This window comes from Nocardia mikamii NBRC 108933 (genome assembly GCF_001613505.1).
GTDB lineage: Bacteria > Actinomycetota > Actinomycetes > Mycobacteriales > Mycobacteriaceae > Nocardia > Nocardia mikamii.
The window spans coordinates 286721-344391 of record NZ_BDCM01000007.1; the positions used below are offsets into that span (position 1 = coordinate 286721).

The 57671-nt window shown below is 69.5% G+C and carries 26 protein-coding genes (2 of these 26 running past the window's edge); 8 read left to right on the top strand and 18 right to left on the bottom strand.

Annotation, left to right across the window (positions count from 1 at the left end):
• The 4 genes from NMI01S_RS10255 to mftF all read right to left on the bottom strand — a co-directional run.
• Nucleotides 1-13582, bottom strand: partial view of a non-ribosomal peptide synthetase gene (locus tag NMI01S_RS10255; RefSeq protein ID WP_062995943.1) — the 5' portion only. Its footprint begins 18149 nt before the window's first position; only the first 13582 of its 31731 coding nucleotides appear in the window; its start codon is at nt 13580-13582; the stop codon falls past the left edge of the window.
• Nucleotides 13582-31239, bottom strand: a complete 17658-nt coding sequence (locus NMI01S_RS10260; RefSeq protein ID WP_062995945.1) for a non-ribosomal peptide synthetase — start codon at nt 31237-31239, stop codon at nt 13582-13584. Before NMI01S_RS10260 ends, NMI01S_RS10255 begins: the two co-directional genes overlap by 1 nt.
• Nucleotides 31240-31687: 448 nt before the next feature.
• Nucleotides 31688-33061, bottom strand: coding sequence for a GAF domain-containing protein (locus NMI01S_RS10265; protein ID WP_062995947.1), 1374 nt, complete (start codon nt 33059-33061; stop codon nt 31688-31690).
• Between the two features lie 147 nt (nt 33062-33208).
• Nucleotides 33209-34606: a mycofactocin biosynthesis glycosyltransferase MftF gene (gene mftF / locus NMI01S_RS10270; RefSeq protein WP_062995948.1), complete on the bottom strand. Its 1398-nt coding sequence runs from the start codon at nt 34604-34606 to the stop codon at nt 33209-33211.
• Between the two features lie 373 nt (nt 34607-34979).
• Here mftF and mftR2 point away from each other — a divergent pair, with 373 nt between their 5' ends.
• Nucleotides 34980-35603, top strand: coding sequence for a mycofactocin system transcriptional regulator MftR2 (gene mftR2, locus NMI01S_RS10275; protein ID WP_051043258.1), 624 nt, complete (start codon nt 34980-34982; stop codon nt 35601-35603).
• Nucleotides 35604-35656: 53 nt separating this feature from the next.
• A complete protein-coding gene (locus NMI01S_RS10280; protein ID WP_062995950.1) occupies nt 35657-36718 on the top strand; it encodes a ferredoxin--NADP reductase in 1062 nt (353 codons plus the stop codon).
• A gap of 49 nt (nt 36719-36767) precedes the next feature.
• Here the strand turns inward: NMI01S_RS10280 and NMI01S_RS10285 are convergent, their stop codons facing one another.
• The 4 genes from NMI01S_RS10285 to NMI01S_RS10300 all read right to left on the bottom strand — a co-directional run bounded on the left by NMI01S_RS10285 (nt 36768) and on the right by NMI01S_RS10300 (nt 41339).
• Nucleotides 36768-37517: a DNA alkylation repair protein gene (locus NMI01S_RS10285; RefSeq protein ID WP_062995952.1), complete on the bottom strand. Its 750-nt coding sequence runs from the start codon at nt 37515-37517 to the stop codon at nt 36768-36770.
• Between the two features lie 138 nt (nt 37518-37655).
• The gene (locus NMI01S_RS10290; RefSeq protein WP_157126119.1) at nt 37656-38765 is read right to left on the bottom strand and encodes a hypothetical protein; all 1110 of its coding nucleotides are present in this window, start codon (nt 38763-38765) and stop codon (nt 37656-37658) included.
• A 460-nt stretch (nt 38766-39225) separates the two neighbouring features.
• A complete protein-coding gene (locus tag NMI01S_RS10295) occupies nt 39226-40005 on the bottom strand; it encodes a glutamate racemase (RefSeq protein WP_062995956.1) in 780 nt (259 codons plus the stop codon).
• A 146-nt stretch (nt 40006-40151) separates the two neighbouring features.
• On the bottom strand, nt 40152-41339 hold the full coding sequence (locus NMI01S_RS10300) for an NAD(P)/FAD-dependent oxidoreductase (protein WP_062995958.1): 1188 nt from the start codon (nt 41337-41339) through the stop codon (nt 40152-40154).
• A gap of 199 nt (nt 41340-41538) precedes the next feature.
• On the opposite strand from NMI01S_RS10300, the gene NMI01S_RS10305 reads away from it, so the two are divergent.
• Together NMI01S_RS10305 and NMI01S_RS10310 are read left to right on the top strand one after the other, a co-directional pair.
• Nucleotides 41539-41886, top strand: a complete 348-nt coding sequence (locus tag NMI01S_RS10305; protein ID WP_062995960.1) for an SPW repeat protein — start codon at nt 41539-41541, stop codon at nt 41884-41886.
• Between the two features lie 5 nt (nt 41887-41891).
• Nucleotides 41892-42515, top strand: coding sequence for a TetR/AcrR family transcriptional regulator (locus NMI01S_RS10310; protein WP_062996079.1), 624 nt, complete (start codon nt 41892-41894; stop codon nt 42513-42515).
• A 15-nt stretch (nt 42516-42530) separates the two neighbouring features.
• Here the strand turns inward: NMI01S_RS10310 and NMI01S_RS10315 are convergent, their stop codons facing one another.
• The gene (locus NMI01S_RS10315; protein WP_062995962.1) at nt 42531-43175 is read right to left on the bottom strand and encodes a TetR/AcrR family transcriptional regulator; all 645 of its coding nucleotides are present in this window, start codon (nt 43173-43175) and stop codon (nt 42531-42533) included.
• A gap of 58 nt (nt 43176-43233) precedes the next feature.
• Here NMI01S_RS10315 and NMI01S_RS10320 point away from each other — a divergent pair, with 58 nt between their 5' ends.
• From NMI01S_RS10320 to NMI01S_RS10330, 3 genes are all read left to right on the top strand, one after another.
• The gene (locus NMI01S_RS10320) at nt 43234-44667 is read left to right on the top strand and encodes an MFS transporter (RefSeq protein WP_062995964.1); all 1434 of its coding nucleotides are present in this window, start codon (nt 43234-43236) and stop codon (nt 44665-44667) included.
• An 11-nt stretch (nt 44668-44678) separates the two neighbouring features.
• The gene (locus NMI01S_RS10325; RefSeq protein WP_062995966.1) at nt 44679-45059 is read left to right on the top strand and encodes a cupin domain-containing protein; all 381 of its coding nucleotides are present in this window, start codon (nt 44679-44681) and stop codon (nt 45057-45059) included.
• A gap of 80 nt (nt 45060-45139) precedes the next feature.
• Nucleotides 45140-47386 (top strand): hypothetical protein, encoded by a 2247-nt coding sequence (locus tag NMI01S_RS10330; protein WP_062995968.1) that lies wholly within the window; start codon nt 45140-45142, stop codon nt 47384-47386.
• Nucleotides 47387-47547: 161 nt separating this feature from the next.
• Here the strand turns inward: NMI01S_RS10330 and tuf are convergent, their stop codons facing one another.
• From tuf to NMI01S_RS10370, 8 genes are all read right to left on the bottom strand, one after another.
• On the bottom strand, nt 47548-48738 hold the full coding sequence (gene tuf, locus NMI01S_RS10335; RefSeq protein ID WP_036505815.1) for an elongation factor Tu: 1191 nt from the start codon (nt 48736-48738) through the stop codon (nt 47548-47550).
• Between the two features lie 115 nt (nt 48739-48853).
• On the bottom strand, nt 48854-50956 hold the full coding sequence (gene fusA / locus NMI01S_RS10340; RefSeq protein WP_039781052.1) for an elongation factor G: 2103 nt from the start codon (nt 50954-50956) through the stop codon (nt 48854-48856).
• A gap of 207 nt (nt 50957-51163) precedes the next feature.
• Entirely contained in the window at nt 51164-51634 is a 471-nt protein-coding gene (gene rpsG, locus NMI01S_RS10345; protein WP_030517120.1) for a 30S ribosomal protein S7, read from the bottom strand.
• A gap of 1 nt (nt 51635) precedes the next feature.
• Complete coding sequence (rpsL, locus tag NMI01S_RS10350; RefSeq protein WP_014353064.1) at nt 51636-52010, bottom strand: 30S ribosomal protein S12; 375 nt, start codon at nt 52008-52010, stop codon at nt 51636-51638.
• A 387-nt stretch (nt 52011-52397) separates the two neighbouring features.
• The gene (locus NMI01S_RS10355; protein ID WP_245716808.1) at nt 52398-52970 is read right to left on the bottom strand and encodes a DUF3558 domain-containing protein; all 573 of its coding nucleotides are present in this window, start codon (nt 52968-52970) and stop codon (nt 52398-52400) included.
• 11 nt (nt 52971-52981) lie between these two features.
• Nucleotides 52982-53509, bottom strand: a complete 528-nt coding sequence (locus tag NMI01S_RS10360) for a DUF3558 domain-containing protein (RefSeq protein WP_062995970.1) — start codon at nt 53507-53509, stop codon at nt 52982-52984.
• Between the two features lie 557 nt (nt 53510-54066).
• Nucleotides 54067-54756: a response regulator transcription factor gene (locus NMI01S_RS10365; protein ID WP_084512842.1), complete on the bottom strand. Its 690-nt coding sequence runs from the start codon at nt 54754-54756 to the stop codon at nt 54067-54069.
• Nucleotides 54749-55909 carry a sensor histidine kinase gene (locus NMI01S_RS10370; RefSeq protein ID WP_062995972.1) on the bottom strand — a complete coding sequence of 387 codons (1161 nt, stop codon included), beginning with the start codon at nt 55907-55909 and terminating at the stop codon, nt 54749-54751. The genes NMI01S_RS10365 and NMI01S_RS10370 overlap by 8 nt, the downstream gene beginning before the upstream one ends.
• Before the next feature lie 205 nt (nt 55910-56114).
• On the opposite strand from NMI01S_RS10370, the gene NMI01S_RS10375 reads away from it, so the two are divergent.
• Nucleotides 56115-56792 (top strand): VC0807 family protein, encoded by a 678-nt coding sequence (locus NMI01S_RS10375; RefSeq protein ID WP_062995974.1) that lies wholly within the window; start codon nt 56115-56117, stop codon nt 56790-56792.
• Between the two features lie 10 nt (nt 56793-56802).
• Here the strand turns inward: NMI01S_RS10375 and hppD are convergent, their stop codons facing one another.
• Nucleotides 56803-57671 carry the 3' portion of a 4-hydroxyphenylpyruvate dioxygenase gene (hppD, locus tag NMI01S_RS10380; protein WP_062995976.1) on the bottom strand. Its footprint extends 325 nt past the window's final position, so the window shows 869 of its 1194 coding nt (coding positions 326-1194); its start codon lies beyond the right edge, outside the window; it ends in the stop codon at nt 56803-56805.

The window sequence follows — 57671 nt, forward strand, 5'->3', positions numbered from 1 at the left end:
CCGGCGCATCGGTGGTGGCCAGCACACAGGCCGGTCGCGCGGTGTCGAGGACGTAGCGGATGCGTTCGGCGGGATGGTCGGGATCCAGCGGCACGTATCCGGCGCCCGCGGCGACGGTCGCGTACATGCCGACCACGAGTTCCAGCGAACGGCGCATATGCAGCGCCACCAGTGATCCGGGGCCCACTCCCGCTGCGATCAGGTGACGGGCGAGCCGGTTCACACGGGCGCCGAATTCGGCGTAGGTCAGCGTCGTCTGCGCGTAGGTGATCGCGGGGGCCTTCGGCGTGCGCGCGGCCTGGACGTCGAACAGCACGGGAAGAGTCGCGGTGCGGTCGATTTCGGTTGTGGTCGCATTCCAGATGTCGAGGACCTGCGACCGTTCGGACAGTTCCAGCAGATCGATGTCCCGGATGCGGACGTCGGGGTCCGCGGTCACCGCGGTGAGCACGCGCAGCAGCCGGCGCCCGAGGGCGGACACCGTCGACGCGTCGAACAGATCGGTGGCGTATCGCAGCACCGCCCGCAGTTCGCGCCCCTGCGCACCGTCGATCTCGGCCAGCGACAGCGCGAGATCGAATTGCGCCACCGGGTTGGCGAGCGGGTAATCGGTCACCTCCAGGCCGGGCAGCCGCAGGTCGGTGCCGGAGCGCTGCTCGAACGACAGCAGCACCTGCACGATCGGCGCATACGCCTGGGAGCGTTCCGGATTCACCTCCTCGACCAGCCGGTCGAACGGCAGGTCGGCGTGCGCGAAGGCCCGCACGTCGGCGTCTCGGACCCGGGTGAGCAGCTCGGCGAACCGCTCGTGCGCGCCGATCCGGATGCGCAGGACCAGTGTGTTGACGAACATGCCGACCAGATCGTCGAGTGCCTGCGCCGACCGGCCCGCGACCGGGGTGCCGATCGCCAGGTCGTCGGTGCCGGACAGGGTGGCGAGCAGGGTGGCGTAGGCCGCGTGCAGCACCATGAAGGTCGACACGCCCGCGCGGCGGGCCATGGTCTCGACCGCTGCGGTCAGCTCGGCCGGAATGCGGAATTCGATCGCCGCACCCGCGCCCGACGCCACCGCCGGCCGCGGCCGGTCGCCGGGCAGGTCGATGACGGCGGGCAGGCCGGCCAGCTCGGCGCGCCAGAATTCGATCTGGCGGGCCAGGCGGGATTCGGGATCGTCGGCGCGTCCCAGGACCGCGTGCTGCCACAGCGCGAAATCGGCGTACTGCACCGGCAGCGGCTGCCAGTCGGGAACCGCCGCCGCACGGCGCGCGGCGTAGGCGGTCACCAGGTCACGGGCGAGCGGCGCGGTGGATATGCCGTCGGCCGCGATGTGGTGCACGACCACGAGCAGGATGTGTTCGTCGGGCGCGACCCGGAAAGCGCTGATACGCAACGGGAGTTCGTGCCGCAGGTCGAAGCCGCGCGCCGCCGCGCCGGCGAGTTCGGCATCCACCTCGCCGGCGTTCACGGTGTGCAGCGTGAGCGCGGTCGCGGCGCAGTCCTCGGCGGCGCGAATGTGCTGGCGCGGGCCCTCGGCGTCCTCGGGGAAGATCGTGCGCAGCGATTCGTGCCGCGTCAGCACATCGGCGACCGCCTCGGAGAGGGCGAACTCGTCCAGATCACCGCGCAGGCGCAGCGCGAACGGGATGTTGTACATCGCCGAATCCGGTTCGATGCGGTTCAACAGCCAGATGCGAGTTTGCGCGAGCGACAACGGAATTCGATCCGGGCGCGGGCCCGCCGTCAGGGCCGGCACGGCCGCCTGGGGTGCGTCCTCGGCCAGGCGGGCCAGCAGGGCGGCGGTGGGTGCGCCGAAGATTTCCGCGACGTCGAGATCGCATCCCAGGGCGGCATTGACCCGCGCGACCACCCGCATCGCCAGCAGGGAGTTACCACCGGCGGCGAAGAAGTCGTCGTCGGCGCCGAAGGCTCCGGCACCCGGCGAGTCGAGGCCCAGCAGTTCGGCCATCACGGCGGCGACCACGGCCTCGGCCCCTTCGGCCGGGGCGCGGTAGACGGACTTCTCCCCGTGATCGACGGCCGGCAAGGCGGCGCGGTCGAGCTTGCCGGAGGAATTGACCGGCAGTTGCGGCAGCACCGTGACTCCGGCCGGGATCATGTACGCGGGCAGGGCTGCGCCCGCGGCGGCCAGCACGGCGGCGGGATCGACGGCAGCGCCCGCGGCCGCCACCACATAGGCGTGCAGCCGCGCGCGCTCCCCCGCTCCCGCGACCACCACGGCCGCCTGCGCGATGCCGGCCTGCGCGGTCAGCGCGGCCTCGATCTCACCGAGTTCGATGCGCAGCCCGCGTAGTTTCACCTGGAAGTCGTTGCGGCCCAAGTATTCCAGTTCACCGGCGCGGTTCCAGCGCACCAGGTCGCCGGTGCGGTACATCCGGGCTCCGGCCGGGGCACGACCGGCGGGCCCGGAGGCGGTAGCGGAGCGTGACCCCGCAGGGCCCTCGGGAGTGCCCCTTGTGGACACAGCGAACGGGTCGGCGACGAAGCGGTCGGAGGTCAGCTCGGAACGGCCGACATAACCGCGCGCGAGCTGGTCGCCCGCCAGGTAGAGCTCGCCGGTGACGCCGACGGGGACCGGGCGCAGCATCGAATCGAGCACGTAGACACGGGTATTGGCCACCGGACGACCGATCGGCACCGTCACGGTGTCGGCATCGCTCACCTCGTGGAAGGTGACATCCACCGCGGCCTCGGTCGGACCGTACAAGTTGTGCAGCGCCGCACCACCGAGCTCGCGCCAGCGTACGGCCGTATCCACCGCCAACGCCTCACCCGAAGTGAACACGCGACGCAACGAGGCCGGCGCCGTCGCGACCGAGCCGACGAATACGGCCAGCATCGACGGGACGAAATGCGCCGTCGTCACGGCCTCCTCGTCCATCAATCGCGCGAGGTAGGCCGGGTCGCGATGCCCGTCCGGACGCGCCACCACCAACCGCGCACCCACCTGCAACGGCCAGAAGAACTCCCACACCGACACATCGAACGTCGCCGGAGTTTTCTGCAACACCACATCATCCACCCCGAGCCGATACTCGGACTGCATCCACACCAGACGATTCACAATCGCCCCGTGACTCACCGCCACACCCTTCGGGCGACCCGTCGACCCCGACGTGAAAATCACATACGCCACATGCTCCGGCCGCAGTGGCGACACCCGGTCGGCATCGGTCACCGCGTCGTCGGCACAGCCGGACAGGTCCAGCCGGTCCAGCCGCACCACATCCACTCCGGCCGGTAGGACGGAATCGTCGGTCGTGGTCAGTACACAGGCGGGACGCGCGGTGTCGAGGACGTAACGCACGCGGTCGACAGGATGGTCGGGGTCCAGCGGCACGTAGGCCGCCCCGGTCGCGACGATCGCGTGAATGGCGACGACCAACTCCAGCGATCGCGGAATACGCACAGCCACAGCAGTTTCCGGGCCGGCCCCGCGGGCGATGAGGTAGCGCGCCAGGCGGTGCACGCGCCGGTCGAATTCCCGATAGGACAGACTGGTGCCCTCGAAGGTCACCGCCTGCGCCGCCGGGCGCTGCGGCCGGGCGGCGAGAAGTTCGGGCAGGGTGCGCGGTTCGACCGGGTAACCGGTGGCGTTGTGCCCGCCGATCAGCCGGTCGCGTTCGGCCGGCGACATCAGCTCGACGTCGGCGACCCGGGTGGTGCCCTCGGCCGTCATCGCCGCCACGATGCGTTCGAATCCGTCGAGCAGCGCCGCGACGGTCTCCGGGTCGAAGAGGTCGGCGGCATAGTGCACGTGCAGGTCGATACCCGCGGCCGTACCGTCCGCGGCGTAGGTCTCGTTCGCGGTCCAGTGCTGGTCGACCTGGATCGGCGCCGCCGCCGGCTCGACCGCGGCGATCTCCAGCCCCTCGAGCCGCAGCTGCGCGCGGGTCTGGTTCTGCAGTGTCAATGACACCTGGTACAGCGGCGAATGTGCGCGGGAGCGAGTCGGGTTGAGGGCTTCGACGAGCTGTTCGAACGGCACCGCGGCATGGTCGAAGGCGGCGAGGTCGACGGCCCGCACATGATCCAGATGTTCGACGAGGCTGTCCCCGCCGTGCACCGGGGTGCGCAGTACCAGCGTGTTGACGAACATGCCGACCAGATCGTCGAGCGCCTGATCACCGCGGCCGGCGACCGGGGCGCCGATCACGATGTCGTCGCTGCCGCCGAAGCGGGCCAGCAGTACCGACAGGGCGGCGTGCAGCACCATGAACGGTGTCACCCGATGTGCGGCCGCCAGGTCGTGGATGCGCTGATGCAGTGCGGAATTCAGCCGTGCGGTGCGGGCGCCGCCACGCTGGGAGGCGATCGCCGGGCGCGGGCGATCGGTCGGCAGCGCGGACAGCTCCGGCGCGCCGGACAGTTGCGCACGCCAGAATTCCAGCTGCCGAGCGGATTCCGATCCGGAATCGGCGACCGAACCGAGGGTGCGCTGCTGCCACAGGGCGTAATCGGCGTACTGGATCGGCAGCGGCGACCACCGCGGCGCCGCACCCGCGGTGCGGGCCTGATAGGCGACGGCGAGGTCCCGGGTCAGCGGGGCGAAGGACCAGCCGTCGGCCGCGATGTGATGCACGACGAACAGCAGGACATGGGTCTGATCGGTGCGATCGGCGTCGGGCGCGCGGCGCACCCGCAACAGCCGGATGCGGACGGGAACCTCGTCCGCGACGTCGAAACGACTGTGCGCCAAGCTTTCCGCCATGGCGGCGACCTCGGCGGCATCGACATCGGTGACCGTGAGATCCGGTACGGCGGCGGGTACGACGCATTGGGTCGCCACCCCGTCCCGCTCGGGATAGCGGGTACGCAGGGTTTCGTGCCGCTCGATCACATCGGCGATCGCGGCGCGCAACGCGGCGATGTGCAGATTGCCGGTGAGCCGCAGCGCGAAGGCGATGTTGTAACTGCCGCCGCCGGTGTCCAGGCGGTTGAGCATCCACATGCGCTGCTGCGCGATCGACAGCGGGACGATATCCGGGCGCGGATCGACGGCGATCGGCCCGTTGTCCCCGGAACCCTTGTCCGACACAGTGATCCGGGTAGCCAGCGCGCGCACGGTCGGCGCGTCGAAGACCGCGCGGACCGGCACCGTGTCCGCGGTGGCCTTGTTCAGGCGGGCGGCGAGCTGGGTGGCGATGAGCGAGTTGCCGCCCAGGGCGAAGAAGTCGTCGTCCGCACCCACCTGTTCGACGCCGAGCAGGGCGGCGAAGGTGTCGGCGACCAGCACCTCGGCCGCACCGACCGGCGCCCGGTACCGCGTGGGCGCCGGCACCGGCGCGGGCAGCGCCTTGCGGTCCAGCTTGCCGACCGGGGTCAGCGGAATCTTGTCGAGGACGACCAGTGCGACGGGCACCATATGCGAGGGCAACCGGCGGGCCGCGAAATCGGTGAGCTCGACGGGATCGACCGCGCGTCCCGGTTTCGGCAGGACGTAGGACACCAGCATGGTGCCGCGGGTGTCGTGGTCGCGTCCCAGGGTGGTCGCGTAGTCGACGTCGGGGTGGGCGCCGAGCACCGCGTCGATCTCGCCGAGTTCGACGCGGAAGCCGCGGATCTTCACCTGGAAATCCGAGCGCCCGACGTACTCGAGTTCCCATTCCGGCTGCGCCTGGCGCACCGTCGGCGCGACCGCGCGCCAGCGCACGACATCGCCGGTGCGATACATCCGGCTGCCCGGCGTCCCCCACGGGTTCGGCAGGAAGCGTTCGGCGGTCGCGCCCGATCGGTTGCGGTATCCCCGGGCCAGGCCACCGCCCGCGAGATACAGCTCACCGGCCACACCGGGCGCCACCGGCCGCAGTCGCCGGTCGAGCACCAGCGCCGACATGCCGTGCACCGGCGTGCCGATGGTGACCGGCTGTCCGGCGGTCAGCCGTGCGTACGAGGAGATGATGGTGGTTTCGGTCGGACCGTAGCCGTTGAAATAGCGGCGGCCGGGCTCCCAGGCCGCCAGCAGTTCGTCGGTGGTCACATCGCCGCCGACCGAAAGTACCTGCAGCTGCGGCTGTTCCGCCGCGTCCAGGGTGCCCAGCACGGCGGGGGTGATGATCGCGTGGGTCACCGCTTCCGCGCGCATCAGCGCGCCCAGTTCGGGGCCGCCGATGATGCGCGCCGGCACGACCACCAGCGTCGCGCCGGTGGCGAAGGCGCACATCCATTCCAGGACCGAGGGGTCGAAGCTCGGCGAGCAGATGTGCAGCATGTGGTGTTCGGGCCGCAACCCGTACCGTTCGATCGCGTACTGGGCCAGCCCGCCCAGGCCCGCGTGCGTCACGGTGACACCCTTGGGCCTACCCGTCGAGCCCGACGTGTAGATCACGTACGCCGGATGTGACATCCGCAGCGTGGCGAGCCGCTCGGCGTCGACGATCGGCTCGGCGGGCAGTGCGGCGAGTTCGGTCTCGGTCGCGGGCGCGTCGAGGATCAGCCAGCGCACGTCGTCGGGGAGGGCGTCGGCGTAGGCGGCGACCGTGATGCCGACCCGGGCCGCCGAATCGGTGACCATGTACCGCACCCGTTCCGCGGGATAGGTGGGGTCGACCGGGACGTGGGCGCCGCCGGCCTTGGCCACCGCGACGGCCGCGGCGACCATCTCGAACGACCGTGGAAGTGCCACGGCCACCAGCTGTTCCGGGCCGACGCCGGCCGCGATCAGCCTGCGGGCCAGCCGGGAGGAGTAGTCGTCGAGGTCGCCGTAGGTGATCGAACGCCCCTCGTAGCGCACCGCGATCCGGTCGCGGCCGAGGCTCAGCCCGGCGGTGAGCAGTTCCGGCAGCAGCGCGGTCGCCATCGCCTCGTCGGGCCGTACCCGGGTCAGCCGGACGTATTCGTCGGCGCTGAGCAGCGACATGTCACCGACCGCGGCGTCGGGATCGGCGACCAGCTGCCGCAGCAGTCCGAGGAAACGGCTCGCGAAACCCTCGATCGTGGCGTGATCGAAAAGGTCGCGGGCATAGGCGAACTCCGCGGCCAGCCCGTCGGGTGTCTCCCGGATGTTCAGGGCCAGATCGAATTTCGCGGTATCGGCGGCCTGCTCGACCGTTCCGGCCCGCAACCCCGGTAGCTCCAGCTCGCCGGTGGGCAGGTTCTCGAAGGCCAGCGCCACCTGGAACAGCGGATGCCGCGCGGTCGACCGTTCCGGATCGAGCAGTTCCACCAGGCGCTCGAACGGCAGGTCGGCGTGCGCGAAGGCACGCAGGTCGGCGTCGCGGGTGCGGTCCAGGAGTTCGGTGAAGCTCGCGCCGCCGGGCACCGCGGTCCGCAGCACCACGGTGTTGACGAACATGCCGATCAGATCGTCGAGTTCGCGCTCACCGCGCCCGGCGATCGGCGAGCCGATCGCCACATCGTCGGTGCCGGCCATGCGGGCCAGGAAGATCGCCAGCGCGGTGTGCACGGCCATGAAGGTGGTGGCCTGTCGCCGCTGGGCGAGCTCGCGCAGCCCATCGCGGATATCGCCGCCGACAGCGAATCGCACTCGGCTCCCGGCGTAGGAGGGCCGCATCGGGCGCGGCCGGTCGGTGGGCAGGTTCAGCTCGTCGGCGAGTCCGGCGAGGGTCGCGCGCCAGTAGGCCGCCTGGGCGCTGAGGACACTGTCCGGATCGGACTCCGAGCCCAGCACCGCGTGCTGCCAGATGCTGAAGTCGGCGTACTGCACGGGCAGCGGTTCCCACTGCGGTGCGGTTCCGGCCGCGCGATGCGCGTAGGCGGTCATGAGGTCGCGGGTCAGCGGGGCGATCGACCAGCCGTCGGCCGCGATGTGGTGTGCCACGAAGACGAGGATGTGCTCGGGCTCGACACCCTCGGAGCCGGCCACGTTGCTGTCGCCGAAGTCCCCGCGCAGCAATGCGAGTCGCAGTGGCGGTGCGGCGGTCACGTCGAAGCCTCGCGCCGTGAGCTCGGCGATCCGGCTCGCGATCTCCGCCGCCGGGACGCCGACCGGCGTCAGGTCCACATGTACGTCGGCGGCGGGCAGCACCTCCTGGGCCGGACCGTCCTCGTATTCGGGATAGCGCGTGCGCAGGGTTTCGTGGCGTCGCACCACATCGGCGACGGCGGCGGCCAGCGCCGCGACGTCCAGTTCCCCGCTCAGCCGGACGGCGACCGGAATGTTGTGGACGCCCGAATCCGGATCGAACCGGTTGAGGAACCACATCCGCTGCTGCGCCGGTGACAGCGGAATGCGCTGTGGCCGTTGCTGTTTCACCAGCGCCGGACGGGGTCGCTCGGCCACCTCGCCGCCGGCGGCGGCCGCGAAGGCGGCGACGGTCGAGGCTTCGAACAGGGCGCGCACCGGCACCCGGGCATCCACGATCCGGCCGACACGGGCACTGACCTGGGTGGCGTCGAGGGAGCTGCCGCCGAGGGCGAAGAAGTCGTCGTCGCGGCCGACCCGCTCCAGCCCGAGGACATCGGCGAACACCTCGGCCACCCGCTCCTCCAGCGGAGTGCGCGGTGCGTGGAATCGCGCGGCCTCCAGCACGGGCAGCGGTAACGCCGCGCGATCCAATTTGCCGCTGCTGTTGAGCGGGAATTCGGCCAGTTCGACGACGGCGGTGGGAATCATGTACGCGGGCAGCACCGCGCCGAGTCCCTCCCGCACATCCCGCACATCGAGTTCGGCGCCCGGCGTACGGATCACGTATCCGGCCAGGTAGTCGCCGCTCTCGCCGGTGACCAGGCGCACCGCGGCCTGGCCCACACCCGGCGCGGCCAGCAGCGCGGTCTCGATCTCCGGCAGTTCGATGCGCTGGCCGCGGAATTTCACCTGGAAGTCGATGCGGCCCAGGTAGTCGAGCTCGCCCTCGGGAGTCCAGCGCACCAGATCGCCGGTGCGATACATCCGTTCGCCGCCGAAGCCGAAGGGGTTGGCGACGAACCGGTCCGCGGTCAGATCGGAGCGCCCGCAGTAGCCGCGCGCGAGTTGCGTTCCGGCCAGGTACAACTCGCCCGGCACGCCGATCGGCACCGGATGCAGCCGAGAGTCCAGCACGAAGACCTGCGAATTCCATTCCGGCTCGCCGATCGGCACACTGCGCACATCGTCGGCGGTGACCTCGTGGCAGGTGATCGACACCGCCGCCTCGGTCGGGCCGTACATATTGTGCAGGGCGCCGTCGCACTTCTCGGCGAACAGGGCGGCGGTTTCCGCGGGCAGCGCCTCTCCGACCACGAAGGCGGCCCGCAGGGTGGTCAGTTCGTCCGCCTCGGCGTGGTTGAGGAAGACGGTGAGCATCGAGGGGACGAAGTCGGTCAGCGTCACTCGCTGCGCGGCAATGGTTTCGGCGAGATAGCGAGCGTCGCGGTGGCCGTCGGGAGCGGCCACGATCAGGGTGGCGCCCGCGCGCAGCGGGAGGAAATAGCCCCACAGCGAGACGTCGAAGGTGGTCGCGGTCTTCTGCAGGTAGATGTCGCCGGCGCGCACCCCGTATTCGGCCTGCATCCATTCGAGCTGATTGGCGATGGCGCGGTGACTGACCGCGACCCCCTTGGGCCGCCCGGTCGAGCCGGAGGTGAACAGCACATAGGCCGGATGGTCCGGATGCAGCGTGCCGTTGCGCTCCCGGTCACCGATCCTGGCCGCGGAGTATGCGGTGAGGTCCAGCTCGTCGAGATGGTGCACGTCGACCGTATCGGCCGTCGCCGCCGGTAGTGCGAAGCCGGCGGCCCGCGTGGTCAGCACCGTATGCGGCCGCGCGGTGGCGATGATGTGGCCGATGCGCTCGGCCGGATGGGACGGGTCCACCGGAACGTAGGCGCCGCCGGCGTGCAGCACCGCGTACATGCCGAGCACCAGTTCGATCGAGCGCGGCATGGCCAGGACCACCAGCGTCTCCGGCCCGACGCCGGATTCGATCAGCTTGCGCGCGAGCCGGTTCACCCGCTCGGACATCTCGCCGTAGGTGAGCTCGATGCCTTCGAAGACGAGTGCGCGGTGGTTCGGCGTGCGGCGCGACTGCCGATCGAAACCCTCGTGCAGGAAATGGTCGAACACCTTGTGGCCGCTGGCATTCCAGCTGGAGGTCACATAGTCGAGTTCGCCGGCGTCGAGCAGTTCCAGATCGCCGACCGGCAGATGCGGGTCGGCGATGGCGCCCCGGAGCAGGCGCAGGAATTTGGCGGCGAATTCCCCGACCGTGGGTTCGTCGAAAAGGTCGGTGGCGTAGGTGAATTCGGCGCGATATCCGCCTTCGGCGGCGGGCGGGGTGGAAATGGTGAGCTGGAGATCGAATTTCGCGAAGCCGGGATCGAAATCCACGAGCTCGCTTTCGAGACCCGGCAGTTCCGGCGCCCCGACCCCGATGTTCTGCATGAACAGGCCGACCTGGAACAGCGGATGCCGCGCCTGCGAACGCGCCGGATTCAGCACCTCCACCAGGCGTTCGAACGGAATCTCGGCATGGGCGAAGGCATCGAGGTCGACGGCGCGGACGCGGCGGACCAGGTCGGCGAAATCGGTGTCGCCGGCCACCCGGGTCCGAAGGACCAGGGTGTTGACGAACATGCCGACCAGATCGTCGAGCGCGCGCTCACCGCGGCCCGCGACGGGCGTGCCGATCGCGATATCGCTCGTCCCGGACAACCGGGCCAGCAGCAGCGACAGCGCCGCGTGCAGCACCATGAACGGCGTGGCCCGCAGCTGGTCGGCCAGCTCGTCGATCGCCGCGCGCAGGGCGGCGTCGATGGTGAATTCGACGGTCGCGCCCCGGTACGAGGCCGTGGCCGGGCGCGGACGATCGGCGGGCAGATCCAATTGCGCCGGGAGCTCGGCCAATTCGTGCTGCCAGAAGGTCAGCTGCCGGGCCGCCTCGGAGTCCGGATCGGTGTCGTCGCCGAGCACTCGCTGCTGCCACAGCGTGTAGTCGGCGTAGTGCAGCGGCAGCGGCGTCCAGTTCGGGGCGGTGCCGCGGCTGCGGGCGGTGTAGGCCTGGATCAGGTCGCGTAGCAGCGGTCCCATCGAGACCCCGTCGGCGGCGATGTGATGGACCACCAGCACCAGGGTGTGATCGTCGGCGCCGGTACGCAGCAACCGGACCCGTACCGGGATCTCGGCGGCGACGTCGAAACCGGTGGCGGCGACCTCGCGCACCGCGGCGACCAGATCGGTCTCGGCGATCTCGACCGGCGTCAGATCCGGCTCGGCGACGGGCCGGACGACCTGCACGGCCCCCGCCGCGGTCTGCGGGTACACCGTGCGCAGCACCTCGTGGCGCGCGGTCACGTCGGCGACGGCCGCACGCAATGCCGCGGTGTCGAGCCGGCCCCGCAGGCGCAGCGCGACCGGAATGTTGTCCACCGCCGCCGCGGAGTTGCCGGTGGCGTCGCTGTTGGCCAGGCGGTTCAGGAACCACATGCGGCGCTGCGCCGCCGACAGCGGTACCGCCTCCGGACGGGGGCCGGCGACCAGCGGTGGCCGCACGCGGGCGGTGGTGGCCAGGGCGGCGAGTCCGGCCGGAGTGGGGCGGTCGAAGAAGTCCCGCACGTCGACCGCGATATCCAGGGCGGCGCCGATGCGCGCGATCGCGCGGGTGGCCAGCAGCGAATTGCCGCCGCGGGCGAAGAAGTCGTCGTCGGCGCCCACGGCGTCGATGCCGAGCAGGCCGGCGAAGATCTCCGCCACCGCTCGCTCGCCCGGCGTCTCCGGCGCACGGAATTCACGTGCGGCGCCCGCGAACTCGGGTTCGGGCAGGGCCTTGCGGTCCAACTTGCCGTTGGCGTTGACCGGCATGCGGTCCATGCCGACGAGCAGGGTCGGCACCATGTATTCCGGCAGCCGCCGCGCGGCGTCGCGAAGAATCGCGCCGGAATCGAGCTCGCACCCGCCGGCCGTCACGACGTAGCCGATCAGGTGGTCGCCCGTGCTGTGCCGGTACAGCACCACCGCGGCCTGGGCGACCGATTCGTGCGCCAGCAGCGCCGCCTCGACCTCACCCGGTTCGATCCGCAGACCGCGCAGTTTCACCTGGAAGTCGCTGCGGCCCAGATATTCCAGTTCGCGCGGGCCGCCGTCGATCCCGCTGTTCCAGCGCACCAGGTCGCCGGTGCGGTACATGCGGTCGCCCGGGGCGCCGTGCGGGTTGGCGACGAACCGTTCGGCGGTGAGCGCCGCGCGGCCGAGGTAGCCGCGGGCCAGCTGCACACCGGACAGATACAGCTCGCCCACCACACCGTCCGGGACAGGCTGCAGGTTGTCGTCCAGGACGTGCAGGTCGGTGTCGTCGGCCGCCGCACCGATCGGGACCGAGACCGTATCGGCCGCGGTCACCTCGTGCGCGGTCACGTCGACCGCGGCCTCGGTCGGGCCGTACAGATTGTGCAGACTCGCGCCGCTCACATCGCGGAAGGCGGCGCCGGTCGCGGCGGGCAACGACTCACCGGAGGCGAATACCGCACGCAGGGAGTCGATATCGCTCATCGCCTGCGCATCCGCGACCGCGGCGGCGAACACCGCCAGCATGGACGGTACGAAATGCGCGATGGTGACGTGCTTGGCGGCGACGGTCCGGATCAGATACGCCGGATCGCGATGACCGTCCGGTGCGGCGAGTACCAGCCTGGCGCCGATCTGCAAGGGCCAGAAGAATTCCCACACCGACACGTCGAAGGTGAACGGCGTCTTCTGCAGCACCACATCCGCGGCGTGCATGCGGTAGCAGCGCTGACGCCAGCGCAGATTCGCCACGATGGCGCGGTGCGAGACCGCGACCCCCTTGGGCCGCCCGGTCGAGCCGGAGGTGAAGATGACGTAGGCGGTGTTGTCCGGGCGAGCCGGCACCACCTCCCCGGACTCCAGTACCGACGGCCGATCGCCTGTCTCCCCATCGAATTCGTCCACCCGCAAAACGGGCACACCGTCGAACGCCGGGCTTGCGGCATGGGTGAGAACGACGACGGGCGCGGCGATCTCGAGCACGTACGCGATGCGATCGGCCGGATGCTCCGGGTCGATCGGCACGTAGGCGCCGCCGGCCTTGTGGATGGCGTACATGCCGATCACCAGTTCCAGCGACCGGCGCATCGACAGACCCACCCGGGCGTCCGGGCCCACGCCCAGCCGGACGAGCCGCCACGCCAGCGCGTTCGCTCGTGCGTCGAGTTCGGCGTAGGTCAGCGTCCGGCCGTCGAACTCCACCGCGACCAGACCGGGCGTGCGCGCCACCTGCTCGGCGAACAGCGTGGCGAGCGTATCGGCGGGAGCCAGGCCGGGTTCGAGCACGTCCGCGGCCGCGGTGAGCGCGTCGTCGAGCAGATCGGAGACGGCGGCGGCCAGCGCGCCCTCCCCCGATTCCAGCAGCGCCGGCAGCCGGCCCGAGACGACCACCTGCACGAGCGCATCGGGGGTCAGCGCGTCACCCATCGCCGCGGCCAGCGTGGTCAGCTCCGCGCCCAGCTCCGCGTAGGTGAGCGCGGTGTCCTCGTGGCGGACCGCGACGCGCTGCGGTTCCAGGTCGGCGACCACCTCGACCAGATACGGCAGATCCGCGATGCCGTAGGCGCCGCGCAGCGCGGGGTGCTCGGTGGACCGGACGGGTGTAACCGACTCTGCATGCGTCATCAGTGGGTTCCTTCCGTGGTGATCACGCCCTGTGCGCGCAGATGCAGGGCCTCGAGCATCGTGGTGAGTCCGCCGGCGCCGGCGGCGAGAACGCCGGGCAGCAATCCGGCCAGCGCGACATTGATCAGCGCGTCGGGCGTGGCGCTCGCGCCCATCGCCCGGCCGACGGTGACCACCTTGTGGTGCAGTTCCGCGAATCCGATACCGCGGCCGCCGAATTCGACGGCCAGCGAATCGGGTGCGGTTCCGGCCGCGGCGGCGATGAGATCGACCAGATCGCCGGGCAGTCGGGTGGATGCCGCGCGACCGGTGCGGCGGTCGCGTTCCTCGGCGGTGCGAATGTCGATCGCGCGCACGGTGATCGACGGATCCGCCGCCACCGCCCGCACGATCAGCTGTAGTCGTTCGGCGAACAACCGCACCGTGCGCTCGTCGAAGATGTCGGTGGGATAGCAGAATTGCATCCGCAACCGCTGCAGTTCGCCGTCCGCGCCGAATTCCTCCAGCGCGGTCAGCTGGAGATCGAATTTCGCCTCCGGCAATGCCGGTTCGAGGGTCTCGACCCGCAGCCCGGGCAGTGTGACCGCCGTGGCCGGCAGGTTCTGGAAGGTGAACAGCACCTGGAAGATCGGCGTGTACGCGCTGGTGCGGGTGCGGCCCAGCGCCTCCACCACCCGTTCGAACGGCACCTCGGTGCGGCCGAGCGCCGCCAGGTCGCCGTCGCGCACATTCCGCAGCAGTTCGGCGAAACTCGTCCGGGCGTCGATCTCGGTGCGCAGCGCCACGGTGTTGACGAACATGCCGACCAGATCGTCGAGTTCACGGTCCCCGCGTCCGGCCACCGGTGCGCCGACGACGATGTCGGATTGTCCGGACAGCTTCGCCAGCAGCACCGCGAACGCGGCGTGCATCGTGGAGAACAGTGTGGTTCCGTGTGCTCGCGCGACGCCGGACAGCTGCGCGACCAGCGGCTGTTCGAAGGCGAAATCGACCGTCGCGCCGCGCATCTCACGGCGGGCGGGACGCGGGCGATCGGTCGGCAGTGCCAGCTGTTCGGGGGCGCCGGCCAGCCGGTCGCGCCAGTAACCGAGCTGCTCGGACAGCACACTGCCCGGGTCGGTGTCGGCGCCGAGCACGGTCCGCATCCATTCGCTGTAGTCGGCGTACTGGACGGGCAGCGGACGCCACTGGGGCGCGGCTGCGGCCAGCCGGCTGGTGTAGGCCGCGATCAGGTCGCGGGTCAGCGGCGCCATCGAATAGCCGTCGGCACTGATGTGGTGGACCACCACGACCAGGATGTGCTCGTCGTCGGCCACCCGCAGCAGCCGCACCCGCACCGGCGGGGCGGCAGTGACGTCGAAACCGAGGGCGACGATCTCGGCGATACGCTCGTCGATCTCGGTGCGCCGCACCGGAATCGGCTCGATGTCGACCGCCGTGGCCGGCAGCACCTCCTGCACCGGTTCCGGTTCGGCGGAGGTGGTGCGGACTTCCGGATACCGGGTGCGCAGAATCTCGTGCCGTCGCACCAGGTCCACGAGCGCGGCCCGCAGTGCGTCGAGGTCCAGCGCACCGGTCAGACGCAACGCGACCGGCACGTGATACGCCGCCGAATCCGGGGCGAGCCGGTTCAGCACCCACATCCGCTGCTGGGCGAGCGACAGCGGCACCGCTGCGCCGGCGGTCCGCGGGCGCAGCGGCGGACGGACATCGCGCTCGGCCGCGTCGATCCAGGCGGCCAGCGCCGCGACGGTCGGCGCGGTGAAGACAGCGGCCACCGGCACCCGCACGCCCGAGGCCGCACCCAGCCGGGCGGCCAGGCGGGCGGCCGCGAGCGAATTGCCGCCGAGTTCGAAGAAGTCGGTGTCGGCGCCGATCGGCGACTCGCCGTCGGCGGGCCGTCCGGCGATATCGGCGAATTCCGCCGCCACCAGGCGTTCGGTATCGGTGCCCGGGGCCCGGAATTCGGTCTCGGACAACACCGGAGCGGGGAGCCGATCGCGGTCGACCTTGCCGTTGGCCGTGAGCGGCAGCGCGTCCAGCACCACCACGGCCGCCGGCACCATGTACTTCGGCAGTTCGCCGCCGAGCGCCTCGCGCAGCGTGCTCGCGTCGACCTGCGCGCCGGGCACCGCCGCGTAGGCGATCAGGCGCGGTCCCGCGCTGCCGTCGGTGCGGGCCACCGCGACGGCGGCCTCGACGCCGGGCCGGCGCAGCAGGGCGGCCTCCACGTCGCCGAGTTCGATCCGGAACCCGCCGATCTTGACCTGGAAGTCGGCCCGCTCCAGATATTCGAGCAGCCCGTCGGTCCGGCGGCGCACGATATCGCCCGTGCGGTACATGCGGCCACCGTGGAAGGGGTCGGCGACGAAACGCCCCGCGGTGAGCGCCGGTTGTTCCTGATAGCCACGGGCCAGCTGGTCACCGGCCAGATACAGCTCGCCGGGGACACCCGGCGGGACCGGCCGCAGCCGCCGATCGAGCACATGGGCCCGGCTGTTCCACACCGGCGCGCCGATCGGCACCCCCGGTTCCGGATCGGCGCCGACCCGGTGCGAGGTGATCGACACGGCGGTTTCGGTGGGGCCGTACAGATTGAACAGCGTTGCGTCGCTGCGGCTTCCGAACTGCCGCGCCGTCGACTGCGGCAGCGCCTCACCGATCGCGAGGACGGCTCGCAGCGTCTGCGGCAGGGCGGTCTCGTCGGCCAGCAGCATGCCCAGCAGCGAGGGCACGGTGAACAGCACGCTGACCCGGTGCCGCCGCATGAGCTCGCGCAGGTGGTCGGGATCGCGTTCGCTGCCCGGCTCGCTGATCACCAGGGCGCCACCGCTGACCAGCACAGACCAGAACTCCCACACCGACAGGTCGAAGGTCGCGGGCGTCTTGAGCAACGTGCGATCGGTACCGTCGATACCGAATTCGGCACGCAGCCAGAGCAATTGGTTGACGATGGCGCCGTGCGGGACCGCCACGCCCTTGGGGCGTCCGGTGGAGCCGGAGGTGAACACGACATACGCGGTATTCGACGGCCGCAGCGGCGCGACCCGATCGGCGGCGGTGATCGGCGTTCCCGGATAGTCCGACAGATCCGTACCGGGATCCACCACCGCTATGTCGTCGCCTACCCCCGGCACCGCAGCGTTGCCCAGCACGCACACCGGCCGCGCGGTCTCGACGATATGCGCGATCCGGTCGGCCGGATGGTCGGGATCGATCGGCACATAGGCGCCGCCGGCCTTGGTCACCGCGAACATGGCGATCACCAGATCGGCCGAACGGCGCAGCGCCAGCACCACATTCGTCTCCGGACGCACACCGAGGCAGATGAGGTGGCGGGCCAGCCGGTTGACCCGGGTGTCGAATTCGCGATAGGTCAGTTCGCTACCGCTCTCGTCGATCAGCGCCACCGCCGCGGGATCCGCGGCGACCCGGGCGTCGACCAGATCCACCAGCGTCGCCGCCGGAATTTCCCGCGCGGTCCGGTTGCAGTCCTCGATCACGAACCGGTACTGCTGTTCGCCGAGCAGATCCAGATCGCGGATCCGGGTCGTGGGGGCGGCGGCCACCGTGTGCAGGACCCGGCTCACCTGAGCGGCGATCCGCTCGGCGGTCTCGGCGGTGAACAGATCGGTCGCGTAGCCGAGTGCCAGCTCGATGCCCGCCGGTGCGCCGGACTCGGTGTGGTGGTCGACGGCGAACAGGTGCAGGTCGAATTGCGCTGTCTCGCTGTCGGATTCGACCTCGTCGACGGTCAGTCCGGGTAGTCGCAGGGTGGCGCGATCGTGGTTCTGGAACGACAGGCCCACCTGTACCAGCGGATGCCGGGCCGTCGAGCGACGCGGATTCAACACCTCGACGAGGCGTTCGAACGGCACATCGGTATGCGAGAGAGCGGCGATATCGGCCGCCCGCACGGTGTCGAGCAGCGTGTCGAAGGAGGCGTCCACATCGACCGCGGTCCGCAACACGACGGTATTGACGAACATGCCGATGACCTCGTCCAGCGCGGCGTCGTTGCGTCCCGCGACGGGCGTGCCCACCGCGATGTCGCCGGTGTCGCACAGCCGGGCCAGCACCGCCGCGAACGCCGCGTGCACGACCATGAACACCGTGGCACCGGCGCCGCGGCCCAATCCGGCCAGCCGCCGGTGCAATTCGGCGTCGACGGCGAATGCGACCCGGCGGCCGTGCAGGCTCTGGCGGGCCGGACGGGGTCGGTCGGTCGGCAGATCGAGCTGATCGGGCAGGCCGGCCAATGTTTCGCGCCAGAACGCGATCTGCCGGGCGGCCACCGATTCGGCATCGTCCTCGGCGCCCAGCAGGCGCTTCTGCCACAGGGCGTAGTCGGCGTACTGCACCGGCAGCGGCGACCAGTCGGGCCGGGCGGAGCGGATCCGGGCCTCGTAGGCGCGCATCAGGTCGGCGACGAACGGCACGAGCGAGGAGCCGTCGGCGCAGATGTGATGCAGCGCCGCCGCCAGCACATGCTCGTCCGGGGCGAGTTCGAACACCCGCACCCGCACGGGCACGTCGGCGGTGACGTCGAATCCGGTACCGAACAACTCCCGGATGCGATGCGGCAGTGCCTCGCCGGTGACCGTTTCGGCCGTGGCGTCGATGTGGACCCGTTCCGCCGGCAGGATCACCTGGGCCGGTTCGCCGCCGATCTCGGGGTAGACGGTACGCAGCGATTCGTGCCGGGCCACCACATCGTGCAGCGCCGCGCCGAGAGCCTGCCGGTCCAGGTCACCGGACAGGCGCAGTGCCAGCGGAATGTTGTAGGCGGCCGAGGTCCGGTCGAACCGGTTGAGGAACCACATCCGCTGCTGGGCCGGCGAGAGCGGCAACCGGGCCGGACGCTCACCGGCGACCAGGGCGGGCCGGGCGCCGCCGGACAGCGCCGCCACCGCGAGATCGGCGACCCGCGAATTCTCGAACAGCGTGCGCACCGGGACGTTCACACCGAGCGCCGCGCCGATGCGGGCGACGGCCTTGGCCGCGGACAGCGAGCTACCGCCGAGAGCGAAGAAGTCGTCGTCGGCCCCCACCGCGCGCTCGGTGTCGATATCGCCGAGCACCTCGGTGAACACATCGGCCACGATCTGCTCGGCGGCGCTCGTGGGCCGTCGGTAGCCCACCGTCTCGAACACCGGCGCGGGCAAGGCGCGCACATCGAGTTTCCCGTTGACGGTCAACGGAATTCGATCCATCGCGACCACGGCGGCCGGAACCATGTGCTCGGGCAGCCGCTCGGCCACCGTGCGGCGCACCGACAGCACGTCGAGGCCGGCGCCGACCACATATCCGACGATCCGGGCTTCGGTTCCGTCGTCCGCGCGCACCACGACCGCGGCCTGGGCCACCGAATCCACGGCGAGCAGGGCGGCCTCGATCTCGCCGAGTTCCACCCGGAAGCCGCGCAGGTTCACCTGATGGTCGGCGCGCCCCAGATATTCGAGGTCACCGGTCGCGGTCCACCGTGCCAGGTCGCCGGAACGGTAGGCGAGCGAACCCGCCGTCCCGTAGGGGTCGGCCACGAATCGCCCGGCGGTCAGCCCGGGCCGCCGCAGATATCCGCGGGCGAGCTGTCGGCCGGAGACGTAGATCTCGCCCGGCACGCCCACCGGGACCGGCCGCAGCCGCGAATCGAGCAGTCGCACCGTCAAACCCGGCAGGGCGGCACCGATCACGCCGGCCGCGCCGGTGCGCGCGTCGATCGGCCGGAACGACACGTGCACCGTGGTTTCGGTGATGCCGTACATGTTGATCAGCCGCGGTGTGTGCGGATACCGCGCGAGCCAGTCCCGCAGCCGCGCCGGCTCCAGCGCTTCGCCGCCGAAGATCACGTAGCGCAGCCGATAGCCGGCCGGAGCTTCGGCCAGATCCGCGCTCATCAGCTGGTAGAAGGCCGAAGGGGTCTGGTTGAGGACGGTCACGCCCTCGTCGATCAGCAGGTCCCGGAACTGCTGCGGCGACCGGGAGGTGAAGTAGTCGACGACGACGATCCGCCCGCCGTGCAGCAGCGCACCCCACAGCTCCCACACCGAGAAGTCGAAGGCGTAGGAGTGGAACAGCGTCCACACGTCGGAGCGGTCGAAGTCGAATCGCTCGCGGGTATTGTCCAGCAGCCGAATCACATTGGCGTGCGGCACCTGCACGCCCTTGGGCCGGCCGGTGGAACCGGAGGTGTAGATGACGTAGGCGGTGTTGTCCGGGCGCAGCGGCGAGCGGCGGTCGGCATCCGTGATCGGCGCGGTGTCCAGCTCCTGCCAGGACACCGCGTCCAGGTCGATCACCGGTCCGTCGAACCAGCCCCGGGCCGTACCGTCCGCATCGGTGATCGCGCACACCGGCCGGGCGTCGGCGAGGATGTACTCGATCCGGTCGGCGGGGTAGTCCGGATCGATGGGCAGATACCCGGCGCCGGATTCGACGACCGCGAGCAGCGCGACGATCAGGTCCGCCGAACGCGGAAGCGCCACGGCCACCAGCGTTTCCGGGCCGGCGCCGGCCGCGATCAGGCGCCGGGCCAGGCCGTGGGCCCGGTCCTCGAGTTCGCCGTAGGTGAGGGTGACGTCGCCGGCGCGCACCGCGGTCGCCGTGCGGTCCACGCGCGCGGCGGCCGCGAAACGCGCGGCGATGGTGGTCGTTTCGGCACGGTCGGCGCCAGTGACGGACCATTCGTACAGCGCGCGATGCTGTTCCTCGGCACTGAGCAACTGGATGTCGCCGACCACGACGGTGTGGTCGTGGCTGACCGCGGCCAGCACCTGCTCGAAGCGCCGCGCCAGCTCCGCGATCGTCGATGCGTCGAAAAGCTCTGCCGCATAGGTGATCTCGACCGACATCCCGCCCGCGCGGCCGTCGGCGTCGATGGACTCGACCAGCGTGAACTGCAGGTCGAACGCGACCGCTGCCGCGTCGACCGCCTCCGGCGTGACATGCAGTCCCGGCAGCTCGACCTCGGGCAGGGTGAAGTTCTGGAAGGTCAGCGCCACCTGGAACAGCGGATGGCGGCTCGCGGTGCGGGCCGGCGCCAGCATCTCCACCACCTGCTCGAACGGCACGTCGACCTGTGACAGCGCCGAAATATCCTGTGCGCGAACGGTGTCGAGCACGGTGTGGAAGTGCTCGCGACTGTCGATCTCGCTGCGCAACACGATGGTGTTGACGAACATGCCGACCATCGGGTCCAGCGCGGCCTCGCCGCGACCGGCCACCGGGGTGCCGATCGCGATGTCGGAGGTGCCCGACATGCGCGACAGCAGTACCGCCAGCGCGGCATGCACCGTGCTGAACAGGGTGGTCTCGTGTTTGCGGGCGAGTTCGCCCAGTTCACTGTGCAGATCGGAGTCGATCTGGAAGCGGTGGCTGCCGCCGCGATACGACGGCGTCGGCGGACGCGGACGGTCGGTGGGCAGTTCCAGCTGTTCCGGCAGGCCGGCCAAGCGGGTGCGCCAGAATTCGCGCTGACGGGACAGTTCGGATTCCGGATCGGCCGGATCGCCGAGAACCTCCGCCTGCCACAGCGTGTAATCGCGGTACCGCACCGGTAGGTCCTGCCAGCCGGGTGCGTGCCCCGCGCGGCGTGCGGCGTAGGCGGTCGTCACATCGGCAGCCAGCGGGGCCAGCGACAGGCCGTCGGCGCAGATGTGGTGCAGGACCAGCAGCAGTACGTGATGATCGCCGGACAGCGCGAAAAGCGCTGCGCGCAAGCCCGTCTCGACGGTGAGGTCGAATTCGGTGGCGCAGATCCCGGCGATGCGCCCCGCCAGCGCGTGCTCGCTCACCGCGGCCACGCGCAACGCCGGGATGTGCGCCGCGGCGGGCTCGACGACCTGCACCGGTCCGTCCGCGGTATCGGGGTAGCGGGTGCGCAGCGTTTCGTGCCGCTCGACGACATCGGCCAGGGCCGCGCGCAGGGCGTCGACATCCAGATCGCCGCGCAACCGCAGTGCCAGCGGGATGACGTCGACCGCGGCCGCCGTTCGTTCGTCGGCGCGGTAGCGGTTGAGGAACCAGATCCGCCGCTGCGCCGCAGAGAGCGGCACCTGTTCGGGGAGGGTGCGCGCGGTCAGCGGGGCACGTGCCCCGGTGCCGGCGCGCAGCTCGGCGCGCGCCGCCAGGGCGGCCACCGTGGTGGCCTCGAACAGCAGGCGAACCGGCAGCTGGGTGTCCAGGGCGGCGCCGATGCGGGCCAGCACCTGCGTGGCGAGCAGCGAATTGCCGCCGAGGTCGAAGAAGTCGTCGTCACGGCCCACGCGCTCGGCGCCGAGCACCTCCGCGAAGACCTCGGCGACCACGGCTTCGGCCGCCGTCGCCGGCGCGTGGTATTCGCGCGCCTGCCAGACCGGATCGGGCAGGGCGCCGCGGTCCAGCTTGCCGGAGCCGTTGAGCGGGAACGCGTCGAGGACGACATACGCCGCCGGGAGCATATAGGCCGGTAGTCGCCGCGCCAGTGCGGCTTTCACCGCGTCGACCTCGATGCCGGCGCCCTCGGTGGGCAGCAGGTACGCGACCAGCCGGTCGCCGGTCTGCGGGTCGTGGCGGACGACCACCACGGCCTGAGCGATCTCGGGCACGGCGGTGAGCGCCGCTTCGATCTCCCCCAGTTCGATGCGCAGCCCGCGCACCTTGACCTGAAAGTCCGTGCGGCCCAGATACTCCAGCTCACCGCGAGGATTCCACGTGACCAGGTCGCCGGTGCGGTAGAGCCGCTCCCCGGTGCCGAACGGATCGGCCACGAAACGTCCGGCGGTGATGCCGGGGCGGCCGACGTACCCTTCGGCCAGCTGCGTGCCGGCCAGGTACAGCTCACCAGCGACACCCACCGGCACCGGACGCAGCCGCCCGTCCAGGACGTACAGCCTCGTGTTGAACACCGGGCGGCCGATCGGCACGGTCGCGGTGTCGCTGTCGACGACCTCGTGGTGAGTGACGTCGACCGCGGCCTCGGTCGGCCCGTAGAGGTTGTGCAGTCGCGCACCGGTGGCCGCCCGCAGACGCTGCGCGACCTCCGCGGGCAGCGCCTCACCGGAGGCGAACACCGTGCGCAGCGATCCCGGCCGCGCGTACGCGAGGAACACCGCGAGCATCGAGGGCACGAAATGCGTCACCGAAACGTGTTCGGCGCGAATCACTTCGGCGAGGTAGGCGGGGTCGCGATGGCCGTCGGGCCGGGCCACCACGAGCCGGGCGCCGACCTGCAACGGCCAGAACAACTCCCACACCGACACGTCGAAGGTCACCGGAGTCTTCTGCAGCACGACATCGGCGGCGGCCAGTGCGTATTCGGACTGCATCCACACCAGCCGGTTCACGATCGCCCGGTGGCTCACCGCCACACCCTTGGGCCGGCCCGTGGACCCGGAGGTGAAGAGGACGTAGGCGGGATGGCCCGGCAGCAGCGGTCGCAGGCGGTCGGCGTCGGTGAGCGGTGCCGACGAGTAGTCACCGGTGTCGAACAGGTCGATATCGAGGACGGCGCAGTGACTGACCAGACCGCTCGTATCGAGATCGAGTCCGTCGGTGGAGCGGGTCAGCACGCACACCGGCCGGGCGGTGCGCAGCACGTCACCGGTGCGGTGGGCCGGGTGGTCGGGATCGAGCGGCACGTAGGCAGCGCCCGCGGCGACCACCGCGTACATGGCGACCACCAGGTCGTCGCTGCGGCGGATACCCAGTGCCACGGTGCGCCCGGGCCCGACGCCGATCGACACCAGCAGCCGCGCCAATTGATTCACCCGCGCCGCGAGCTCGGCATAGGTCCATGCGGCGCCCTCGAAACGCACGGCGACGGCATCCGGGCTGCGGCGCGCCTGCTCGGCGAACAGATCGGCCAGCGTGGCCGCCGGCACCTGGTGCGCGGTGTCGTTCCACGTCACCAGGATCTGTTCGCGTTCGGCGGCCGACATCGGTTCGATATCGCCGACCGGCCGTTCCGGCTGCGCGACCAGCGCCTCGAGTATCAGGCGGAACCGGCGCGCGAATCCCGCGATCGTGGACTCGTCGAACAGGTCCGTCGCATATTCGAAGACCGCCGTCAGGCTGCCGTCGGCCTGTTCCTCGGCCGTCAGGTGCAGGTCGAATTTGGCTGTGCCGGAATCGAGTTCGAGCGTCGTCGCGCGCAGTCCGGGCAGCCGCGGTGCACCGGCGGCGGCCTGGCGCAGATCCAGCATCACCTGGAACAGCGGATGCCGGGCCGCCGAGCGCACCGGGTTCAGCACCTCGACCAGACGCTCGAACGGGACGTCGCGGTGGGCGAAGGCGCGCAGGTCGCCGTCGCGCACGGTGTCGAGCAGTGCGGTGAACGAGGACTCGGGCGCGACGTCGGCGCGCAGCACCAGCGTATTGACGAACATGCCGACCAGATCGTCGAGCGCGGCCTCACCCCGGCCGGCGATCGGCGTACCGATCGCGATATCGCGCTGCCCGGACAGTTTCGCCAGCACCACCGCGAAGGCGGCGTGCAGCGCCATGAAGAAGGTGGCGCCGGTCCGCTCGGCGCGGGTACGCAGCGGGGAGACGGTCTCGGCGGGCAGCGCGAAGCGGTACCGGGCGCCGCGGCCCGTCGCCGCCGCCGGTCGCGGCCGATCGCCCGGCAGGGCCAGCACGTCGGGCAGGCCCGCCAGTTCGCCTGTCCAGAATCGGATCTGCTCGGCGATGGGCGAATTCGGATCGTCTTCGGACCCCAGCACGGCCCGCTGCCAGAGCGCGTAGTCGGCGTACTGCACCGGCAGCGGCAGCCACTGTGGTGCGCGACCGGCCGTACGCGCGGCGTAGGCCCGCATCAGATCCCGCGTCAGCGGCGCGATCGACCAGCCGTCCGCCGCGATGTGGTGAATCGAGACGACGAGTACATGCACGTCGGCGGCGCAGTGCAGCAGCGCCGTCCGGATCGGCGCCTGGTCGCGCACCACGAAGGCGACGGCCGCCTCGGCCCGCAGACGCTGCGGCAATTCGTCCTCGTGCACCGGCTGCGGCGTCAGATCGACCACCACGTCCGCCGGATCCAGCACTTCCTGGAAGGGCACCCCGTCGACGGCGGGATAGCGGGTTCGCAGGGCCTCGTGCCGGGCCAGCACATCGCGCACCGCCGCGGCGAGGGCGGTGATGTCCAACAGCCCGTGCAGCCGGATGGCGGTGGTCAGATTGTCGACCGCGGATTCGGTGTCGAACTGGTTGCGGAACCACATCCGCTGCTGCGCGTAGGACAGCGGCAGCGATTGCGGCCGCGGCCCGGCGGTCAGCGCGCGGTGACGGCGCGGAGCCGAATCCCGCAGTCGCCGCGCGAGATTCGCGACGCCGGGGTGCTCGAACAGCAGGCGCACCGGCACCTCGCGGTCCAGCGCCTCGGCCAGCCGTGCCGAAACCTGAGTCGCCACCAGCGAATTGCCGCCGAGGGCGAAGAAGTCGTCGTCGAGTCCGACCTGTTCGACACCCAGTACACCGGCGAGGACCGCCGCGACCGCCTTCTCCTCGGCGCTCTCCGGCGCCCGGAACCGTTGTGCGGCCAGCACCGGATCGGGCAGGGCCGCGCGATCGAGTTTGCCGGAGGCCGTGAGCGGCATGGCCGCCAGCGTGACGTACACGCTCGGCACCATGTACGAGGGCAGCCGATCCCGCAGCCGGTTCTCGGCGAGGGTCTGCGGATCGCCGTCGCACACGACATACGCCACCAGCAGATCACCGGCCCGATGCCGGTACACCCGCACCGCGGCGGCGTCGATGCCCGGCGTGGCCAGCAGGGCCGCCTCGATCTCACCCAGTTCGATGCGCTGGCCCCGCACCTTCACCTGGAAGTCGCTGCGCCCCAGATATTCCAGCTCCCCGGTGCGGAGGCGGCGTACCAGGTCACCGGTGCGATACATTCGCGCGCCGGCGGGTCCGAACGGATCGGCCACGAATCGCTGCGCGGTCGCGCCGGTCCGCCCCTGGTAACCGCGGGCGATCTGCGCACCGGACAGGTACAACTCGCCGATCACCAGATCGGGAACCGGCCGCATCTGCCGATCGAGCACGAGAATACGGCTGTCGCGCACTGGTTTACCGATCGGCACCGGACCGGTGTGGTCGGGCGCGATCGGCGCGTGGGTGGCGTGCACGGTGAATTCCGTGGGCCCGTAGAGATTGTGTACCGCGGCATCGCTCACCGCGGCGAACGCGCGCACCGCCGCACCGTTGAGCGCCTCCCCCGCGACGAGAACACAACGCAGCGTGCGGATATCGGCCGGCGCCACGGTGTTCGCGAAGGTCGCCAGCATCGACGGTACGAACGAGGTCATGGTGACGGCGTGCCGGGCGATGGTCGCGGCCAGATAGGCGGTGTCGCGGTGCCCGTCGGGGGTGGCCACCACGAGCCGCGCTCCGCTGCTCAGCGGCGCGAACAACTCCCATACCGAGACGTCGAAGGTGGCCGGGGTCTTGAACAGCACCACGTCCCGCTCGTCGATCCCGTACTCGCCGGTGATCCACGCGATCTGGTTGTCCAGCGAACCACGCTGGACAGCAACACCTTTCGGCGTTCCGGTGGATCCGGAGGTGAAGATGACGTACGCGGTGGCGGCCGAGCGCGCCGGGGCGAGCCGGTCGGCGTCGGTGAGCGGGCGGTCGGACAGGCCGTCCAGTTCGAGCGCATCGATCGCGATCTGCGGGACGTCGAGATCGGGCGCGTCCCCGGCGGTCAGCATGCACACCGGCGCGGCGGTCTCGGCCATCTGCCGCAATCGGGCGGTCGGCTGATCCGGGTCGACCGGCACGTAGGCACCGCCGGCGGCCAGGACGGCGTAGGCGCCGATCACCAGCTCGGCGGACCGGCGCATACCCAGGACGACCAGCGATTCCGGGCCGACGCCCGCGCCGACGAGATGCCGCGCCAGGCGGTTGACCCGGGCCGACAGCTCGGCATAGGTGAAGTGCCGCTCGCCGTCGACCACGGCGACCGCGTCGGGCCGCAGGAGCACCTGCCGCCCGAATGCGGTGAGCACGTCGGGGGCGGTTCCCTCGGCGCCGCGACGGCCGGATTCGATCGCGCGCCGCAACTCGGCCGCATCGAGCAGCGGCAGCTGCCCCACCGCGCGGGTGGGCTCGGCGACCACATGGACGAGCAGTTGCCGCCACCACCGCGCATAGGCCGCGATGGTGTCCGGCTCGAAAAGATCTGTGGCGTAGGTGAACTCCGCCGTGATCCCCGCCGGTGCCGGACCTTCCCCGGGACCGGCACCGGCGAAGCTTTCGGTGACCGTCAGTTGAAGATCGAACTTGGTCACCGCCGTGTCCAGGGTACTCGTCCGCACGGACAATCCGGGTAACTCGACGGCGATGTCCTGAGTGTCGGCCACACCCAGCATCACCTGGAACAACGGGTGCCGGGCCTGCGATCGGACCGGATTGAGCGCCTCCACCAACTGTTCGAAGGGCAGATCGGCGTGGGCGAAGGCGCCCAGGTCCACGGCCCGGACCCGTTGCAGCAGAGCGGTGAACGGTTCGTCGGCCGCCACTCGGGTGCGCAGCACCAGCGTGTTGACGAACATGCCGATCAGATCGTCGAGTTCGCGATGGCCGCGACCGGCGACCGGGGTGCCGATCACGATGTCCTCACCACCGCAGATGCGCGCGAGCAGCGCGGCCAGCGCTGCGTGCAGCACCATGAAGGTCGAAACCCCCTGGGCGCGGGCGAGTTCGGCGATGGCCGCATGCAGGTGCGCGGGAAGATCGAAGCGGTAGCCGGCGCCCGTGCCGCCGGCCACCGCGGGCCGCGGCCGATCGGCGGGCAGGTCCAGCTGATCGGGAAGCCCCGCCAGCGTGTGCGACCAGTATCCGAGCTGCCGGGCGGCCAGGGAATCGGGATCTTCGGAATCACCCAGCCGATCCCGTTGCCACAGCGCGTAATCGGCGTACTGCACCGCCGGCGGCGCCTCGACGGTGTCGGCTCCCGACCGTCGCAGGGTGTAGGCCGCGGTCACATCCCGCGCCAGCACCGGCAGCGACAGTCCGTCCGCGGCGATGTGGTGGAGCACGACCGCCAGCGCGACATCGTCGGCGGCCGACTCGAAAATTACCGCGCGCAAAGGGATTTCGGTCGTCAGATCGAAGCCGCGCGCGGCCAGCCGGGCCAGCTCGGCGTCGAGCCGCTCCGCGGCAACGGTTTCCACCGCGAAGGTTTCCGGGCCGACCTGCTCGGCGGGAAGAATATGTTGCCGCGCCACGAGGGCGTCGTCCGCGGGAAAGACCGTGCGCAGCACCTCGTGCCGGGCCACCACATCGGCGAGGGCCGAGCGCAGGGCATCGGTATCGACCGCGCCGGTCATCCGGACCACGAACGGCATGTTGTAGCCGGCGCTGCCGCGCTCGAGCCGGTTGAGGAACCAGATGCGCAGCTGTGCGGGAGAAAGCGGCAGCACCCGCGGACGCGGCCCCGCGACCGGACCCGCGCTCTCGTGCATGTCCTCGGTTTCGAAGGCGCGGTCGATCAGCTCGGCCAGCGCCTCGACCGTGGTGGCCTCGAACAGTTCGCGCACACCGAGCGCGCAGCCGAGATCGGCGTTCAGTCGCGCCGCCACCTGCGTCGCGACCAGCGAATTGCCGCCCAGGGCGAAGAAGTCGTCGTCGAGTCCGACGCGCTCCCGCCCGAGCACCTCACCGAACACCTCGGCGACGGCCCGCTCCGAGACCGACTGCGGCCGGCGGTACTGTCCGGCGGTCCGCTCGGGCGCGGGCAGCGCGGCCCGATCGAGTTTGCCGGAGGGGTTGACCGGCAGCGATGTGAGCATCACGTAGGCCGCCGGCGCCATATATCCGGGCAACTCCCGCGCGGCCGTGCTGCGCACCCGCGCCACGTCGACCGCGCCGGCGGTGGTTTCGACCAGATAGGCGACCAGCTGCGCACCGGTCCCGGCGTCGTCGCGCACCACGACCACCGCGCGCGCGACCCCGGGCACCGCGCCGAGCACCGCTTCGATCTCGCCGAGTTCGATCCGCAGTCCCCGCAGCTTGACCTGGAAATCGGTGCGGCCCAGATAGTCGAGCTCGCCGTCGGCGGTCCAGCGGACCAGGTCCCCGGTGCGATACATCCGCGCCCCGGGGCCGGCCTCCGATTCACTGTCCGCGAACGGATCGGCGACGAACCGTTCTGCGGTCAGCTCCGGCCTCCCGACGTAGCCCCGGGCGAGCTGAACCCCCGACAGATACAGCTCACCCGGAACGCCGACGGGCACCGGCCGTAACCGTGCGTCGAGCACGTACAGCCGGGTGTTGAAGACCGGTGCGCCGATCGGCACACCGGTGGTATCGAGCGGACCCACCTGATGGGCGGTGACATCGACCGCCGCCTCGGTGGGACCGTACAGATTGTGCAGCCGCGCGCGCGGCGCGACGGCGAGCAGTCGCTGCGCCAGCGGCCCGGGCAACGCCTCACCCGATGCGAAGACCGCCCGCAGCGAATTCAACGCGGAGCTGTCGACCACGCCGCCGAGGAATGCGGCGAGCATCGAGGGTACGAAATGCGCGATGGTGACACCGAATTCGGCGATCACCGCACGCAGATAGGCCGGGTCTCGATGCCCGTCGGACGTGGCCAGCACCAGGCTCGCGCCGGCCTGCAACGGCCAGAAGAACTCCCACACCGACACGTCGAATGTGGCGGGGGTCTTCTGCAACACGACGTCGGCGGCGGTGAGCCGGTAGGCGCTCTGCATCCAGACCAACCGGTTGACGATCGCGGCGTGCGTGACCGCGACGCCCTTCGGCCGTCCGGTGGAGCCCGAGGTGAAGATGACGTACGCGGGATGCTGCGGCCGCATCGGCGAGATCCGCTCGGTATCGGTGACCGGCCGATCGGACAGCGCCGACAGGTCCAGTTCATCGATATCGATCCATCGGCTGTCGCCGTCACCGTGATCGGCGACGGTGGTCAGCACGCAGACCGGCTTCGCGGTCTCGAGCACGTACCCGATGCGTTCGGCGGGATGATCGGGGTCCAGCGGCACATACGCCGCCCCGGCCGCCAGCACCGCGTACATCGCGACCACGAGCTCCGGCGAACGCCGAATATGCAGTGCCACCGTGGTTTCGGGGCCGGCGCCGCGCGCGATCAGATGGCGCGCGAGCCGGTTGACCTCGGCCGCGAATCCGGCGTAGCCGAGGGTCCGCGAGCCGCGCAGCGCGACGGCCTCCGGGGTCCGCGCGACCTGACGCTCGAACATCGACACCAGGGTCGCGTCCGCCCCCGCCAGCTCGGCGATATCCACCTCGGTGGCATTCCAGATCCGGAGGCTGACCTCGCGCTCCAGATCGGTGGTGACCGCCACCGACGACAGCGGCCGCTCGGGATCGAGGTCGACCAGCCGCTCGAGGAACCGGACGAAGCGCGCGTGATGGCGGGCGATGTCGTCGGTGCCGTACAGATTCGGGTTGGCCTCGAAGTCCACGTGCACCCGGTCGCTGTCGCCGTAGTAGACGTTGAGGCTCATATCCTCGACCGGCCCGGTCGAGAGCACGTGATAGCGGCCGACGGTATCACCCAGGGTCAGATCGCTGCGGAACAGCATGATGTTGGCCAGCGGCCCGAACAGCGCGCGCCGTGTGGCCAGACCTTCCATTCCGGCGTCGCGGCGGATGTCCTCGTGCCGGTAGCGCTGGTGCCGCAGGGCCCCCGCGACCTCGATCCGGGTCTGCTGCAGCAGCTGCGCCCAGGTGGCGTCACCGACCTGCAGCCGCAGCGGGACGATATTGGAGAGCATGCCGGCCGAGCGCCGCATCACGGCGGTCGTGCGGGCGGTGACCGGCAGGCTCAGCACCGCCTCGTCGCGTCCGGTCAGCCGGGCCAGATAGGCCGCGAAGGCCGCGAGCAACACCACCGCCGCGCTCGAATCATGCGCTGTCGCAAGGTCGTTCATCCGGGTGACGACCTTGTCCGGCAGGCGGCGGCCGTGCACCAGATTCCCGGCCGCACGGGGTGCGGTGCGGCCGTTGAGTGTGGTCGCGCCGTCCAGGTCGCGGACCCGCTCACCCCAGTACTGCCGGTCCGAGCCGAATCGGGTGCTGTCGCGGTAGCCGCGTTCGCCCTCCACCAGCGATTCGAGACTGCCCGCCTTGGCCGGTTCGGGTTCGATGCCGCGCAGTTCGGCGGTGTAGCGCTCGGCGACGCGCATGGTGTTGGTCAGGGCACCGAATCCGTCGAGAACGATGTGGTGGGCGCGCAGATACCAGAACCATCGCCGCTCGCCGACGCGCAGCACGGCCCCCGCGAACAGCCGGTCCGTCAGCAGATCCACCGGCCGCGTGTAGTCCGCGCGCATCCAGTGGTGGGCGGCGGCGACCGGATCGGGAGCATCGCGCAGATCGACCGGCACGATGTCGACGGGAAGGCGCGGGTCCACGCACTGATACGGCTCGCCGTCGGTTTCGCCGAGCCGCACCACCGTGGACCCGAACTCCCGCGCCGCGTCGACCGAGACCTTTTGCAGGACTTCGACATCGAGGTCGCCGTGCACGTCGACGTACTGGGCGATATTGATCGGAGTCCCCAGGTCGAGCAGCTGGGCGTACCAGACTCCGAGCTGCGCCGGTGTCAACGGGAACGGCGACGGATCCGACGTGGTCTCGGTCCCGCGACTTTCCCCCGGACCGAATCCGCTCAACTCCGAACCCTGCACCAGAGCCTCCTCGATTGACGAAATACCCAGCGACCGAACGCTTTTCGGGCAGCACGAAATAAGCCCCGGGCACCACGCGACGACGCGGACCCTGGCTTTGCCACGGTTGGTTCGGCGAATACACCTCACGCGATCGCGAAGGTGTGAAAGAGCGAAATGGTTTGTGTCTCAGTAATTTCGGTGAACCGGTGCGGTCACCAACTCATCCTCGAACTCGACTTCCTCCAACATCGCGGCCCCGAGCTCCCGCGGCCTCATCTCCGGCATCGGCCGGTGGCGACTCACGCCACCGATGCAGCGAACACTAGGCCGAAGACTAATAAAAAGGAACGAGATCCTTCAAAAAAACTCGGACTAGCGTCCAATTCGGTCGATATCCAGGCAGAGATGTGCCCGAAACCACACTGTGACCTGTTTGTGTGAGTCAGGACACTTTCAGACGCGGAGCCTACGAGCCGAAACGTTGCATCTGCGTTGCATCGGCACCCATCCGGCGGTCGAGCACCCGAATTTTGGCCTCGATCTGGGCATACAGGGCGGAATCGCGATCCGCTGTGGCTCGATAGGCCACCCACGCGGCGGCATCGTCGCGCCCCTCGGCGCCCGAGGTCCACCGGCCCAGCACGGCAGCGTCACCGGAACGTAACACCGCGGTCCGCAGCCGCACCCGCAATTCATCGCGTATGTCTATAACTCCGGGAGCGGTCGAACGGGGCAGCACCGGTCCGGTGTAATGGCGGACCGCACTGTGCACATCCCCCGAATCCAGCGCCGCGCGCAGCGCCTCCACATCCGTGGACACCGGCACCCGCAGCCGATACGGCCGCGAGCCGAAGACGTCCGGGCCGACCACCGAGCGCAGCCGCGACATGGCGGCCCGGATGGTGGCGTTGTCGAGGTCGGTGTCGTCGAGCAGCAGCGCCAGATGGTCGGCGGACAGACCCTCACCGTGTTCGGCCAGCAACAGCAGGATCTCGGCATGCCGCTGCGACAACGCGATACGCTCCCCGTCGACCGACAGCTGCGGCTGGCCCAGACCCAGCACCTCCAGCGCCAGCCGGGCGGCGGTCCGCGGCGGCGACGAATGATCCACGGGCGCACGACGATCCGCGCCTCGCTGTTCGGTGCGCACGGCCGCGAGCACCAGGTCCATCTCCGCCGCGGTCGCGGCCGCCTTCACCAGCGCCAGAATCTCCGGGCGGGCAACGCGCACGCCGCCGGCGATCATCAGCACGCCGACCAACCGGCCGTCCGGATCGTGCACGGGCGCGGCCGCTCCCGTGAGCTGATGCATCCGGTGCAGGAAATGTTCCGGGCCGTGGATCCAGGTGGCGCGACCGGTGCGAACCACCAGCCCGACCGCATTCGTCCCGATGCGGCGTTCGGACAGATCGTCGCCCTCGCGCAGGCCGACCTCGGCGGCGGCCTCGACCCGGTCGGGATTGCCGTGCACCGAGAGCACCCGGCCGAACTGGTCGGCGACGACCACGATCAGCCCGATGCCGGTAGCGTCCTGCAGGAGCAACTTGTCGACCAGTGGCATCACCGCGGCAATCGGATGGTTGTCGCGGTAGCGCTGCAGATCGGCACCGCGCAGACCGCGGCCGTCGAGTACGTCCATGGGATCGACCCCGCCGCGCACACTGCGCAGCCAGGACTCCAGAACCAGTGGACGCAGCAATCCGGGCAGCTGATTGAGCTGATCACCCCCGACACTGAGGTAACCGTGGGCCTGAGCGGCATAGGCTTCCAGCGCACCGAGCTGTGTCCCGGGCTCGACCCTGCCCTCGGGACGGTTATCGCCTGTGAGATTGCTGACCATTTGCCTTTCTTTCCCGTCCCACACTGTACCGGCGGGTCAGAAAGGGCATGGGCGAAGCATACGGTTTGTCCGACAGGTCACATCGGCGCCGGATCCCGGCGAAATGTGAGGTAGACGGCATATCGGGGCCACATGTGACCCCGGCCATCAATGCCGGGGAACGGCCGGCCGCAGCGCGGCCACATTGCGCGCACGCAACGCACCCGACCAGAGGCCGGTCCCGTAGGCGACGTCGTCGAGCCGCTTGCACATCAGATATCGCACCGGATCCAGGCCGCCGGAATCGCGGTGGGTGAACCAGTCGGCCAGGCCGTCGGCCACCGCCAGCGCGACCGCCAGCCGGCGGATGCGCCGGGAGGCGATCATCGCCAGCACCGTCACCGGCCAGTAGTGCCGGCACAGCGCCGAGACGATCCGCCACACCCCGGCGGAGAAACCCCGGGCCAGATGGATGGCCGCCACCCGCGTCGGATTGTCGAGTTCGGCGAACACCCGCCGCAGCCGGATCAGCGCGGCGAGCAGGGTGGCGAGCCCGCCCAGGATTCCGGCGCGCGACGCGGTGGCCAGCAGCGCGGTCGCGGCGATGGTCCAGAACGGCACCGACAGCGGAGCGACCATCCCGGCGTGGCGGCGGGCCAGCGGCGCCGCCCCGGCACCGTGAGAGACCTTGCGGCCGAACCACTTACCGAACGAGGCCGGTTGATCGCAGGCGACGTGCGCGGCCGGCTCGTACCGCAACCGCCAGCCGGCGCGCTCGAGCCGCCAGCACAGATCGACATCGGCGGCCGAGCGCATCTGCTCGTCGAATCCTCCCTCGGCCAGCAGAGCGTGGCGCCGCACCAGCAGCGCCGCGCCCGGCGCGTACGACACCGAGCCGCGTGAGCTGACCGCGGTTTCCCGGCGCCCGAAATCCAGGGACGACCGCGCGCTCTCGTAGCGGCCCAGCACACTGGCATCCGGCTCGCGCGCCACGATGCGCGGAGCGACCAAGGCGACCTCGGGATCGCTGAAATGTCCGAGCATGACCTCCAGCCAGCCCGCGCGCGGGACCACATCGGAATCCAGAAATGCGACGAATTCGGTTGTCGCCGCCTGCAGTCCGGCATTGCGTGCGGCGACCACGCCCTGCCGCGAATCGTGGCGCAGCACGGTGACGCGGCAACGCCCCCCGGTGCGCGGAATACGGACCGGTCGATCGGACCCGTCGTCCACGACGACCACACTGTGTCCCCGCAGAGTCGACAGCAACCGCTGCAGCCCGGCGGCGTCGTTGCAATGCGGCACCACGACCGTGACCTCTTCGGGCGAGGGCAGCAGGCGCGGACGCGGGTTGGCCACCCCGGAGTCGAGCAGCCGTCTGGCAACCACCGCGGACTGGGGATCCGTCACTTCGAGATACCCGTCACCGATCAGGGCGGCCGCTTCCGGAGCAAGTTTCAGCAACCTCGTCGGCGAGCCGCCGACCAAGAGCCGTCCACCGGAATAGGTGCGCACCCGAGGATCGATTCGCACCCCGAACCCATTGGGCAGTCGATCATGGCGCATTCCAAGAATGCTATGCGCTAACCGCCCGCCGGGCATCCCGTGTCGAAAAAAACGGATCGAATTCGATACGAAACCGGCGGCAACGCACCGGCTCCGGCGTTGCGCGGTTGTCAATGACCGTCGACGCTATCTAGCTATCTCACGGCAACATTCACTTCATGATCAACGAGATACCGCGCGGGACGCGGTAGTTCATCTCCCGCTACTACCGCATGACGCGCGGCGTGAGAGTGCGTGCCGATCTCCACCACGTACCGGGCCGCGACCACGAACGCGCACTCTAGACTGCGGAAGGCAAGCACGTTGAACAGCAGGTGACGGGTGGCCGTCGGGCGGGCTGCGCAGGTCTAGAGGTGGCATGGGAGTCGGACGGATGCAGACGAGCGGGGGCGGCAACACACTCTCGGAAGCCGAGATAGTCGAGGCCGCATTGCGTGTGGTGCGCGCCGACGGCGTGGAGAAGCTGTCGATGCGCCGGCTCTCCCGCGAACTCGGCGTCTCGCCGATGGCGCCCTACTACTACGTCGCCGACAAGCGCGAACTGCTGGATCTGGTGGCCAGCGCGGCCCTCACCGGAGTGCGGACCCCGCCGCCGGAATTCGGCACCTGGCAGCAGCGCCTGCGCGAACTCATCGATCAGATCGACGAGAAGCTGCGCAAACATCCAGGCCTGGGCGATGTCCTCATCGAACAGACGCTGGGCAAACAGCTCGATCTGATCGCCGCTGTGATGGAAATCCTGTCCGATGCGGGATTCGAGGATCGCAATGTGCTCGCCGCCTATGCCACCATTCACACGTATCTGTTCGGCCGCGCCCGGGTCAATCCACGGGACCGATCCGCGCTGGTCGACATGCCGCTTCCCGAAGCCGTCGAGCGGGCCGTCAAGCACATGGGCGACCTGCGCGGCAAATACTCCTACGACTTCGGCATGGATGTGCTGATCGCCGGGCTCGAAGCCCAGCTTGTCCGGCAGCGGGACGGCCACGTATCATAAATTAGAACACGTTCTAGTTTGCCTGCTCCAGCGCCCGGCCCCGAGAGGACACCATGACCACCGTCGATCCCGACGTACCGCACAGCTCACGATCGGCCGTGCTGCGGGTCGCCGCTGTCGTCAACGAGACGGCCGATGCCTGCTCGCTGGTCTTCGACATGCCCGAAGATCTGCGCGAGCGCTTCGCCTATCAGCCCGGCCAGTTCCTGACGCTGCGCATCCCGAGCGAGCGCACAGGTTCGGTGGCGCGCTGCTATTCGCTCGCCAGCTCGCCGCACACCGATGTGCAGCCGAAGGTCACCGTGAAGCGCACGATCGACGGATACGCGTCGAACTGGGTGTGCGACAACGTCAAAGCCGGTGACGAGATCGAGGTCCTGCCGCCCTCCGGCGTCTTCACGCCGAAGGATCTGGACGAGGATCTGCTGCTGTTCGCCGCCGGCAGCGGCGTCACCCCGGTGATGTCGATCCTGAAATCGGCACTCGCCCGCGGCAACGGCCGGATCGTGCTGGTCTACGCCAACCGCGATCCGGAATCGGTCATCTTCGCCGACGAACTGCGCGAGCTCACCGACAAGAATCCGCAGCGGCTCGTGGTGGTGCACTGGCTGGAGACGCTGCAGGGCCTGCCCACCGCCGACGGACTGGCCACGCTGTGCGCGCCGTACACCGGTTTCCGCGCGTTCATGTGCGGGCCGAAGGCGTTCATGGACCGGGTGCACGATGCACTGGCCCAGCTGGAGGTGCCGCGCAACCGCACCCACGCCGAGGTCTTCAATTCACTGTCCGGCGATCCGTTCGCCGCCGGCGCCCCGGTCGAGGTCAGCGAGGAGGACGCCGCCGACGCGGCCACCGTGGAGGTCGAACTCGACGGCGAAACCCATTCCATGCAGTGGCCGCGCCGCCAGACCCTGGTCGACATCATGCTCGCCAAGGGTTTGGACGTGCCGTACTCCTGCCAAGAGGGCGAATGCGGATCCTGTGCCTGCACCGTGCTGGAAGGCAAAGTGGAGATGGACAATTCGGAGATTCTCGATCCGGAGGACATCGAAGCCGGATACATCCTCGGCTGCCAGGCGCATCCGGTCACCGATCATCTGAAGATCCAGTTCTGAGGACCGTCGCCGCCGTGGCCGGCCTGGAGACCGGGCACGGCGGGCGGACCTACGGCGACTGCCGTTGCGCCCGATAGGCCACGCGCGCCTCGGGATCCAGATGTTCGGTGGCGTAACTCAGCGCCGTGCGGCCCATATCGTGGGCACGACGGTCCAGGAAATCGGTGAGCAGCGCGCGGTCCACCCGTTTGCCGACTTCGCGCAGCATCCAGCCGACCGCCTTCTGAATCAGGTCGCGCCTGTCGTCGAGCAGCCGTTCACACAGGGCGAATGTGGTCGAGGCGTCGCCCGCCTTGATGAACGCGAAGGTCGTCAGCAGCGCGACCCGGCGTTCCCACAGCGAATCCGACTGTGCCAACTCGTCGAGCAGATCCCGGGGCCGTCCCAGTAGCCACGGCCCCAGGATGTTCTCGGCCGAGACGTCGACCAGATCCCAATTGTTCACGCGCCCGCCGCGCACCGCCGCCAGATATATGTCAACGATTTCCTGTTGTGCGGCACCGTCGTACGTGCGTGGTTTCCCCGCCTTCGCCATGGCATTGTTCGCGATCACCAGCGCCGCGAGCCGATGCTCGTGTACCGGACTCCGCAAAAGTTCAGCTATCTCCGAAATCGGCAGGGCGGAAAATGCTTTCGCGACCTTGCGGGTCTGCGGCACGGAGACGCCGATGAAGACGTCGCCCTCGCCGTAGTCCCCGGGCCCGGTTTTGAAGAACCGCCGTAACTCGACGGCGCGCGCGGGATCACCCAGTTCGTCCACCGCACGTGCCACGTCGGCTGCGGTCGGCGCGGGCGTCATGCCCACACTCCACCGAAACCGCCCGACGCCGAATACTGGTCCTGCGGAAAACGCGCAACGGTCATATACGGCAGTATCACTCACCATTCCTCCGACTACCGGCGACAACGCGGCCGGGGCCGGACACCTGCCGTGGGACTACTTGGCGAAGGTGCGCTCCACTCGTGCCGGAGCGTGGGCGGACACCTCGCCCGCGGGGATGACGATGCGCCAGCTGGGTTGCTTCCGCGCCGGGAACCGCGGGGCGCCGGATGCGCGCGGGGCGGGCTCGTGCTCGGCGGTGATATCCGCCAACGCGACAACGGGCGCCGGATGCGGTGCGGTCGGCACATGTGGCTGCGCGGCCGGGGCCGCGGACAGTGGCGTCGACGCCGGCGGCTGCGCGACCGGAACCAACGGCTGCGCGACCGGGACCGACGGCCGCGCGACCGGCGCCGACGGCCGCGCGACCGGAGCCGACGACTGTGCGGCCGCCGCGAGGGGTTGCGCGATTGGGGCCGAAGATTGCGCGGTCGCCGCCAACGGCTGCGCGACCGGGACCAACGGCTGCGCGACCGGAGCCAACGGCTGCGCGACCGGAGCCAACGGCTGCGCGACCGGAGCCAACGGCTGCGCGGTCGCCGCCGAGGGCTGCGCGTACCGCGCCGCGGATCGCGCGGTCGGGGCATGCGCCGGTGCGGCCGGCATCGACGAGGGTGCGGCGGCGGCGAATGTCGTCATCGGCCGGGCGACGGTCCGCGCGACCGGGTTGTCGCGCAGATGGTTGGTGAGCAGGCATGCCGCCGCGCCGAATGCGGTGATTCCGGCGAGCATCGCGGCGATATCGAGGTGGGCGCCCGCCAGCTGATGCGCGGCGTGGGCACCCCCGAAGAGACCACGGAGGATGCCGGAGAAACTGCTGTCGTCCGCGACCGCCGCCCGCAGCTCGGATTCCTTGTTGTCGAGGTACAGCACGTCCGCGAGAACGAACAGCGCCACGCCGCTCCCCGCGACCGCGGCGGCGGTGGAGAAGATCGCGGCGCGAGTCCGCAGATACGCCGCCGCGGCGAAGATCGTCGCGAGGATCGCGACACAGGTCAGCACCGCCCACGTGCCGCTGATATCGGTGTTGTGCAGACCGGCGCCTCCCCAGTCCTGCTGGGATTCGGTGCCGGCCAGCCTGCCGAAGGCATCCGAACGGATCGCGCCACCCGGCCCGGACGCAGACAACCAGGGCTGGAACAACAGAACGAGAGTCGTGGCACTCAACCCGGCACCGCACAGGTATCCCCACACCGGACGGCGACCGCTCGGCGGCGTCGGTAGTGGGCCGTACGACGATTCGGTGTCGCCGGTTCCGGGATGAACATCGCTCCAAGGCGTTCGGGTAGCCATAACTCCGGGTCTGTCTGTTACCGATGCGCCGGCGCCGTGGCGGCCGGCCCGGTAGGGGTGGTTGCGGAAATGCGTCGACGACCGCGCTGTACGTCTGCGGAAAATCACGGTAGAACCGCGCCCGGTCACGGACCACCAGACCTCCCACGAGTGGCTGGGGCGCAGGTCACAGCACCATCTCCGGTTATCCGCCACAGCGGCGCGGCGGTATCGAAAGAAGATGTCCCGGAACAGGATTCGCTCGGCGCCACCGGACTCGGCACGGCGCGGCCGACGGGAGACACGGGCGGAATCGTGACCGGTTCAACACGGTCCGCCCGGCGTTCTCGCGCGACTAGACCGTGGGGCAGGCGGTAGCGACCGCCCCGAGCACCCGGCCCGATTCGAAGGCCGCCGCGCTCGCGGGCAGTTCACCGGCGCGGCCGCTGTTGTAGACGGTCACCGTGCCGGCCCCGGCGGTCGGCCGGCCCAGCGCGTCGATGCGCCGGAGTGTCTGGCCCGCAACGGCTTCCGCGCTGTCGAACAGCCGGACGCCGGGGGGCAGTGCGGCCACGATGGAATCGAGGACCAGGGGGTAGTGGGTGCAGCCCAGTACGACCGCCTCGGTGCCGGCGGGGGTCTGTTCGGCGGCGCGGGCGATGGCGTGCTCGACGGCCGGGAGATCTCCGCGGTCGATGGCGTCCGCGAGGCCGTGGCACGCCACACCCGTCACATCGGCCTCACCACCGAAGCGGGCGATGAGATCGGCCTGGTAGCGGCTCGCGGTGGTGGCCGCGGTCGCCCACACGGCGACCGAGGCGCAGGCCGCGGCGGCGGGTTTGATCGCGGGGACGGTGCCGATCACCGGCACCTCGGGCCCGACCTCGGCTCGCACCTGTTCGAGTGCGGTGACGCTGGCGGTATTGCACGGCAGCACAATGGCCTCCGCGCCGAGCCGCAACGAGCGGCGGGCCGCATCCAGCACCCGATCGATCACCCACTGCTCGGGTTTGGGACCCCACGGCGCACCGTCGGGATCCAGTTGCAGCAGCAGATCGAGGTCGGGACGCAACTTGCGCAGCCACGCCCCCGTCGGCAGCAACCCCAGTCCCGAATCGATGAGCGCAACGATCACCCAGCCACTGTATTAGCGTCGCCACGCGCCCTTGCGCCCGACCGGGGTATCGGCCGGACATGTTTTCCCATGCCGGTGGCGGACCGACCGCACCGGCCGCGACGACCGATCCGAGCGGGAACCGGTCGGTCCGGCGACGTGAGCGTTCAGCTCAGGGGTGCGGCGGACCGGGCGTTGGCGGCGAGTTCGGCGCGCATCTTCATGACCTGCGCGGTGCGTCCGCCACCGACCACGGCGGTCAGAACCCCGCCGTCGAAGTAGTGCGCCAGGAATTTGCGGCCGTCGTCTTCGATCACCCGGATCTCGTCGGCGCCCGCGGGAGTGCCGAGCACCTGGATCTTCAGGTCGTACTGGTCACTCCACACGTACGGCACCCGGGCGGCCGCGGGGACGTCACCGCCGAGCAGGGCCGTGGTCACGAGCCTGGCCTGTTCACCGGCGTTGGTCCAGTGCTCCACACGCTTGTGCCGGCCGTTGTCGTGGCGCCAGGCCGCGACATCGCCGACCGCCCACACACCCTCGACCGAGGTGCGGCCCACCTCGTCGGCGAGGACACCCCCGCCCGCCTGCGGTTCCGCCAGCGGGATACCGGATCCGGCCAGCCACTCCGTGATCGGTGCGGAGCCGACGCCGATGACGACCAGATCGGCGGCGACCGTACTGCCGTCGGTGAGCGTGGCCCCGGTGACCGCACCGTCTTCGACCCGCAGCGAGCTCAGTCCGATTCCGCAGCGCAGGTCCACGCCCTCGTCGCGATGCATCCGACCGACCAGGCGGCCGACCGTCTCACCCAGCGCGGCAGCGAGCGGGGTCGGCTGCGGTTCCACCAGCACGACGTCGACGCCCCGGGAACGGAAGCTCGCCGCCAGCTCGCAGCCGATGAAGCCCGCACCGACCACCAGCGCCCGCCGTGCGGTGGCCAGGCCGTCGCGCAGGGCCGCCGCGTCCTCGTGGCGTCGCAGGACATGGACACCGGCGGCATCCGGCAAACCGGGAATTCGCTTGGGCCGCAGGCCTGTTGCGATGATCAGCTGTCCGTACTCGAGGACGGAACCGTCGTCGAAGGTCACGGTGCGTGCCGCGGTGTCGACTCCGGTCGCGGCCAGTCCCAGTCGCAGCTCGATGTTCTTCTCGGCGAAGAATTCGGCCGGGCGCAGCGTCGTATCCTCGGTCTCGCCGCGTACGAACTGCTTGGACAGCGGCGGCCGATCGTAGGGCAGTCGCTGTTCGTCACCGACGAGGATCAGTCCGCCCTCGTATCCGGCGCGGCGCAATTCCTCCGCGGTGCGCAGGCCCGCCAGACCGGCGCCGACGATCACGATCGGGGCTGTCATCGCCGCCCTCCTGGTTCGGTTCCCACTGCCTGCACGTATTGCTGCACCAATCCACCATAAACTAGAACACGTTCTAGATTGTCGTGACGGGCGCCATATCCGACACGAATGCAGGAAATTTCCGGTCGAAGTATTGATCGGGCGGTCAATCAGAGCTATACCGAGATCAGAACGCAATTCCGCCCCCGAGGAGGCCCCCATGCTCACCGAAAACCGCACCCTGAGTTTCGTGGCCGTGGCCCTGGGCGCCTACACCGCCCTGTCCCCCATCTGGACCGACCACAGCAACCGCGCCATGTGGACCCTGATCGTGCTCGGCGTGCTGATCGCCCTGACCGGCATGATCCAGTTCACCCGTCCGGGAATCGCCGGAACCGATTACGCCATGGGCCTGTTCGGCGTCCTGCTGTTCATCTCGCCATGGGTGATGAACTACAGCGGCTACAGCGCGGCGTCGTGGACGGCGTGGATCGTCGGCGTGCTGACCGTCGTGGTGGCCCTCGCCGCCCTTCCGCAGGTATCGGCGCGGATGCATACTGCTCACTGATGCAGATGCCCACCCCCCATCGAGCGGGGCGTCGCCGCAGCCGGAAGGTCGACGGCGACGCCCGTGCTCTGATTCTGGATGCCGCCGAAAGCCTGTTCGCGGCACACGGATTCGACGCGACCGCGACGGCTGCGATAGCCGCCGCGGCCGGCGTTCCGAAGGGACTGGTCTTCTACTACTTCCCCACCAAGGACTCGATCCTCTCGGCGCTGATGGCCGAGCGGGTTCCCGCACATCCGATCGACGACATCGCCACGGTGGTCAGGCCCGGCGATCCGGCGACCAGCCTGGTGAACCTCGACGCGGCGCTGAATCTGCGCGACCACCACTCCTCGGTGCTGCGCGTGATCATGTGGCGCGAGGCCGATACACATCCGGATGTACGCAAACAGGTGCGCCGCATGCGCGATCAACTCCTCGACGTCACCGCCCGGGTACTGCAGGCGAGCGCGCCCGGGCAGGTCCAACCCGGGACCCTGCGCGCCTGCGCGGCCGCATGGGTGTCGGCCATGCTCACGATCGCGAGCACCGACCGGTTGCACGCACTCGACGGATTGACACTCGCCGGCGCCGAGGAGATCACGAATCTCTCCCGGGTCGTCGCGGCCGGTATGAGCAGCCTGGGCTGAGTCGGCGTCGCCCGTTCAGCGAGCCGGCAGCAGGCCGTCGACCAGCGCGCGCAATCCCTGTTCGTAGGTATCGGCCGCGGTGAGCGCACTCCATCGCCCGGCCACGGCCGCCAAGCGCGGAAGCTCCTCGGCATCGATATCTGCGAAGACGCGCTCCCGGAACACGGGCCGGTCGTCGTCGCGACGCCGGCGAGCCGCGGCGCGAATCAGAATTTCGCCGGCCGTGTAGTACCAGACGGCCCGGTAGGCGTGCACCGCGCGATCGGCATCCAGCCCGGCGTCCATCGACGCGTCCAGAATCGCCTCGGGGTACCAGAGCGCGGCCGGTGAGAGCAGGTCGTCGGCAGTCAGCACCTCGGTGATCCACGGAACCGGGGCCAGGACGTCGTGCATCGCGCGGGCCGCGACGATCAGACGCTCCCGCGGGTCCTCCGGCAGTTGTGGACGCACCGCACCCGTGGCCACCTCGTCGAGCAGGAGCAGCAGCAGCGCGTCCTTGTCCGGTACGTGGTGATAGAGCGCCATCGGCGTCGCGCCGAGTTCGGTGGCCAGGCGCCGCATGGTCAACGCCTGCACGCCGTGGGTTTCGATCAGCTCGCGGGCGGCGGCCACGATCTGCGCGCGGGACAGCCGCGGCGGACGTCCGGTTCGGGTGCTCACCCGGCCATCTTGACACGAGGTCTCGACAACGAGCACTACGGTCGGTTACTTTTTATACATGTATAGAAAGTATTCGCCCGGACTCGCGCTGGCCGCGATCACAGTGGCGCAGTTGATGATTGCGCTGGACATGGCGGTGGTGAACGTGGCGCTGCCCGCCGTTCGCCGCGAGCTGGGCTTCGCGCCGATCGATCTGTCGTGGGTGGTGCACGTCTACGCCCTGACCTTCGGCGGATTCCTCCTTCTGGGCGGGCGGGCCGGCGATCTGTTCGGCCGCCGGCGACTGTTCGCGCTCGGGCTGTGCGGATTCGCCCTCGCCTCGCTGGCCGGTGGGCTGGCCCAGCAACCGTGGCAACTGATCGCCGCACGTGCTGTGCAAGGTGTGGCGGCCGCGACCGTCGCACCGGCCACCCTCGCGATGCTGACCGTCCTGTTCCCGCACGGCCCGGCGCGGGTAAGGGCCTTCGGACTGTGGAGTGCGGCGAACGGCGCCGGTGGCGCGCTGGGCGTACTGCTGGGCGGCATCCTCACCGAGTACGCCGGATGGCGGTGGGTGATGCTCGTCAATCTGCCGATCGCCGCGATAGTGCTGGGACTCGCCTTCTTCGGCATCCCCGCCGACCGCCGCGACGCGACGCGGCCGCCGCTCGACATCGCCGGAGCGCTCACCGCCACCGGCGGCGCCGGATTGCTCGTTCTCGCCGTCGTCCGTACCGATCGCTACGGGTGGTTCTCACCCGCGACCGTGGGAACGGTCGTGGCCGCACTGCTGCTCCTGGCGGGCTTCGTATGGTTCGAACGGCGGGCCTCGGTCCCGCTGATACGGCTGTCGCTGCTGCGCAACCGGTGGGTCGCCGGGGCGGATCTGTTCGTCGCTCTGGCCGCGGCGGGACAGTTCTCGGCCTTCTACTTCGTCTCGCTCTATTTGCAGCAGTCGCTCGGAATGTCCGCGGCGGCAACGGGTCTGGCCTTCGTTCCGTTCTCCGCCGGGGTCGTCGCCGGGACCGTGGTCGCGACTCGGCTCGGCCACCGGCGTTCACCGCGCACCCTGCTGATCTCCGGCTCACTGCTCGCCGCCGCCGGCCTCGGATGGTTCGCACTGCTGGATGCCGGTGGCGACTTCGCCACCGCGGTACTGGGTCCCTCGCTCGTCACCAGTATCGGATTCGGCCTGTGCCTGGCCCCGCTCGCGGCCGCCGCCACCACCGGCGTCGCCCCCGCGGAAGCCGGCATGGCGTCCGGCCTGATGAACAGTGCCCGCCAGATCGGCGGCGCGATGGGATTGGCCGCCCTGGCCTCGGTCGCCGCACAACGCACCGGATCGGTGGAGACACCCGAGGCCGTCACCGCGGGATATGCCACCGGGCTGGCGATCGGCGCGGTCCTGCTCCTCGGTGCCGCGGTCGTCGCGGCGGCGATCATGCCGCGCCGGACCGCCGGCCGATCCACCTCCGCACCCCTGCCCGCCCCGGCTCCGGTCGTGGCCGAATGAAAGGAAACACCATGTCACTCGCACCTGTCGACCTGTTCGCACGCGGCATCCGAATGCTGCCCGACGGCCGGGTTTTCGATGAACAACGCCGCATGTCCGGAGATGTGGACGGATGGACCCTGGCCGCCTTCCGGGTGGCCACCGACGCCGACGTCCACGGTGATCACTGGGAAATGCATCCGAGCGGAGAGGAACTGGTGGCGGTGCTCTCGGGCGGGATACGAATATATCTGCGCGAGACCGGCGACCCGGCGGCATCGGTATCCCTGCGCGCCGGACAGGCGTTCATCGTGCCGCGCGGGCGCTGGCATCGAATCGAAGTGGACGAGCCGAGCGAACTGATGTCGCTCACCCTGCGCCGCGGCACCGAACTCGAGAAACGGGCGGATTGAGCTGCGGCGCAACGGTGGCGGGAGCCCTCGCACACCCCGCGAACTCGCACCCGGAAAGGCGAGCGATAAGAATGGGGTGTATGACGGATCCCGCCAATGCCCGTTTCGGAGAACCCCATACTGCACGAGAGGGGCACCGACTGACCCGCTCCGAGGAGGAGCCGGGTCAGCAGGCGGGCAGCGGCGGACCCGCGCACGGCGGCGCCGAGAAGTTCGGACTGCGCTGGGACAGTGCCGAATTCGAAGACTCCGGATCGGGCGAGAGCGTTTTCGGCCCGCCCCCCGGCGCCTCGCCCACCGATGTTCCGTCCTATTCACCCGACTACCTCAGCGGCAGCGCGGTTCCGACGCCTCCTGCCGCACCGCCGCTGCCGGTTCGCGACACGTCGGCCCGCACGGCCATCCCGCCGCTGCCCACCCGAGAACCCGCGCAGCGCAGCATGTTCGCCTCGCCGTTCGATGCGGACTACGAACAGGGTGCGGGACCGCACGGCCGTCCCACGCCGGCCGGTGACGAATCCGCTCCCACCTCCAGTTTCGCGGTGCGCGCAGCGGAGATGCCTCCCGTGGATCCGAGATCGGGAGCCCTGGGATCGGCCACGGCTCCCACCGAGATCGAGACGCCGGAAAAGGCAAGCTGGGCAGACCAACTCGACGCCGGATCTCAGGATCCGGAGGACACGGTCCGCCGCATCGCGGAGAGCCTGGGCATCGACCCCGGGCGGCAGAGTCGCTCCCGTAGCGCCGAGACCCAGCCCGCCGAGTCGTCTGCTGCCGAGACGTCACCCGCCGATGCGTCTCCTGCCGAGGCTGCGTCTGCTGGGACCTCTCCCGCCGAGCCGGCGGAGCCGCGTCGGGCCGATTCGGCCGATTCGGTTGCCTCGTCCACCAGATCCGTCACCCCGCCGAAACTGCCGACGCGACTCCCCACTCCCGCCCACGGCATCGCCCGGTCCGAAACCGCGGATGCCGGAACGGAATCCGCTGCGGCATCGGCGAGCACGGATACCCGCCCGGAAGCCACCCGCCGCCCCATCCCCCGGGCGGCCCGGCGGGCACGCGACAACGAGCAGCCCGCCGCGAGTACCCCCGCGTCGCGGCTGTCCGGTGAGATCCCCGCAACCACGGCAGCCGAGCCCGCGGGCGAGGGGCAGCACGGCACCGCACGCCCCGCGAGCACGGAGTCGCGGGCCACCACAGCCACGCCGGCCGACGAAGCTGGGACCCGCCGCACCACGGCGAGCGATGACGAATCGGCGACCGCACGCGCGACGTCACCGGGCGGCGAGGCCGATCCCGCGCCGGCGCCGTTCGCAACGACACCGCCGGCCGGACAGCCGGGCGACGACGCCCGTCGGCCCACCACCGCTACGGAATCGGCGACCGACGGCGACCACACCCCACACAGCACGCGCGCCGCATCGGTCGCCGACAGCGCGCGAATCGCCGCCGAACACACTGTCGCCGAAGCGAATCCGACGACGGACACCACCACTGCGGAGGACGAGAAGTCGCGCCCCGCGGCTCGGCTTCCGCATCGGCATTCGAACGAGCAGCCCCGGTCCGACCACGCCGAAACAACCGGCCCGGCCCATTCCGGCCCGGCAGACGGTACGGACCCAGCCGACTCAGCAGACCCGCAATCCTGGCAGAACACCGACACGCTGCCGGCCCTTCGCAGCCGAGTGGAGAGCGCCGACGCCACCGCGCGCCCGTTCCCCACCCGCAACGGGGCGACGGTGGGACTGCGCTCCGCCCCGAGCGCCCTCCTCGAACAGTCCGATACCGACATCCTCCGACGACGCGCAGCGGAAGCTCCTGCGGCGGAATACGTTCCGACCAGCCGGCACCGGTCGCCTGCAGAGGAAACCAGAGCCGACGACCATCCGGCGACGGGGTCGGCGGAAGCAGTTGCCACATCACACGATTCGGCGATCGACGCCGCTCGCGCCGAACAGGCAGCGGGTACCGGTGGCCGCCGAAACCGCCGCGCCACCAGTGATGATCACTCCGGCGACACACCGATCGACATCGCGTCCCGCACCGGCGTGCCCTCGACCTCCCGGCGCGCGGCCCGCCGCCGAGCCGAAACCACCGGCGAACCCCCGGCCATCGACGTCGGCCTGGTGATGCAGTTACTGCTGGCCAGCCACACCCTGGAGAATGTGGCTCGCAACGCCGAGGCCGGCGACGTCGATCTCAACGGGCTCATCACCGCGGCCCACCGAACCCGCACCGCCGCAGTGGAACTCGTCACCACATGGTTCGGCGGCGCCGACCAGATGCGCGAATTCGCCGAAGCCCTCCTGGCCGCCACCGAGAACTGAGAAATCGGCCGCCTGGCCGCGGGCCCGGCACACCGCGATTCAGGTCGAACCCTGTGCACCTCCACCCGCTGAACTCCCGCCCCGACAACGCGAAAAGGGCCGTCCCCCAAGGGGAACGGCCCTTTTCATGCTGTCACATATCGTGACGGCCGATCACAAAGTCACTTGATGACCTTGGTGACGCGGCCGGCGCCGACGGTGCGGCCACCCTCGCGGATCGCGAAGCGCAGGCCCTCTTCCATGGCGACCGGCTGGATCAGCTTGACGCTCATCTCGGTGTTGTCGCCCGGCATGACCATCTCGGTGCCCTCGGGGAGGGTCACGACGCCGGTCACGTCGGTGGTGCGGAAGTAGAACTGCGGGCGGTAGTTGTTGAAGAACGGGGTGTGGCGGCCACCCTCGTCCTTCGACAGGATGTACGCCTGGCCCTCGAACTCGGTGTGCGGGGTGGTGGTGCCCGGCTTGACGACGACCTGACCACGCTCGACGTCGTCACGCTTCAGACCACGAACCAGCAGACCGACGTTGTCGCCCGCCTGGCCCTGGTCCAGCAGCTTGCGGAACATCTCGATGCCGGTGATGGTGGTCTTCTGGGTCTTCTCGCGGATACCCACGATCTCGACCTCTTCGTTGACGTTGATCACGCCACGCTCGACACGACCGGTGACCACGGTGCCACGACCGGTGATGGTGAAAACATCCTCGATCGGCATCAGGAACGGCTTGTCGGTCTCACGAACCGGGTCCGGGATGGACTCGTCGACAGCGTTCATCAGCTCGACGACCGACTCGACCCACTTCTCGTCACCCTCGAGGGCCTTCAGGCCGGAGACGCGGACGACGGGGGCGTCCTCGTCGAACTCCTGGGCGGCCAGCAGCTCGCGGACCTCCATCTCGACGAGCTCGAGGATTTCCTCGTCGTCGACCATGTCCGACTTGTTCAGCGCGACCAGGATGTAGGGCACGCCGACCTGACGGGCGAGCAGCACGTGCTCACGGGTCTGCGGCATCGGGCCGTCGGTGGCGGCGACCACGAGGATCGCGCCATCCATCTGGGCCGCACCGGTGATCATGTTCTTGATGTAGTCGGCGTGGCCGGGGGCGTCGACGTGCGCGTAGTGACGCTTCTCGGTCTGGTACTCGACGTGGGAGATGTTGATCGTGATACCACGAGCCTTCTCCTCCGGAGCCTTGTCGATCTGGTCGAACGCAAAGCTCTGGTTCAGGTCCGGGTACTTGTCAGCCAGCACCTTGGTGATCGCCGCGGTCAGCGTGGTCTTGCCGTGGTCGACGTGACCGATGGTGCCGATGTTGACGTGGGGCTTCGTCCGCTCGAACTTCGCCTTCGCCACTGTTGTCCTCCTGGACTAGTTAGTGCGTGCTTTTGTGCAGCAGTGCGGTTTGTACTTACAGGGGGTCGTGCGCGACCGAACGGGGCGGATTCTCACAAACCCGCCCCGACTGCGATTACTCGCCGGTCGCCTTGGCGATGATCTCCTTCGCCACGTTGGCCGGAACCTCCGCGTACGAATCGAACACCATGGAGTAGTTCGCCCGGCCCTGGGTCTTCGACCGCAGGTCACCGATGTAACCGAACATCTCCGAGAGCGGAACCAGCGCCTTGACGACACGGGCACCACTGCGTTCCTCCATGGCCTGGATCTGGCCACGGCGGGAGTTCAGGTCGCCGATCACATCGCCCATGTAGTCCTCGGGCGTGATGACCTCGACAGCCATGAGCGGCTCGAGGATCACCGGACCGGCCTTACGGGCCGCTTCCTTCAGCGCCATCGAACCCGCGATCTTGAACGCCATTTCCGAGGAGTCGACCTCGTGGTAGGCGCCGTCGAGCAGGGTGGCCTTCAGGTTGACCAGCGGGTAACCGGCGAGGACACCGTACTGCATGGAGTCCTGGATGCCGGCGTCCACCGACGGGATGTACTCGCGCGGAACGCGGCCACCGGTGACCTTGTTCTCGAACTCGTAGGTCGCGCCGTCCTCGCCCGTGAAGGGCTCCAGGCCGATGATGACGCGGGCGAACTGGCCCGAACCACCGGTCTGCTTCTTGTGCGTGTACTCGAGCTTCTCGACCGGCTTGGTGATCGTCTCGCGGTACGCGACCTGCGGCTTACCGACGTTCGCCTCGACCTTGAACTCGCGCTTCATCCGGTCGACCAGGATGTCGAGGTGCAGCTCGCCCATACCGCCGATGACGGTCTGGCCGGTTTCGGCATCCAGCTTGACGGAGAAGGTCGGGTCCTCTTCGGCCAGCTTCTGGATCGCGGTACCCAGCTTCTCCTGGTCGGACTTGGTCTTGGGCTCGATCGAGACCTCGATGACCGGGTCCGGGAAGGTCATGGACTCCAGCACGATCTGGTTCTGCGGATCGCACAGGGTGTCACCCGTGGTGGTGTCCTTCAGGCCGATGACCGCGTAGATGTGGCCGGCCGACGCCGAGGGAACCGGGTTCTCCTTGTTGGAGTGCATCTGGAACAGCTTGCCCAGCCGCTCCTTCTTGCTCTTGGTCGAGTTGATGACCTGAGCGCCGGAGTCGACCTTGCCCGAGTACACGCGGACGTAGGTCAGCTTGCCGAAGAACGGGTGCACGGCGATCTTGAACGCCAGCGCGGCGAAGGGCTCGTCGGCACTCGGCTTACGAGTGATGACCTCGTCTTCCTTGCCGGGGACGTGGCCTTCCACGTTCTCGACGTCCAGCGGCGAGGGCAGGTAGTCCACGACGGCGTCGAGCATGGGCTGCACGCCCTTGTTCTTGAACGCCGAACCACACAGCACCGGGTACAGCTCCGAGGCGACGGTCAGCTTCCGGATGGCGCCCTTGATCTCGTCGATCGAGAGCTCCTCGCCACCGAAGAACTTCTCCAGCAGCGCCTCGTCCGACTCGGCGACGGTCTCGAGCAGCTCCTGGCGGTACTGCTCGGCCTTCTCCTTCAGGTCGGCCGGAATCTCGGTGACCTCGTACTTCTCACCGAGCTTGGTCTCGCCGGTCCACACCTTGGCGTTCATCTCGACCAGGTCGACGATGCCCTCGAAGGTGTCCTCCGCGCCGATCGGCAGCTGGATGACCAGCGGCTTCGCACCGAGACGGTCCTTGATGGTCTGGACGGTGAAGTAGAAGTCGGCGCCCAGCTTGTCCATCTTGTTGACGAAGCAGATACGCGGCACGTCGTACTTGTCGGCCTGACGCCACACCTGCTCGGACTGCGGCTCGACGCCCTCTTTACCGTCGAACACCGCGACGGCGCCGTCGAGCACACGCAGCGAACGCTCCACCTCGACGGTGAAGTCGACGTGGCCGGGGGTGTCGATGATGTTGATCTGGTTCTGGTTCCAGAAACACGTCACCGCCGCCGAGGTGATGGTGATGCCGCGTTCCTGCTCCTGCTCCATCCAGTCGGTGGTCGACGCACCGTCGTGGGTCTCACCGATCTTGTAGTTCACACCGGTGTAGAACAGGATTCGTTCGGTTGTGGTCGTCTTGCCGGCATCGATGTGGGCCATGATGCCGATGTTGCGGACCTTGTTGAGGTCGGTGAGCACGTCCTGTGCCACGGAAATCTTCCCCGCTCTGCTCTGTTAGCGATCAGCTAGTTGGGATTTTCGGGAACGGCCCGGGCGGTTCCGCTGCGATGCGGGCCCCTGGCCATCACTATGTCAACGTCGGGTGCGGCTGATAAGTGCCCTGCTGAGAGCACGTGCCGCACCCGACTGTGACTCGCCTCCCGGCGCCGTTCCTTCACCGGCGGACCGGGTGACCAATCACCAGCGGTAGTGCGCGAACGCCCGGTTGGACTCGGCCATCTTGTGGGTGTCCTCGCGACGCTTCACCGAAGCGCCCAGACCGTTGCTCGCATCCAGCAGCTCGTTGGCCAGACGCTCGATCATGGTCTTCTCACGACGCGCGCGCGAGTAGTTGACCAGCCAGCGCAGCGCCAGGGTGTTGGCGCGACCCGGACGAACCTCGACCGGAACCTGGTAGGTGGCGCCACCGACACGACGCGGCTTCACCTCGAGGGCGGGCTTCACGTTGTCGAGCGCACGCTTGAGGGTCACGACCGGATCGGTGCCGGTCTTCTCGCGCGCCTGCTCGAGGGCACCGTAGACGATGCGCTCGGCGGTCGACTTCTTGCCGTCCAGCAGGATCTTGTTGACCAGCTGAGTGACCAGCGGCGATCCGTAGACCGGATCGTTGATCAGCGGACGCTTGGGTGCGGGGCCCTTGCGTGGCATATCAGCTCTTCTCCTTCTTGGCGCCGTAGCGGCTGCGGGCCTGCTTGCGGTTCTTCACACCCTGGGTGTCGAGCGAGCCGCGGATGATCTTGTAGCGCACACCGGGGAGGTCCTTCACACGACCACCGCGAACGAGCACCATCGAGTGCTCCTGCAGGTTGTGACCCTCGCCCGGGATGTAAGCCGTGACCTCGACCGCGCTGGTCAGGCGAACACGCGCGACCTTACGCAGCGCGGAGTTCGGCTTCTTCGGGGTCGTGGTGTACACGCGGGTGCACACGCCACGACGCTGCGGGCTCCCCTTCAGGGCCGCAGTCTTGGTCTTGGCGACCTTGTCGCGACGACCCTTGCGGACCAGCTGGTTGATGGTTGGCATATACCGGCTTTCCTTATTCAGTAACCAGGTGTCTGGAACTCTTCGATGTCTGTTTGTCGGCGGCGCTGCCCCGATTCCCCGGAGTTCACGCCGCCGTCATAGAGCTGTCACCACTTGCCCGGATCGCGTTTCCACGCGCCCCGAGGTCGGGCGTGTCGCGCGCAGTACATGCCTACTTTTCCGGGCACGCTGAAACGGTCGGCCGCTCTCGCTGGCTTACGTTCTACGCACAAACCTGCCCGCACGCTTCCGGGCACAGCGATCCACGATACCCGTCGGCGCGGCGAGGGGCAAAAGTGGGGTCCGCAGGCCCCGGCCCACCACCGACTATGCGATTTCACTATCTCTCGAGGTCCGCCGACCGGCGCATCCGGGGTGGCGCTCGCCTCAGCGCGCCAGATTCAGGGTCAACTCGGCCAGCTTCTTCGCCCCCGCACACGGATCCGGATGACCGCCCGGCCGGTAGTTCACCCACCAGCCGATGATCCCGGTGTCCGCGGCCGGCGCCATCACGCCGCACGAATCCGGATCGCCCGGCCGCTGGACCTGCAGCGAGCGCCGGCCCTGCACGTTCACATCCGTGGTGGTGTAGCCGAGCCGATCGTTGTTGGCCTTCTCGTTCGGCAGCGAACCCATCTCGTACCAGTTCAGCGTGGCCATACCGTCGCCGCCGGGCGTACCCGACAGATCCCACATGCACACCGCGCCGTTGAACGAACCCTGCGCGTCCTGAGCGCCGGTCGACTTGGCGATGTCGTCCTGCTTGACGACCTCGCATTCGCGCAGCAACTTGTCGAAGTTCATGTTGACCCCGCCGCCGCTACCCGCCGGCAACGCGGTCCCGGAAACGGTGCGGCCGCAGCCGCCGACCGTCACCCCCACCGCGAGGGCGAGGACCGCGATCCCGCCCGCCCGCGCGCCGCGCCGGACGCGGCCCCGATCACGCATGCCGTTGCTCATTTCAGCCGTCCTCACTTCAGACGCTGCACGGTCAGTTCGGCCAATTTGCGGTTCTTGTCGCACGGCGTCGCCGACACCTGCCCGAACGCGCCTGGCGCGGTGGACCATTCGAAGAAGTCGTCGTCCAACTGGACCGCCAGGTCACAGATTCCGTAAGTAGGGTCCACAGCCTGGAAGCCCTTCTTCCCCCCGACATCGATCGTTTCCGGGTTGCGCCCCTGCGCCGTCACCCACGCCCGCTCCCGTTCGATGGGACTGCCGCGGTACGACGCGAAAGTCACCGACGGCCCCCCGATTCCGCCGGCCTGCCAATTGCAGCCGACCGAGTTTTTGAACACCTGCGAGATCTGACCGAGCCCACCCAGATTCCGGACCTCGTCATCGGTGACATGTCCGCACTCCCCTGCGAACGGACCCAGCGCCGCCACCTTCGCGGGCGGGCGGGCCACAGGCACATCGTCATCGGACTTGTCGCTCGAACACGCCGACAGCGCCAGCATCAAGGCCATCGCAGCAAGGAGGGCCGAGCAGATCCGCATGCCAGTGACTCTACCGATCGGGCGATGATCCCACAGAGGTCGTCACCACGCCGCGCGGCATCGACCGGCCCTTTACATCGCGTTCCCGGCCGCTGTACTATCGCCCCGTCAATCGGGGGAGATCGCGATTTCGTTCGCACAGACAGTGTCCCATTCGGGACTTGGGGGAAATCATGAACAAATTACTTTCGTCGATAGCTACTGCGACAATCGTTTTCGGAGTCCTTCTCACCTCCACCGGAACAGCTTCCGCGATAGGCACCATCGTGGCCACTTTCGACAGATGGGATCAATGCGTGGCATACGGGCGGTCGTATTACAACCGCCCGGGGGACCCGAACGACCACTTCACGTGTGTGCCCTTGACCGACGGTCGAACCGGACTGAGCCCGACAAACCCCTGATCACAGGGCTGTAGCGCCCTTTCGGGGCACCTTGGACAGCGAACGACAGGAGCGGTTCGAGATCGACGCCGAACCGAACTGCCATGATCTCCCTGAACGCTCGGAGACTCCCCGCGCCTGTTGTTCCGTCTTGAACCCGGAAATGGGTTCGCTCTACTCGACGGTCGGGTCGGCCAGGCCGTGGCGGTAGCCGTAGCGGACGGCGTCGGCGCGGTTGCGGGCGCCGATCTTGGCGAAGGCGTTGTTGATGTGGGTCTTCACCGTCGCCGGCGAGACGAATAGGTGGGCGGCTATCTCGGCGTTGCTCAGTCCGCGCGTGATCAGCGCGACAACCTCCGCCTCCCGGGCGGTGAGGCCGTCAGGATTCGGCGTAGCGACGGCGGACACCCCCTCGGAACGAGGAGATTCGCCGATCAGTGCGTCCACCAGCCGCTGGGACACCGTGGCGTCGAAGGTGGACTGCCCGGCCGCCGCGGCGCGGAGCGCGGCGACGATCTCCACTCGGCCGGCGTCCTTGGTGAGGTAGCCGCGCGCGCCCGCTCGCAACGCGCTCACGATCGAGGTGTCGTCGGCGTAGGTGGTCAGCACCAGCACCGCGGTCCCGGGATGATCGGCCGCGATCCGGCGGGTCGCCTCGACGCCGTCCAGGACGGGCATCCGCAGATCCATCAGCACCACGTCCGGATCTGTCTCCGCCACCGCCCGCAGTGCCTGTTCCCCGTCCGCCGCGGCGCCGACCACGCTCACCTCGTCGACCAGTCCCAGCAGTGCGACCAGACCCTCACGCATCACCTGCTGGTCGTCGACCACCAGCACCCGCAGCGGTTCCCGGCGCTCACTCAATCGGAACCTCCGCCGTCACAACCCATTCGCCGTCGGCCACACCGGACGACAGTGTGCCCCCGGCCAATGCGATCCGCTCACGCATCCCGGTCAGACCGTACCCGCCGGGCAGCGGATCGCGAGTCCGCTTTTCCGCGACCGTGTTTCGCACCGACAGTCGCACGTCGGCGGCCGTGAAGACGAGCGCGACGCGCACCGGCCGTCCCGGCGCGTGCTTGGCGGCGTTCGTCAGCGCCTCGCGCAGAGTGCGCACCAGCGAGACCGCGGCCCCCGATTCCACCGGCCGGGCGGGACCGTCGCAGCGCAACTCCACCGTCATCCGGTGATCGCGGCGATAGCTCTCGACCAGTTCACGCACGGCTTCGGGCAGCGGCGGCACGTCGCCGCGCAGCGCGGCCACCGCACCGCGCGCCTCGATCAACCCGTCGCGGGCCAGCCGGTGCGAGCGCCGCACATGCGCCAACGCGCCCGGTATATCGCCTCTTTCGTCGAGCAGCAGTTCCGCGACCTCCAACTGCATACTCAGCGCACCGAGCGAATGCGCCAGGACGTCGTGCAACTCCCGCGCGATCCGCGCGCGTTCGTCGAGGGCGGCCGCCCGGGCGTGTTCGTCCTGCGCGCGCCGGGTCTGCTCGAGCAGCAGCTGGGTCTGGCGGACGCGCAGTCGATGCAGACGCCGATACAACCCGAGCAGCAGCAGAATGACGAGCACGCCGACATAGGTGAGCGTATCGCCGATGTCCTTCCCGGCCACCGCGCAACCGGCGATCAGGACCGCGACCTCGGCGGCGAACCCCAGCAGGATCATTCGCGTGCCGGACCGGAACTGCTGGGCGAGCACACTGGCGGCCGCGCACAGCATGATGAACGCGGAGATGTCCGGGGCCGGTCCGACGACCGCGGCGCTCAGCAGCGCGCACCAGGTCAACGCCGGCGTGGCCACCCGCGGATACCGGGATTCGACCACCGCGAACACGAGCCACCCGGCATAGGCGGCCACCAGCACCGCCCACACCCACCCCGGCACCGGATCGCCGTGGTCGAACACCAGATTGGCCGCCAGCAACGTCGCGCCGATGACACGCATCAGCGGGCTGGCGTCGGGATCGTTGCCGACCAGCCTTCGCCCGAACTCCCGCAACCCCTCTCGCATGACCCTCCTGGTGACATTCCGCGCCGGTACCCCGACGGTAGGCGCGGCCGGATCGTCGCCGGAAGGACCGCCGGGCCGAGATGGGCCGCGGCCGCTCCACCCGCGGGTGGAGATCCCACGATCCATCTCCCGGCCGAGGCGCGCGCAGGCCCGAAATCCCTAGCGTTGCAACGACATAACGCCCAGTACTCGCAGGGAGATTCCGATGACCGACACCGCCACACGCACTCTCGACAACACGGGCAGCCGCCTCCGCAGCACGCGGCGGATGCTGGGACTCGCAGCCGATATCGGATTGTCGCCCGCGACCTACTATCTGCTGATCGCGGCCGGGTGCACCAGCTATCGCGCGCTGGTCTGTTCGACGGTCGTCGCGGGCATGTGGGCGCTCGGGGTCGCCGCGGCGCGCCGCAAGGCCGACGGCGTCGCCGTATTCGTTTTTTTGCTCAACGTGCTGGGTCTCGTGCTGGCCGTACTGGGCGGCGACGAGCGAATGATGCTGGCGAAGGATCCGATCACCTCCGCGGTGATCAGCGCGCTGCTGGCGGGCAGTTGCCTGCTGGGCCGGCCGGCGATGTTCGCGGTCTCGCGGCGCATGCACGCACTCGGACCGGATTCCGCAGCACGCTGGGAAACATTGTGGCACAACGACTCCGATGTCCGCCGCGCGTTCACGGCCGCCACGGTGGTGTGGAGTGCCGGACTCGCGGTCGACGCGGTGGTGCGGCTCCTGCTGATCTACTCCCTGCCCATATCGGCATCCGTCGCGCTGATGAACCCGGTGCAATGGGCGATCATCGCCGCGCTGGCGGTCTACACGGTGCGCTCGCGACGGCGCCTCGATGTCAAGGCGCGGCTGCGCGCACTGCCCGGCGCCGAGTGACGGTGCCCGGTCACAGATTCCCGCGCGCGTGCTGTTCCCGCTCGATCGCCTGGAACAAGGCCCGGAAATTCCCCTTTCCGAAGCCCAGCGAGCCGTGCCGCTCGATCAATTCGAAGAATACGGTCGGGCGGTCGGTGAGGGGTTTGCAGAAGATCTGCAGCAGGTAGCCATCCTCGTCGCGGTCGACGAGAATGCCGCGCGACTGCAGGTGCCGCACCGGCACCCGGACGTGGCCGATGCGGGCGCGCAGTTCGGGATCCTCGTAATAGGTGTCCGGGGTGTCGAGGAATTCGATGCCTTCGCGGCGCAGAGCGTCGACGGCGCTCAGGATGTCGCCGGTGGCGAGGGCGATGTGCTGGACACCGGGGCCGCCGTAGAACTCCAGATACTCGTCGATCTGTGAGCGTTTGCGCCCGGCCGCCGGTTCGTTCAACGGGAATTTCACGCGATGGTTGCCGTTGGCCACGACCTTGCTCATCAGCGCCGAATAGTCGGTCGCGATATCGTCGCCGACGAATTCCGCCATATCGGTGAAGCCCATGACGCGGCGATAGAACTCCACCCACTCGTCCATCCGCCCGAGCTCCACATTGCCCACGACATGGTCCACGGCCTGGAACAGCCGATGCGGCGCCCGCGGCTGATAACCCGACCGGCGCGCGACATATCCCGGCAGATACGGACCGTGATAGCGCGACCGGTCGACGAGGGTGTGGCGGGTCTCGCCGTAGGTGGCCAGGGCAGCCGTGCGGACTGTGCCGAATTCGTCCGATGTGTCGTACGGCTCGACCAGGATCCGCGCGCCCTGCCGCCGGGCGTGGGCGATGCAGCGGTCCACATCGGGCACCTCGAGCGCGATGTCGACGATGCCGTCCCCGT

What these genes read in the sequence shown, in the direction of transcription:
- NMI01S_RS10265 (WP_062995947.1), bottom strand. Translation starts at nt 33,061, where the DNA reads ATGGTCAGCAATCTCACAGGCGATAACCGTCCCGAGGGCAGGGTCGAG.
- mftF (WP_062995948.1), bottom strand. Translation starts at nt 34,606, where the DNA reads ATGCGCCATGATCGACTGCCCAATGGGTTCGGGGTGCGAATCGATCCT.
- mftR2 (WP_051043258.1), top strand. Translation starts at nt 34,980, where the DNA reads ATGCAGACGAGCGGGGGCGGCAACACACTCTCGGAAGCCGAGATAGTC.
- NMI01S_RS10280 (WP_062995950.1), top strand. Translation starts at nt 35,657, where the DNA reads ATGACCACCGTCGATCCCGACGTACCGCACAGCTCACGATCGGCCGTG.
- NMI01S_RS10285 (WP_062995952.1), bottom strand. Translation starts at nt 37,517, where the DNA reads ATGACGCCCGCGCCGACCGCAGCCGACGTGGCACGTGCGGTGGACGAA.
- NMI01S_RS10300 (WP_062995958.1), bottom strand. Translation starts at nt 41,339, where the DNA reads ATGACAGCCCCGATCGTGATCGTCGGCGCCGGTCTGGCGGGCCTGCGC.
- NMI01S_RS10305 (WP_062995960.1), top strand. Translation starts at nt 41,539, where the DNA reads ATGCTCACCGAAAACCGCACCCTGAGTTTCGTGGCCGTGGCCCTGGGC.
- NMI01S_RS10310 (WP_062996079.1), top strand. Translation starts at nt 41,892, where the DNA reads ATGCCCACCCCCCATCGAGCGGGGCGTCGCCGCAGCCGGAAGGTCGAC.
- NMI01S_RS10320 (WP_062995964.1), top strand. Translation starts at nt 43,234, where the DNA reads ATGTATAGAAAGTATTCGCCCGGACTCGCGCTGGCCGCGATCACAGTG.
- NMI01S_RS10325 (WP_062995966.1), top strand. Translation starts at nt 44,679, where the DNA reads ATGTCACTCGCACCTGTCGACCTGTTCGCACGCGGCATCCGAATGCTG.
- NMI01S_RS10330 (WP_062995968.1), top strand. Translation starts at nt 45,140, where the DNA reads ATGACGGATCCCGCCAATGCCCGTTTCGGAGAACCCCATACTGCACGA.
- rpsG (WP_030517120.1), bottom strand. Translation starts at nt 51,634, where the DNA reads ATGCCACGCAAGGGCCCCGCACCCAAGCGTCCGCTGATCAACGATCCG.
- rpsL (WP_014353064.1), bottom strand. Translation starts at nt 52,010, where the DNA reads ATGCCAACCATCAACCAGCTGGTCCGCAAGGGTCGTCGCGACAAGGTC.
- NMI01S_RS10355 (WP_245716808.1), bottom strand. Translation starts at nt 52,970, where the DNA reads ATGAGCAACGGCATGCGTGATCGGGGCCGCGTCCGGCGCGGCGCGCGG.
- NMI01S_RS10360 (WP_062995970.1), bottom strand. Translation starts at nt 53,509, where the DNA reads ATGCGGATCTGCTCGGCCCTCCTTGCTGCGATGGCCTTGATGCTGGCG.
- NMI01S_RS10370 (WP_062995972.1), bottom strand. Translation starts at nt 55,909, where the DNA reads ATGCGAGAGGGGTTGCGGGAGTTCGGGCGAAGGCTGGTCGGCAACGAT.
- NMI01S_RS10375 (WP_062995974.1), top strand. Translation starts at nt 56,115, where the DNA reads ATGACCGACACCGCCACACGCACTCTCGACAACACGGGCAGCCGCCTC.